Genomic DNA, 57671 nt, shown 5'->3' on the forward strand with positions numbered 1-57671 from the left:
CTGCGATTACTGCAGCCAGGCGCTCGACCATCATCCCGAACTGGCGTTGCTGAGCAATCCGCTCCAATAAGCGCCGCCGTCCGCTGCGACAAACGAACGATATAAGAGGCCTCGGCTTTACGCCCAGGCTTCTTTTTGAATGAACGTGAACGTAGATTGTACGTATAAGGGGAAAAGCGATGAAGCCGCTAATGAATACGTTAGCTACCGACCCCGACTTCCAGTCCGTCCTCGCAGGCCTTCGTGGCAGCATGCGGGAGCAGCTGGTGGCGGGGCTGTCCGGTTCGGCCAGGCAGGTCATGATTGCCGCGACCGTCCGGGAGCTGGGGAGACCCGTGCTCGTCGTCACGCACAATATGTTCTCCGCGCAGAAGATGGCGGAGGACCTGCAGGAATGCCTGACTGCGGAGGAAGTGCTCCTCTACCCGGCCAACGAGCTGATCGCGGCGGAGACGGCGATCTCGAGTCCGGAGACGTCGGCCAGGCGCATGGATGCATTGCTACAACTCGCGGAAGGCTTCCGCGGGGTTATTGTCGTGCCCTTCTCCGGCGTGCGCCGCTTCCAGCCGAGCAAGGATACGATGGCGAGCGCCTTCATCACCTTGCGCGCGGGCGATACGCTGCCGATGGACGAATTCCTGCGGCGCATGATCGGGCTCGGCTACGAGCGCGTGGACCGCGTGGAGCAGAAGGGGCATCTCAGCGTGCGCGGCGGCATCGCGGACTTTTTCCCGCTGACGAGCGCGAGCGCGGTGCGCGTCGAATGGTTCGACGACGAGATCGACTCGATCCGCACGTTCGATCCGGCGGACCAGCGCTCGATCGAAAAGCTGGAGAGCTACACCGTGCGTCCCTGCCGCGAGATCATCGCCGACGAGCGGCGCTTTGCGAACGCGGCGCAGCATGCCTTCGAGCTGCTTGAGGGCCAGCTGGAGAAGATGGCGGACCGCCAGGCCAAGGAGCGCCTAAAGTCCGAGATTACCCGGGAAATCGACGACCTGCGCCAAAATACGTACTTTTCCGAAATCTATAAATATATCTCGTTGCTCTACCCCGAAAGACAGACGCTGTTCGACTACGTGCCCAAGGATACGCTGCTCATCATGGACGAGCCGAACCGGCTCGCCGAGACGGCGCGCCAGCTGGAGCGGGACGAGACCGAATGGTCGACGCATCTGCTGTCGCAGGGCAAGTCGCTGCCGGGCTTCACGCTGGCCGTGCCGGCGGAGCAGGCGCTGTATCCGCGAACGTTCCAGACGGTTTACCTGTCGCTGTTCGTCCGCCAGATCCCGCACACGCAGCCGCAGAACATCGTGAACTTCGTCTGCCGCTCGATGCAGAGCTTCCACGGGCAGATGAACCTGCTGAAGGCGGAGATGGAGCGCTGGCGCAAGGGCGGCGCGCATATCGTCATGCTGGCCGGCAGCGCGGAGCGGGCCGAGCGGATGCGCCGCGTGCTTGACGACTACCAGATCGAGACGCCGGAGATCGTCGAGGGCAACCTGCAGAGCGGGTTCGAGATGCCTTCCGTCAAGCTCGTCGTCATCACCGAAGGCGAGATGTTCACGCAGAAGCAGCGCAAGGCGCGCCGCGTCGACCGCCGCATGGACAACGCCGAGCGCATCAAGAGCTACACGGAGCTGAAGGTCGGCGACTACGTCGTCCACCAGAACCACGGCATCGGCAAGTATATGGGCATCGGCACGCTTGAAGTTGGCGGCATTCACAAGGACTACCTGCATGTTATCTACGCGGGCGGCGACAAGCTGTCCATCCCGGTCGAGCAGTTCGACCTGATCCAGAAGTACGTCGGCTCGGACGAAAAGGAACCGAAGGTGAGCAAGCTCGGGGGCGCGGAGTGGAACCGGGTCAAGTCCAAGGTGCGCTCTTCGGTCAAGGATATCGCCGACGACCTGATCAAGCTGTACGCGGATCGCCAGGCGACGCCGGGCTACGGCTTCGGCGAAGACACGCCGTACCAGCAAGAGTTCGAGGCGATGTTCCCCTACGACGAGACGACGGACCAGCTGCGCGCGATCGAGGAGATCAAGACCGACATGCGCAAGCCGCGTCCGATGGACCGTCTGCTCTGCGGCGACGTCGGCTACGGCAAGACGGAGGTCGCGATCCGGGCGGCGTTCAAGGCGGCCATCGAGGGCAAGCAGGTGGCGGTGCTCGTGCCGACGACGATCCTCGCGCAGCAGCATTACGAGACGTTCCGCGAGCGCTTCTCCGGCTATCCGTTCAACATCAAGGTGCTGAGCCGGTTTCGCACGCGCAAGGAGCAGACGGAGACGATCAAGGGCGTGAAGGCAGGCACCGTCGACGTGCTGATCGGCACGCACCGGCTGCTGTCGCAGGACGTCGTGTTCAAGGACCTCGGCCTGCTCATCGTGGACGAGGAGCAGCGGTTCGGCGTCTCGCACAAGGAGAAGCTCAAGCGGCTCAAGACGAGCGTCGACGTGCTGACGCTGACCGCGACCCCGATCCCGCGGACGCTGCATATGTCGATGCTCGGCGTGCGCGACCTGTCGGTCATCGAGACGCCGCCGGAGAACCGTTTCCCCGTCCAGACCTACGTGGTCGAATACAGCCCGACGCTCGTCCGGGAGGCGATCGAGCGGGAGCTGGCGCGGGACGGACAGGTGTACTTCCTGTTCAACCGGGTGCAGGGCATCTACCAGATGGCCGAGCAGATCTCGGCGCTCGTGCCGGATGCCAAGATCGCGGTCGCGCACGGCCAGATGTCCGAGCAGGAGCTCGAGCGCACGATCCTGGACTTCCTTGACGGCGAGTACGACGTGCTCGTCAGCACGAGCATCATCGAGACGGGCGTGGACATCCCGAACGTCAACACGCTGATCGTGCACGACGCGGACAAGATGGGCTTGTCTCAGCTGTACCAGCTGCGTGGGCGCGTCGGACGTTCCAACCGGATCGCCTACGCCTACTTCGGCTACCAACGGGACAAGGTACTTAACGAGGTGGCGGAAAAGCGGCTGCAGTCGATCAAGGAGTTCACCGAACTTGGCTCGGGCTTTAAGATCGCGATGCGCGACCTGTCCATCCGCGGCGCGGGCAACCTGCTCGGCGCGGAGCAGCACGGGTTCATCGCGTCCGTCGGCTTCGACCTCTATTCGCAGATGCTCGCGGAGGAGGTCAACGCGCGCAAGGCCGAATGGCACGGCGAGAAGGCGCCTCCCCCGCCGCCGGTTAACACGCAGCTTGACCTGGGCGTGGACGCCTACGTGCCGCCCGAATATATTTACGACAGCATCCAGAAGATCGAGATTTACAAAAAGGTGGCTGCGGCGGCCTCGGGAGACGACGTCAGCGACCTGCTCGAGGAGCTGGTCGACCGGTTCGGAGATCCGCCGAAGCCGGTGCTGAGTCTCTTGAGCGTGGCGCGAATCAAGGCGCTCGCGCGGGTCTACGGCATCGAGTCGATCGTCAACCGCAACGACGATCTGACGATCAAGTTCGAGGAGCGCCGCAGCGCGGAGCTCGACGCCAAAAAATTCAAGGCGCTCGAGGGCCGATATCAAGGCCGGGTGCAGCTGGTCCAGCAGACGCCGCATCCGCTCGTGCGCATCCGGGTCAAGGGCCTCGACGACGATTCAATGTTGGCGCTTGTCGAAGAGTTTCTGTTACAATATAAAGAAGCGACAAAATCCAAGGAGGAATTGCAAAATGCTGTACAATAAACGCGGAACGTACCGTCGGTTCGCTTTTCTGCTGGCGGCCCTCGTTCTGCTCGCCGCGACGGCAACCGCTTGCGGCAAGAGTAAAAACGAACAATCCGGCGCGTCGGCGTCCGCTTCGGCTTCATCCTCGGCCTCGGCCACCCCGACCGCTAGCATAGATCCGGACACCGTGCTCGCCACCTGGGACGGCGGAGAGCTGAAGCAAGCCGAATTCGGCAAGTACGAAGCGTTCATGAACGTGACCAACCCGCAGATGGCGATGTACCTGTCGATCCCGCAGTACAAGGAAGAGATCGTCAAGCAATACATCCTGCAAAAGGCGTTTGCTGAACGCGCGACGGACGAGCAGAAGAAAGCGGGCAAGGCGCAGGCCGACGAGTTCAAGAAGCAGCTCGACACGGCGCTGAAGGACGAGACGAACGGCGCGTCCATCAAGGACGCGATGAAGAACAACAACATCACCGAGGACGAGATGGTCGACCTCGTGGTGACGCTGGCGACGGGCGGCGAGATCAGCACCGCCAAGGAGAACGAAGTCAAGGCGACCGTCAAGGACGCCGACATCAAGGCCGAGTTCGACAAGGCGCCGGCCGACTACAACGTCGACACGGTGCGTCACATCCTCGTCTCCTTCACGGATCCTGCCACGAACAAGGAGCGTACCGACGCGGACGCGCTGAAGCGCGCGCAAGAAGTGAAGAAGAAGCTTGAGGACGGCGGAGACTGGACCGCGCTGGCGAAGGAATACTCCGACGACACCGGCTCCAAGGACAACGGCGGCCTCTACGATAAGACGCAAGCCAAGACTTGGGTCGAAGAGTTCAAGAACGCGGCCAACACGCAGGCGATCGGCGCCATCGGCGATCCGGTGAAGACGGAGTACGGCTATCACGTGATGAAGGTCGAAGCCCGCGAAGTCGCGACTTACGACAAGCTGTCCCAGACGGACAAGGACGCGATCGTCAAGACGCTCGTCGATCCGAAGATGCAGACGTATATTCAGGAAGAAACGGACAAGCTGAAAATCAAGGTTACGCTGCCTGCCGAGCCTTCTCCATCGCCGTCGGCTAGCGCATCGGCATCCGCGTCGGCTTCGGCCAGCGCGCCGGCATCCCCATCGGCGAGCGCTTCTGCGTCTCCGTCGGCCAGCGCGTCCAGCAAATAAGAAGAACGCATGAAGGCACCCGGCTGCGCGCAGCCGGGTGCTTTTTGAGTCTTGAGTCAGTTTTGTGTTTATCATTTTAGCGTCTAGTTGCTTTGCGCTGTCCCTTAGACGGATCCGAACATCTTATCCCCGCGCGGCTGATCCCCGCGGTCGTCGGGCTCTAGCGTGATGCCGATCTTGTCGAAGTCCAGGTTGGCCGCCTCGATCGGCATGGCCAGCACGCCCAAGCCCTGATCGTTGTCGGCTACGCGGAAGGTGCCCGCGCTCTTGCGTATGCCGTCCTTAAGCAGCCAAACCTGGTAGGCTTCATCGCCGCTGGTCGGCGAAGCGCCGTAGACGTAGACGACGAATTGGCGGCTCTTTCCGTTGTCGACGATACAGGCGATGCCGAACGCCTGGGAAGCTTCCGGCGCTTCCGATTGGAGCGGGACGGCGAGCTTGACTTGCGAGGCCGGCACGGATAGCGCACGTTCGATCGGCGGCGGGGCTGCGCCGTTTTCCCGGAAGAGCTTGTAATTCCATACCGAGCTCGCCGCCAGCAGAATCAGCAGCACCGATGCGGAGACCGGGAGCCAGCGGCTTTTTCTCGTCCGCCGGTCTTCCCGACTGCTGCTTCGGACTGAATCCGTCCCACTCTTTACGCTACCCTTGGCGATTGCCAGATCCGCCTCCAGCGCGGCATTCATCACTTGGCGCTTCAGATCCTCGGGCGGTTCGATGTTCTCCATGTCCGCGTAAAGCGCCCCCATGCGAGCTGCAGATCGTTCCATTCGGCCCTGCAGGCTTCGCAGCCCGGAAGATGACGTTCGAAAGCGAGCCGCTCCTCGTCGCTGCAATCGCCGGTCATAACGGATAGACATAGATCGCATAGCGGCTTTTGCTTGTCATGCATCGTCATCACTCTCCTTCCAAGGCCAGATGTCTGCGCAATATTCTCAAAGCCTGATGCAGTCTGTTCTTCACGGTACCGAGCGGTTCCCCGTATCGGGCCGCCAGCTCCCTGAGCGTGAAACCCTGCCAGTAAAAATGCTCCAGCAGCTCGATCTGAGGGCCGGTTAAATAACGGTAGGCGCCGCGAATTTGACCTTTGAGCGATTCGCGCTCGACACTGGCTTCGGGCGATGCGTCTTCGTCGCCGGGAATGCTCGCCAACTGATCGGACGTATAGGGAACGATGCCTGCGGACTCCCTGCGCTGCTTGCGCAGCCAATCGATCGTTATATTGCGGGTAATGGTAATGAGCCAGTTCGCGTATTTGCCTTTATCTTCGCTGTAATCGGAGTCGGTCGTCCATAACCGCACGAATACCGACTGCACGATATCCCGCGCGGCCTGCTCCTCCCGGACGGCCCTGAACGCATACGAATAGACCAGGCTCGCGAAGCGGTCGTACAGGACGGATAGCGCTTCTTGGCGCTTGAGCTTGACGAGCAGCATTAATTCATGGTCGGTTAAATGATGCATAGGGGCATAGCCTCCAAGGTCGGCTTGAGGAACGCCTTCGCGCATGCGGCGCTCCGATCGGTCGATCGCGGCGGGCGATACGGCAAGAGCAGGGGAACCGGCTAGCCGGTCTCCCTGCTCGGATATGTGCGCGCGGGCGCTCAATCGGCCTTGACGACGATCGTCGCCCTCATGCCCGGATGGGGCGTGCAATAATAGCCGAATTCGCCTTCGTTCTCGAAAACGACCGTCTTCGACTCATCCTGGCCGAGAAGGCCGGTGTCGAAGGAGCCGTCGTCCGCGGTAGCCGTATGCTTGACCTTATCTCGATTCACGAACTTGACCGAGTCGCCCGGATGAATCTCCAGCTTTTCCACGGTGAAGCTGAAGTCGGAGATCTCGACGACATACGTCTTGGCGGCCGGCTTCTCGTCGTCGCCTCCGCCTTTACCGCCATGCTTGTCATCCTGCGCCGAGGCGGAGGGAGACGGCTTGGGAGACGGCGATGGGGTTCCCTTCGTGCCCGAAGACGGGCGCGAGCTGGCGGTCTTAACCGCGTCTGCCGAAGGAGACGGCTTGTGCGATGCGGAGGCATGACTGCCGCTGTCGTCCGTTCCGCCAGAATGTCCGCCGCCGTCATCGGCTTCGCCGGAATGCTGCGCCTGCGGCGTCGCAGTCGGCTTCGGCGTAGCGTTTGCGGGCTCCGGGCTCGCGGTCGGCGTGCTCTCAGCCGTTTGCGCTTGCGCCGAGGCTTGCGTGCTCGCTGTCGGCTGCGCGTCGTCGTCCGCCGAAGCAGAGGCCGTCTGCGTCTGCGCAGCGGCGCTTGCCGAATGGGCGGCATGCGCGCCCTCCGTCCCCGCCGCGTTATCGGAGGAGGCTCCGCAAGCGGACAACGCCAGCATGACTGCGACCAGGAGCGCCGCGAGTAAGCTTCTCATTCGCCTGCACCTCTCATTTTACGATAATTTGGCCGGTCATGAACGATTTGTGCGGCTGGCAGTAGTAATCGTACGTTCCGGGCTTATCCAGCTTGATCGTATAGGATTCGTCCTTGGCGAGCAGCGGACCTGCGAAGCTGCCGTTCACCGCCACCGCGTTGTGCTTCATATCGTCGAAATTCGTGAAAATAATCGTCGATCCGGCTTCGACCGTAAGCGGTCCGGACCCGAACGAATAGTCCTTGATGTCGACATGATAAGTCTTGCCGGTCTGCTCGGCAGGCGCCGATGGCGCAGCTTGGCCTGCGGACGTGCCCGAAAACTTGGCCGGGTCCACTACGAACCAGACTTGGCCTACATTCTGGCCGGTGGCGTCGCCGTGCTTCGTGTCCTTTACGAAATAATAAAGCGCGTAGCCCTTAAAGGCTGCCTGCTTGCTGCCGTCGGGACGGGTGATCGTGCCGAAGTCCGCCGCGTTCAAAGTGGATGGCACTTTCCCGGCAGCCGCGCCGTAGGCCGGCCAGTTAGCGAGGCAGTTGTCCGTGCAGGCGCTGGTTTGCGGCGTGTCTTTATCGAAATAGTAGAGCGTGCGGCCTGCGCTGTCGGTCAGATAACTGCCCAGCTCCGCGCTCTTGCCGATCATGACGCGATAGTCCGGCTTCGCTTCGAACCATACGCCCCCGACACCTTCGCCCAGCGTATCTCCAGCCTTGACGTCCTTGACGAACCGGTAAAGCGGCCAGCCTTTGTACATCCACTGTTTGACGCCGCTCGCATGCGTGACAACCGTGAAGTCCGCCGGATCCAGGCCGGCCGGAATCCGCAGTTCGTCGGCGGTCAGCAGCGGCCAATTGGCGACGCATTGACCTTGGCAAGCGTCGAGATCGTCCGCGTCGTTCGAAAAGTAGTACAGCGTAAGACCTTTTCCGTCGGCCAAATAGGCATCGCCGGCGGCATCATGGCGCAGCGCGATACGCTCGCCGGCAGGCAGCGACGCGGTTGCCGGAAGAACGCCTTCCTTCTGAAGCATGTCGAAGAGCGGATGTCCCATCGCGGTCGGCGCCGACAGCGATTCGACCAGGGCTGCCGCCATATGCGCATTCGTGAGGGTTGGCGTACCGGCGATCGCCGCCAGTCCTTTGCCGGACGCGAACGCTTCCGTATCTTTGTAGGCGAAGTCTGCGTTCGAACGGTAGCCGAGCGTCTCGAGCAGCACCTTGTACAGCTGCTGCGAGCTAACGGGCGCGAGCGGGTTGAAGCGGTTCGCGCCTTCGCCCGCCCAGCCGTATTCGGGATGGCCGTGCAAGAAGGCCAGAATCGGCCGGTTGCTCGCGCCGGCGAGATTGGCGTCGGCGAAGCTGTCGGCGCCTTCGTATGCTTTGGCCGCTTCCAGCTTCCCTTGCAGTCTCAACGAGATGATGGCCGCTTGGATGCGCGTCGTACCTTTGGCCAAGTAATCGGCCGTGACGCCGCTGCCTTCGCCGATCAGCAAGCCCAGCTCCGCGGCCGACTGACCGTCCGTCTTGACCGCCGCGCCGCCGGGCTGGACCGTCGCGGCCGGCGTATCCGCCGCCGACGCCAGGGCCGGCATCAGCAAGACCGCGCCAAGGGAGAATGCTGCCATCCATTTTCCGAATCCGTTCATTCGCATGACCTCCAAATATGAGTTGGGTGATATTAGAGGTAACGCACGGAAAGGAAAAGCGGTTTGAACGAAATGAAAAAAAGCGAAAGGAGGGCAAATTGACGGAAATCGCTTTCATTGATTCTTCGCGGGCGACGCAGGGTAATTAATGGAAACCGAGGACTGGTCGCTGCGCCCGCCTGTGGGCGAGCGCATAAGAAATTGGGAGGGGTTAAATACTACTCCCATGGTAAAAGATCAATCCTTATCCCTGAGCTACCGCGTTCGTCATACATGCCGTATGCCGTACCTGATGCGGCTTCGGGCCATGGTCCAAAACATCCAAGGAAAGTGGGGCATCTCGCAACCATGAAAGCAACCGGAATAGTACGCCGCATCGACGATCTGGGCCGGGTAGTCATCCCGAAGGAAATCCGCAGGACGCTCCGCATCCGCGAAGGAGATCCGCTTGAGATCTTCGTGGACCGCGACGGGGAAGTCATTCTTAAAAAGTATTCGCCGATCGGCGAACTGGGCGACTTCGCCAAGGAGTACGCCGAGTCGCTCGCAGAGAGCACGGGTCATATTTGTCTGATCTCGGACCGTGACGCCGTCATCGCCGTCGCCGGCGCTTCCAAGAAGGAATATTTGGACAAAGCCATCGGGCAGACGCTCGAGAACTGCATGGAGAGCCGCAAGATCACGCTCGAAGCAAGCGGCGGTCAATTCGACCTGTTGCGCGACAACAGCGAGAGCTTGAGCGCATTCGTAGCCGCGCCGATCGTGGCAGGGGGCGACCCGATTGGGACGGTCGTGCTGCTTAGCCGCGAAGACGGCATGAAGATGGGCGAGATGGAGAGCAAGATGGTGGAGACGGCAGCCGGATTCCTGGCCAAGCAGATGGAGCAATAACAGCTGCAACGCGGTCCGCAACCAGACACAAATCAAGCTTCGCGAACGGAGAGATCCGGACCCGGAAGCTTTTTTTGTGCAGGCGCGCTATAAATGCATTGCCAAGGTCTACATAAGAATTATAATGCACGCATGAGCTTCCGAAACGTTTTGGAAAGCCCTAGCGGCGGAATGAAAGCAGTTCTATCGATCGCGCCACGCGAACCAAAGCACGTTGACGAAAAGCAGATGTTCGTGTTCAGGCTGGACGGCGGCGAATAACGGCGGTAGATCGCGCTGCGAGCGCTAGGCGCTGAGGCGAAGTTGCCGGCTGCGAAAGTCGCGGAATGAGCGGGTTTACCGTGTAGCTCGGGCGCCTCCTCCCTATGCTATAATGATTTCACTTATTCACAGGAACGGAGGAGCGCCGATCGCGGCATGCCGCGGCCGGCCAAGCGTCTTGAAAAGCCAATCCTCGCAACTCATGCGCGGCGCCGCCCTGCTCGGAGGCGCCGCGCTGCTGTCCAAGCTCATCGGCACGCTGCAGAAAATACCGCTGCAAAATCTGGCAGGGGACCGCGTCTTCGGCTTGTACAGCGCCGTATACGCGCTGGCGGTCATGTGGATGACGCTGGCGGCGGCGGGCATCCCCGTCGCGGTGTCCGCGCTCGTCGCCGAACGCGTCGCCGCAGGTGACGAACGCGGCGCGCGGCGGCTGCTTCGCTATGCCGCCGTCCTGCTCTCGGCGAGCGGGCTGCTCGCGTTCGCCGTCCTGTGGTCGGCGGCCGTTCCGCTGGCCGCCTGGATGGGCGCGCCCGAGGCGGCGGACGCGATCCGCGCCTCCTCGTTGGCGCTGCTCGCGGCGCCGCTGACGGCCGCGCTGCGCGGCTATTCGCAGGGACGGCTCGAGATGGGCCGTCCGGCGCTGTCTCAGCTCGCGGAGCAATGCGCCCGCGTCGCCTTCATGCTGTGCGCCCTCGGCTGGGCGCTGCGGCGGGACTGGTCGGCGGCTTCGACGGCGGCCGCCGTGCATGGCGGGCTGGCAGCCGGCGCGGTCGCCGGCCTGGCCGCGATGCTGATCTCCGGCCGGCGCAGCCGAGCCTACGATCGCGCCGAACGCGGCGCATCCGCCGCAGCTAAGGAAGCCGCCGTGCCGACAGAGTCCGGCCGCGTCCTGCTTCGCCGGATTATACGCGTCGCGCTGCCCGTCGCTGCCGGTTCGGTCGTGGCGCCGTTGTTCGGCCTGATCGACGCGTTTACGCTGCCGCGGTTCCTGCAGAGCGCGGGCGATACGGCTGCCGCCGCGATGTCCGCCTTCGGCGAATACAACCGCGGCGTCGCGCTGCTGCAGCTGGTGTCCATGGCTGCCGGCGGAGCCGCCGCGGCGTTGGTTCCCAGCCTCACGATGGGCCGCGGCTCCGCGCCGGGCATCGACGCCGAGAGCGCGACCCGCGCCGCTTTCGCGATGCGGCTGGCCTGGTGGTTTGGCGGCGCGGCCGCCGTGGGCCTGGCGATCCTCGCGCGGCCGATCAACGTCGCGCTGTTCGCCGACGCGCGCGGGACCGCCGCGATGGCTGTGCTCGGCGCCGCCGCGCTCGGCGCCGCGCTGCAGGCCGTCAGCGCCGCCGTGCTCCAGGGGCTCGGCGACCTACGCGCGCCGGCCCTCGATCTAGCCCTCGCCGCTCTCGTCAAGGCGGCGCTCAACGCCGCGCTCGTGCCGGCCTTCGGCATCGTCGGCGCTGCCGCTGCCGCCGCCTGCGCGTATGGCGCCGCGGCGGCGCTCAACCTGCGCGCGCTGCCGGCCCCGCGCTTCGCCGCCGCCGGCCGGCCCGCGCTCGCGCTCGCGGCGCTCGCCGCGACCGCGGGCGGCGGCTCACTCGCGCTGTCCGCGCTCACGCGCGGGCTTGCTCCGCGCGCCGCGGCGCTGCTCACGGCGCTGCCGTGCATCGCGCTAGGCGCGCTCGCCTTCGCGGCGGCGCTGGCCGCCTCCGGCGCGCTCGGCCCGCGCGAATGGCGCGCGCTTCCCGGCGTCGCCGGCTCGCGCGCCGAGCGGTGGCTGCTCCGCTTGCAGCCGGCTTCGCGCCGGGCGATCGAAGGGGCTGCCGAACCAGGCGGTACGCCGCCAGCGCCTTAGCTTCGCGTGCCAGCCGATCGTGGACCGGCACGATATTTCAAGCCTATCCCCTTCGATCAGGCAACGCTCCGCCACTAAGGCTTCCTGATTCAAAGGGATACCGTTAAAACGGTAAATAGGTGCTGTATACGGATAGTGGGGCTTCATGCCGAGTACCGTTATCACTTGTCCGCTCGCCCCGTCTCTGCCCGCATTTTGACTTCGCCCCCATTTTAAACCTATACTGGCTTATCGGCCTTCAAGCACCGGAAAGGATGAGTATCGCATGCCCCCATCCATCATCGTCGTCGGGCTTGGTTCCGGCGGAGAGGATCAATTGACGCTCGGCATCCTGAAGTCGCTGGAGTCCGCCAGCATTCGCTATTGCCGGACCGCGGACCACCCGGCCGTGGCGGATCTGGCTAAGCGCGGCATCGCGATGGAGCCGTTCGACGCGCTGTACGAGCGCAGCGACAGCTTCGAACAGGTGTACGAAGACATCGCGGAGACCTTGCTCGGCCGGGCGGCCGCGAATCCGGAGACGGCCGTCGCATACGCAGTGCCTGGCCATCCGATGGTCGCGGAGCGCACCGTGCAGCTGCTGCGCCAGCGCGCCGAAGCGCGCGGCGTCTCGCTTCGCATCCTGGGCGGGGAGAGCTTCCTCGACCAGGCGTTCGTGCGGCTGGGCTTCGATCCGATCGAAGGCTTTCAGCTGCTCGACGCCGCCGGCCTGAAGCGCGAGCATCTTCGCCCGTCGCTGCATACCGTCGTCGGCCAGGTTTACGACGCTTATACCGCTTCGGACGTCAAGCTCACGCTGATGGGCGCCTATCCGGACGATCACGAGATCGTGCTCGGGCAGGCGCTCGGCATCGCGGGGAAGAGCGTATCGCGCGTATGCCGCTCCATGATCTGGATCGTCAGGAGAACTACGGCAACCTGACGCTGGTCTACGTTCCCGCCAGCGACGATGCCCGGCTTCAGCGGCGATCGTTCGAACGGCTGCACGAGATCGTATCGATCCTGCGCAGCCCCGAGGGCTGCCCTTGGGATCGCGAGCAGACGCATCAGTCGATCCGCCGCAACTTCATCGAAGAGACGTACGAGGCGATCGAAGCGCTCGATCTCGACGATCCGGACGGCATGAAGGAAGAGTTCGGCGACGTGCTGCTGCAGATTCTGCTGCACAGCCAGATGGAGGAGGAGACCGGCGCGTTCGACGTGTTCGACGTGCTCGCCGAGCTGAACGACAAGCTGATCTTCCGCCATCCGCATGTCTTCGGCACCGAGAATGCGGGCGACGCCGAAGAGGCTTTGCGCAACTGGGAAGCCATGAAGGCCGAGGAGAAACGGCTCAAGGGACGTCCCGAGCGCGCGTCGCTCCTCGACGGCATCCCGAAGGACCTGCCGGCGCTTCCGCGCGCGCACAAGATCCAGAAGAAGGCGTCCGGCGTGGGCTTCGACTGGCCGGATCTCGAGGGCGTATGGGACAAGATCGCCGAGGAGCTGGACGAGCTCAAGGCAGCGGTGAAGGGCGAGTCGGCGGAGCGGCAGCGGGAGGAGTTCGGAGACCTGCTGTTCGCGGTCGTGAACGCGTCGCGCTTCATCCATGCGGATCCCGAGGAGGCGCTCGCAGCCACGAACCGCAAGTTCGCCGCCCGTTTTCGCTATATCGAAGAACGGTTAAGTATAAGCGGCCGCAAGTTTGACGAAACTGATTTACTAGAGATGGAAGGTTGGTGGCAAGAGGCTAAACACGCCGCCGACTAGTTCGAAGGCTCTATTTTTCGCTCGAGGCCGCGCTTTTCCGCTTTTTTTCGAATAATTTTTCGCGGATTTTGCAGGATTTTATCGGCAGGCGAAGAATAGTAACCTTCGTGCTTTTGCGTCAACAACAAGAGTTAAGGCGAACGACGCCAACCCAATTTAGGATTTCCAATTACGGGAGGAATATTAACCATGAACAAGACCGACCTGATCAACAACATTTCCGAAAAAAGCGGCCTGACGAAGAAGGACGTAGAAAACGTCCTTAACAGCTTCCTGGGCGAAGTATCCGACGCGCTGGCGTCCGGCGACAAGGTTCAACTCATCGGCTTCGGCACGTTCGAGACGCGCAGCCGTTCCGGCCGCGTGGGCCGCAACCCGCAAACGGGCAAGACGATCGAGATCGCCGCTTCCAAGGTTCCTGCCTTCAAAGCCGGCAACAAGCTGAAGGACGCAGTCAAGTAATTCATGCGCCTCGATAAATTTTTGAAGGTGTCGCGGCTGATCAAGCGGCGCACCGTCGCGAAGGACGTGTCCGATCAAGGACGCGTCCTTCTCAATGGGCGCGAAGCCAAGCCGAGCGCCGACGTGAAGATCGGCGACGAGCTCGAGATCCAGTACGGCCAGCGCATCCTGACGGTCCGCGTGGAGAAGCTGCTCGAATCGACCAAAAAGGAAGACGCCGAAGGGCTCTATTCTATCGTCAAAGAAGAAGTGCGCAAGCGCGAGAGCGACGACTTTTTCCTCTGAAGATCCTTTATCTCCCGACCGGGGATAAGGGATTTTTTTATGTCCGCGCGCATTCTCCGGCATGTCCGTTCTAATTTTCCGTACAGGCCCATATGCTAGTCTCATCTAAAAGGAGGGACGCGCCATGGACCAGGGAAAGAGCGGCAAGGTGCAGGATGTTCGTCTGCAGAACCGCAAATTGATGGATATCACGGGCGTGAGCCAGGTCGAGAGCTTCGACAGCGAGGAGTTTCTGCTGGACACGTCCTGCGGGCCGCTCGCGGTGCGCGGGCATAACCTTCATATGAAAAACTTGAGTCTGGAGCAAGGACTCGTGACCATCGAGGGCACGATCGACTCGTTCGTCTACCTGGACGGCAAAGCCGCCGCCAAGTCGAAGGGCCTGCTCGGAAAGCTCTTCCGGTGAACGCGGCCGTCCATTGGTCGACGATCGGCGCGATGATGCTGTGCGGGCTCGGCATGGGCACCGTATTCGATATTTATCGAGCCGCCGCCACCCGTCTTCGTTTTCGCCGCTGGCTGCTCCCGGCGATCGATCTCCTCTACTGGATCGCCGCTACGCTGGTCGTGTTCCGCATCCTGCTCGGCGTTAATTACGGTGAAGTGCGACTTTACGTGTTCCTGGGCATCGGCATCGGCGTGTGCGCATACTTCGGCTTGTTCAGCTCGCATGTGCTGCGGGCGGCAGGCTGGATATTCGAGACGCTGCGCAAGCTCGGGCTGCTCCTCTGGCGAATCGTGCGGCTTTTGCTTGTCATCCCGCTGACTTGGATCGTGCGTACGCTCGCGAGCCTGCTCGACGCCGTCTTCGTCGTGACGGCTGCGCTGCTGCTATGGCTGGTCAAATTGCTCCTCCGTCCGCTCGGACCGCCGGGCCGTTGGCTGTGGGACAGGCTGCTGCCGGTGCGCAGGCAATTTAATCGGACTCGGCAATGGTTTCAACGAGCCGCAGGGCGGGTAAAGGAAGTTTGGCGAGTTCTGCGAGGGACGGACGATCCTGCCGACAAGTCCGATCCCGACGAGTAATCGACACGATCCGTCCGCAAAGCGGGACGCAAGAAGGATATTTCGGTTTCTCGAGATTGTGCTATAATTAGTACACCATGTTATAGCGCGGCAAGGACGGCTAGGAGGAACGACCGAATGCCAACCCGTACGACAACGAATACCCCGGCTTCGGTCGGACTCAAGAGACGTCTTAAACTTTTGCTTCTTTTCGTCATCCTGTTCATGAGCTGGGCGGTCTACACCCTGGTCGTACAGCAGCAGCACACGTCCGAGCGTTCGTCGCAGCTGCATGCCGTGAAGACCAAGCTGTCCGAGGTTCAACTGAAGAACGAGACGCTGAAGAAGGAGATCGTCAGATTGCATGACGACGAGTATATCGGACAGATTGCCAGGCAGCAGGGAATGACCCGTCCTGGCGAACAATCCATCCTCGTCGAGCCGAAGACCCCTTGATAAATCTGCGAGGCCAAGCCCCGCAAGGGCGGACGTCGGTTGACCTTACTTTTCTAGATCGGTTATAATCAGCACAGCCGGACTTATCGTTTGAAGCCGCTAGGATCTCGGCACACTTTCTTCAGGGAGGAAATTCGGTTTTTATGGCCATCGAAGTGGGCTCCAAATTAGAGGGTAAAGTAACCGGCATCACGCATTTCGGAGCATTCGTGGACTTGTCCGGCGGCGTTACGGGCCTCGTGCACATCTCCGAGATTGCAGACAGCTACGTCAAGGACGTCAAAGACCACCTTAAGGTCGGCGACGCCGTCACCGTCAAAGTCATCAACGTGGACAAAGACGGGAAGATCGGGCTGTCGATCCGGCAAGCGGTCGACAAACCGCCCGAACAGCAGCAACAACAACAGCAGCAATACCCCCCCGCGCGGACCTCGCGGCGGCGGAGGCGATCGCGGAGGCAGGAACTTCAGACCCGGAGGACCGGTCCGCGCCACTTTCGAGGACAAAGTATCCCGCTTCCTGAAGGATAGCGAAGAACGCATCTCCAACCTGAAGAAGAGCACAGAATCCAAGCGTGGCGGACGAGGCGGCCGCCGTTCTTGATCGGAGCCCCTCCCGGAATTGGATCGTGTTGTGCGATATAGATATGCAGCCGGACTTTAGGAGTCCGGCTTTTTTGTATTTTCAACAGGAGCTGCTGTTGGCGGGGGAGATCAAGCGCAAGCGCGCTTGATCTTGACACGGATGACCGGGAGCCGGGTGGAGATAAGTGTTCAAAAGCAGTTAATCGGCGCGCTGATCCGGACTGGGGAGAAAATAAGTGTTCAACCGCATTTAAATTGGCCAAAACCGGGCCAAAACGTTCGAAAGAGAGAATTTAACTGCGCATCAACACTTATTTGCCCCGAGGACGTCGTGAACAAGGGAAATAAAGGCGTTCCAACAGCTATTGGACAGGCGGCGAGCGAAAGGACGCCAAGGACGCCAAGCCCCCCAAGCCCCCCAAGCCCCCAAGCCCCCAAGCCCCCAAGCCCCCAAGCCCCCAAGCCCCCAAGCCAACAAGCCCGCAGGCTTGGCTTTGTTCACGGTTCCCCAATCGCCGCATATCGGCCCCGCTTGCAACGTCGCGCGATGCAAGCGGGGAGATCGCGCAGGCTGTGCAGCCGATGGGCGAGCCGAAGTTGCGTTCGGGTTGCGGACAGCGCGAAGAAGACCGACAGAACCTTCCGGCGGTCTTCTTTGCGCTGTTTGCGCGCCGTTACTCGGCGACCTTTTCCGGCTCCGGATAATCCACGCCCTTCGTGTCGACCGTGACCTTCTTCATCACAGGCGGATCGACGGGACGGTCTTGCTCCCCGGTCGGCAATGCGACGATCGCGTCCGCCGTCTCCATGCCGGACACGACCTTGCCGAAAGCGGCATAGAGTCCGTCCAGCGAGGGATAAGTCTCGGCCACCATAATGAAGAACTGCGAGCCCGCGCTGTCGTTGCTCTGGCCTCGCGCCATGGACAGGACGCCGCGGGTGTGCAGCAACTGGTTGTCCACGCCGTTCGCCGCGAACTCGCCTTTAATCGAATAGCCGGGCCCGCCCGAGCCGGTACCTTCCGGATCGCCGCCCTGGATCATGAAGCCGGGGATGACGCGATGGAAGATGGTGCCGTCGTAGAAGCCCTTCTTAACCAGAGAAATGAAGTTGTTGACGGTGTTCGGCGCGACTTTGGGATACAGCTCGATGACGATCTTGTCTCCGCTGTCCATTTCGATCGTGACGATCGGGTCGTTGTCCGAGGATGGATCGAATGAAGGCGCCGCCGATTCGGATGCGGATGCCGCAGGCGATGGAGAAGCGGTCGCGGCCGGGGAGGAAGCGCCGCCCGATTCGTTCTGATTGATGCGATTGCCGCAGCCCGCGACCAGCAGGAATGCGGCAGCGAGCAGGAGCAGTACGCCGACGGCTCGCGTCCTTTTGATATTCATTCTTCATAAGCCCCCCTTGTCCTGTTTTTCACCCCCGTATCATAGCATATCGCCCGAAAGTAATTCCATGTCGCCGCAGGTCGTCTGCGATTCGCGTCCGTACGCCAAACCGTTCTCGAATGCCGTCAGCATAGCGGCACCGATATGCCGTCGGATAGCGGCGGTTTTAAACGTTTTTCAGGGATACGAAAGCGGAGGAAGACAGCATAAACCGCGTCGCGCCGCCATAAATCGGAACCGCGCCAAGCGCCTTTTTCGGACGTGGGATCTGTCGGAAAAAACTTTTCGTTCGCCAACGCGGTCTGACAAACTTCCTGAATGCGCGCTTCTATAATTAAAAACATTCACGCGATCGAACAAAGGAAAGCAGGTGCCAGGCATGGACAAGCCATCCGTCATTCCGTTCGTTCCCCGGTCCGGGCAAGACGCGGGCGCGGCAGCAGCGGACAAGCGCAAGGCAAGCGGGAAAAGCAAAGGGAAGCAGTGGTTCGGCAGGAAGGAAGGGGGGCCGGCAATGGCGGGAGGCGTCGCGTTGGCCGCGGTCGGCCACGCTGGTGCCGCGAGGAAGCGAAGTATATGGGGTACGTCGCTGGAAAGGAAAAAGGGTTTATGGCTGCTGGCGGTCGCGCTGCTCGGATTTTTGCTCGGCCGCGCCTCTATGCTGGAAGGGATTGCGCCTTTTGCGGCGGCTTACTACGGCGTCACGCTCTATATGCGCAGGGAGCATGCCTGGTGGGCGGCGATGGGGTTGATCGCGGGGAGCTTCTGGGCGCAGGCCCCGGAGCCGGCTGCCATCGCTGCGCAGATCGGCGTCATCTATCTATTGTATCGCGGCTTGGAAGCGTATGAACGCGCCGACCTGTCCCATGCGCCGATCGTCGTCCTTGCTTCCTGCCTGCTGGTCGGCCTGTTCGGCACCGTCATGCAGGACGATAGAGGCTGGCTGCCGTATCTGCTGACCGGCGTCGAGGCCGGCTTGTCCCTCGTGCTCACGCTGCTCTTCGTCCACGCGATGCCGCTGCTGACCAGGGCTTCGAAGGCGGCCAAGCTGCGGCACGAAGAGTGGATCGGCCTTATGATTCTGCTCGCCTCGGTCATGACGGGACTCACGGGCTGGACGATCTACGGCGTCGCCTTGGTCGCCGTGTTCACGCGATATATCATCCTGCTGTTCGCGCTCTCGGCGGGACCGGCGCTCGGGACGTCCGCGGGCGTCGTCGCGGGGATCATCCTCAGCCTGTCGGATCTCGGATCCGTGCCGCAGATCAGCCTGCTCGCCTTCGGCGGCTTGTTGGCAGGCTTGCTCCGCGAGGGCGGCAAAGCTGCTGCCGTGTTCGGCCTCCTGCTCGGCACGACGGTGCTCGCGCTGTACACGGGCAGCTCCGCCGAGACGATGGCGTCGATCTGGGCTTCGCTCGCCGCTTCCGTCCTGATCGCCTTCACGCCCAAGTCTTGGACGGACTCTATAGCACAATATGTGCCGGGCACCTCCAATTATGCACGCAATCAGCAAGAATACGCGCAAAAAAGTTCGCGACCTCACGGCCGCGAGGGTCGAGCGCTTCTCCGAGGTATTCCGCCAGCTGTCCCGCAGCTTCACGCAGATGACGCAGGCGGGAGAGACGGCCAGGCAGAATCAGGACTTCGAGCACTTCATCAACGCCGTTCACGAACGCAACTGCGCAACCTGCCACAAGCGAGGCGCTTGCTGGGACGATCAGTTTTTCCAGACCTACAAGCTGATGACCGATCTGATGTCCGCCGTCGAGGAACGGCCGGAGCTCTCTCCCGCCGACATCCCGAAGCCGCTGCACAAGCAGTGCGTCAAGGTTCCGCAAGTCCTGGACGTACTCAAGCGCCAGTACGAGCTGTACCGTCACGATCTACACTGGCGGACGCAGCTGCAGGATAGCCGCATGCTCGTCGCCGAGCAGCTGTCGGGCGTTTCCCAAGTCATGGACGACTTGGTAAAGGAGATCCGGCGAGAGGCGCGCGAGCAGAGCCATCAGGAGGAGCAGATCCGCGAGGAACTGGACAAGCTGGGGCTCGCCATTCAACACGTCGATATCGTGAGCCTCGAGGAGGGGCAGGTCGAGATCGAGATCGTCCACGCGTTCAAGCCAGGCTTCGACGAGAGCCGCAAGGTGATCGCGCCGCTCCTGTCGGACATTCTCGGCGAGACCGTGTCCGTCCGCCACGAGCGAACCTCCGACCGGCCGGACCGGCTCACGACGGTGTCCTTCGGCTCTGCGAAGGCGTACGAGGTCGAGACCGGCATGGCGGGGGCGGCCAAGGACGGCGACGTGCTCTCGGGCGACAGCTTCAGCGCGATCGAGCTCGGCAGCGGCAAGTACGCCGTCGCGCTCAGCGACGGCATGGGCAATGGGGCGCGAGCCCGAATGGAGAGCAGCGCGGCGCTGTCGATGCTCGAGCAGCTGCTCCAGTCGGGGATCGACGAGCGGCTCGCGATCAAGTCCGTCAACTCGGTGCTCATGCTGCGTTCGCCCGAGGAGTCGTTCGCGACCGTGGACCTGGCGCTCATCGACCTGTACAGCGCCAATGCGACGATGCTGAAGATCGGCTCCACGCCGAGCTTCATCAAGCGCGGCCGGGAGGTCATCCCGATCGCCGCGGGCAATCTGCCGATCGGGATCCTGCAGGATATCGAGATCGACGTGCTGCGGGTCCAGCTGCAGCCGGGCGATACGCTCGTCATGATGACGGACGGCATCCTCGACTCGCCGGGGCACGCCGTGCATGCGATGAACAAAGAGCTATGGATGAAGCGGGTGCTGCAGGAGATCGAGACCGAGGATCCGCAGGAGATCGCGGACGAGCTGCTGGACATCGCCCTGCGTCAGCATCCGGGCGGCGGCGTCAAGGACGATATGACGGTCGTCGTCACCCGCATCAGCAAACATCAGCCCGAATGGGCGTCCTTCCGGTGGTCGGGCGCATCCCGGTTCGAGCGGCCAAGGACGGTGAGCTAAAGCGATGTTTTCAAATATAAAAGAGGGAGCGATTCGAATGGTGCTGCGGATTCAGAGCAAGCTTGGCGGGGGTAATAAGGTGAGGCTCGGCTATCGGAAGGCGCCGCGCGATGGCGTCCGTACGCTAACCGACGAACGGATCGAGGCGATCGCCGAGCAGGTCTACCTGGCCGTACGGCGGCTGGAGGCCGCGGCGGCGCGTCCGTCGCCGGGGCTGTCGTCGCCGGGGCTGTCGTCTTCGATAGCGGGGCACGCGCTGCCGATGCAGCCCAAGCGCAGCCTGGCCGACCGTCAGCGTCCATCCGGCCTGCATCTGGTCCGGCCGCTCCAGGCGGCGACCGAACAGGCGGCAACCGAACAGGCGGCAACCCGAGCGCCGGACATGCCGGATGCGACGGAAGCGCCGGACGCCAAGGGAGATGCGCAAGCGCGGATCGCGCCTAGGAAGGCGCGACGGGATCTCTCGTATCCAATGGACGTTCACCGCATGAAGGATCTCCGCGAGCGCCGAATGCCGGATACCCGGCAGCTCGCGCGAATGAAGGCCGCAGTCATGCAGGGACGGCTGCTTCCGGGCCGCCGGCGCCAAGACATGGATCGGCAGGAAGCGGAAGTGAGCACGACCGGGCCGCCGGTGGCGGGAAGCGTGGAGTCGGCGCGGGAATGGACTTGGCCATGAAAAAGTGAAGCAGTCGCACGCGGGAAGCAGGGCGGCTGCCGCCCGCCTACGAATTTACCTTTTTCCCCGGCAGGGGTTCCTATAAATAAACGAAACAGCGTATGCCATGTCGGCGTTAGCGCACGGAGGTGAGTAAAGTTTTCTGGCTCTACGACAACAAGCAATCGGTAATGATGAACAGCAGCGGCCATGGGCCGCGGCAGATGACTTATATATGGCCCTGGTCCTGGGGAGCCGAATCGGGCCCCTCGTACAGCGCCAGGAGAGCTTTTGCTTCGGAGAAGACCGAGCGGGCGAGCTCCCGGGGCGACAGCACCCGGACCGAACCGCCGTACCCGAGGAGAATACCAAGGGCGGAGTCGGGCGTGTGAAAATCGGCCTCGGCCGCTTTCCACCCGTCCGCGGCCTCGGCGCAAGTTTTGACGCGCACGTAGATTTCTCGCGAGAATCGGGCCCATGCCTCCTCGCGTACGAGTAAACGCACCGGATATACGGGCAGCTCGCGGCGGAATTGCGCCATCGACCGCTCCCACCACATCGCGAGATCGAAGCCGTCCGGCACCTCGAACCGCTCCTCCAGCAGCTCGACTGCAGCGAGCCTGGAGACGCGGTAGGTGCGAGGTTCGGGCATCGCAGGCGCTGCGCGACCGTCAGTGGCGCGGTTCATGACATCGTCCGCTGCATTTCTTCTCGTCGAATCGGCCGCGGAAGCTTCGGTTGCCGCGGACTTTCTTTGCGCAGCATCGGCTCCGGCAGCATCGCTCCCCGCAGCCGGCCTCTCCTCCGGCTCACGACGATCTTTGACCGCCGCGAAGTACCAGGTATGCCGCTTGGCGACGAGCCCCCACGGCATCACCACGCTTACGGCGCCGTCCGCCTGTTCCCCGGACGAATAACGAATGCGCATTTTGCGTCTCTCCCATACCGCCTGCTGCACGAGTCCCAGATAGGGCGCGGGTTCTCTGGCGTCATGCCAGCCCGCGCCGTCCACGTGCAGATGCTTGCGTACATAGGCCGCTTCGTCGCGAGCCGGCCCGGCCAAAGCCGCGGCCAGTTTCGCGATCGCATTTTCCGTCGGCACGGACAAGTTCAGGTCGCTCACCGCGCTTGACGATTGAAGCACCGCCAGTCCTGCGATCTCGTCTGAAGTCAGGCCCGTCAGCCGCGTCCGATAGCCTTCCGGCAGCATCCAGCCTCCGCGCGGCCCTCGTTCCGCGTAAACGGGAAATCCCGCCTGGGCGAGCGCCTCCATATCCCGATGGACGGTACGCTCGGATATCTCCAGCTTCGCCGCCAGCTCGCGCGCGCTTACGAGACGCTGCGTCTGAAGGCATTGCAAAATATAAAGCAGCCTGTCGGCTCTCATCTCCATCTTCTCCTTCGCGAGAGGGTTCTTTGTCATTTTAACAGTTATATATGACAAAGGATGTCTTGAATTCCCCGCTACAATGTGAACGAACATGTGCGAATAGGAGGCTGATTCGGATGAGCGAGAAAAGGCTGGAAGGACAGATCGCGGTTGTAGCGGGAGCGACGCGGGGATTGGGGAGAGCCATCGCCGTGACGCTTGGCGCCGAGGGAGCGACAGTATATTGCACGGGCCGGAGCGTGCGCGGCAGCTTGTCCGACATCGGGCGTTCGGAGACCGTCGACGAGACGGCGGAAATGGTCGGTCGTGCCGGCGGCCGCGGCATCGCGGTACGGACCGATCATACGGATGAGGCGCAGGTTCGCGCGCTCTTCGAGCGGATTGCGGACGAGCAGAGCGGCAGGCTCGACATCGCGATCAACGACATCTGGGGCGGGGAATCGCTCACGCAGTGGGGCGTTCCTTTTTTGGGAGCACGATCTGGAGAAGGGACTGGCCATGCAAAAAAAGAGCGGTCTGGTCGCATCTGATCACCGCGCGGTACGCCGCCCCGCTGCTGGTCGCCGGGAAGCGGGGACTCATGATGGAGATTACCGACGGCTGGGACTACAGGTACCGCGGCAGCCTTTATTACAGTTTGACCAAGATCTCGGCCATCCATCTGGCGCAAGGCATGGCTGTCGATCTCAAGCCGCATGGCGTCACGGCGCTTGCGGTCACGCCCGGCTTCCTTCGTTCGGAGGAAATGCTCGATCACTTCGGCGTCACGGAGGCCAACTGGCGCGACGGCGCGGCGCAGGATCCGCATTTCCTGCAGTCCGAGACGCCTTATTACGCGGCGAAAGGCATCGCGGCGCTCGCCGCCGACCCGGAGCTCTTCGCCAAGACCGGCGGGATCTTTACGTCCTGGGGCTTGTCCGACGAATACGGCATCGTCGACGTGGACGGACGCCGCCCGCATTGGGGCAAGTACGCGGCGGAGCAGGGCTTCTAAGTTAGGAGGCGAGACCCTTGCGATTCGGCATGGCGAGCGATCGGCGGCCGGAACGCGGGGGGGTTTCCTTTTTCCCGACAAACTCGGCTTCCCTTCGACAGGTCCCGATGCGGCGGCCCGGGTCCGGACGAGACTCTTGTCTCATGACGGTCACATGACTGGCGACACTAGCTAGCTATCGTCCGAATTGACAAAATTAGGGTGGATAACGGACGGTGATCCCGCCGTTTTACCTTAACGAGCGAAACGGAGATGAATGATGGAATGGCAAACGAAAATCCCTCGAAAGCCGGCCAGGAACCGATGATCAAGCTTCAACCGAACGGGGTCGCGCCGGTGCTGAGCTACAACGTTCCGGAACCGACGGCTTACAGCGGCCGCAACTTCATCGACCTGCAGCTGCACGACGGCTACTTCCTGCCGACGGCGGCGCATAACGGCTTGCAGAGGGAAGGTCTGTTCGCCGCAGCTCCGGCTGCTGCCGCGGCGCCTGAGCTCTCCTCCTCGGAACTGCTCCTCGCGAAGCAGAATTCGGGAGAACGGATGACGACGCGCTTCGCCAATCTGACGCCGGAGGAGATCGAGCGCCAAGAGGCGGAGGGCCGCAAGTTCAACGTCACGAAGACGATGACCGGCGCGCTCTCTTACGTATTCACGCAGGCGGCCCCGGTGACCGAGCCGGCATTGGACGCGGCGCCGTCCGCCCGCGCCAGCCTGCTGAGATCGGCCGAAGGCGGCGTCGCCGCGGAGACCGACGGGTACGTCCCTTCGATGCTGCCGCGCGACCCGTTGCCGGGAGATCCCGATCCGGACCCGGATCCGGTCGAGCTGTCGGTGAGCATCTCGTCGCCCGCCGCGAACGGGACGATCACCGGGCCGTATACGGGCGCGACGGTGGAGATCCGCGGCACGGCTTCGGTCGTGAGCGGCGGCGGGGGCATCGCCTACGTGCAGGTGCAGATCGGCAGCGGCGCGTTCCAGGCGGCGACGCTGTCGGGCAGCGAATGGTCCTTTACGACCGTGCTGAAGACGGCTGGACCGGTCGCGATCACGGCCAAGGCGAAGCACTCGGCCTCGCTGCTCACGACGTCGAGCAAGATCAACGTCACGGTCCAGCTGGCCGCCGAGCCGGACACGATCGTGCCGACCGTGAAGATCGTCACGCCGTCCGCCGGCGCGCTGCTTAGCAGCAAGGGCGGCGCCGCCGTGAACGTCACGGTGGAAGGGACGGCCGGGGACAACCGGGGCGTCGCCCGCGTCGAGCTGTCGGTCGACGGCACGGCCGCGCAGCTGGCCGAGAGCGCGAACGGCTACGCGAACTGGAAGAAGACGGTCACGCTCACCGGCGGCAGTCATACGATCGTCGCCAAAGCCTTCGATGCTGCGGGCAATACGGGCACGCACAGCATCACGCTGCTGGTCGACGCTTCGCCGCCGACCGTGAGCATCGCCACGCCGGCCAACAACGCGCAGGTGTCGGGTCCTTATTCGCAAGGGGCCGTCATCCAGGTGACGGGCACGGCGGCTGACGCCGGAGGGATCGCCTACGTCGAGCTGGCGCTTGACCTGAATCCGGTCGGCGTCCGCGCCGCGGAGAAGTCGCCGGGCGACTGGTCGACCTGGAAGGGTACGCTCACGCTGAACGAAGGCGGCAAGCATACGATTACCGCGCGGGCCTACGACAATGCGGGCAACCTCGTCGAGACGACGATCGCCGTGAACGTCACGATCACGCCGGAGGTCAATTCGCGGCTCAAGCGCATCATCCTCGTCGAATCGTACCGGCTGTCTTCGTACTTGGCCAACTATGGCGCGGGACGTACGATCAAGACGTTCTCCCTGCTGCCCGGCGAGAAGAGCAAGATCAGCATCCGCTCCTACGCCCAGAGCGAGACGACGATGAAGAGCGCCGCGACGATCCTCGACTCCGTGACGGACGACATCTCCGAGGAGTTCGAACAGTCGATCGCCAAGGAGCAAGCGGATCAGAAAAACTACGAGGAAAGCAACGAATATAAGGTAGCGGCCGAAGCGGGAGCCAGCTGGGGCTGGGGCAGCGCCAAGGTGAGCGCCAGCATGAGCGGCGGTACCAACGCGGCGCGGGAGCAGTTCGCGAAGAACGTCTCCAACAATACGCAGAAGCACGTGGCCAAGGCATCGGCGCGGCGCGACGTGCAGATCAACACGACCTACGAGGACAAGAGCACGACCGGCGAGGAGTCGACGATCGTCCGCGAGATCGAGAATATCAACGTCAGCCGCACGCTCAACTTCGTTTTCCGCCAGATGAACCAGGAGTTCATCACGCTGCTCCATCTCGTGGACGTGCGCATCGGCTACTTCACGATCGACACGGTCAACGGCAAAGAGGAGAAGGTGTACCGCGAAGTCACGCTGCCGCAGCTCGACGCGCTGCTCGAGGAGACGATCGTGCCGGACAAACGCACGGAGGTACGCAACGCTATCATTTATCAGCTCGCCAATATTTTCGATTACCAGGATAAGCACCACCGGTTCGTCGAGGAGCAGCCGTTCAAGGACGAGGACGGCAACGTCATCCCGTCGTCGAACTACCTGCGCGTCAAAAAGGACTATACGTCGGTCTATCTCGACGACTCGACGGGAACTTCGATCTCGGTGCCGGGCATTATCTTGGCTGCCAACCGCCACGTGCTGCGGACGGACGGCATCGTCGTCGAAGCGCTCCTCGGTCAGGGCGAGGCGCTCGACAGCTACTCCCGCAACCTGCAGACCGAGTCGGTCCGCGAGAAGGAGCTGCGCAACTCGCTGCTTGAAGCCGAGGTGGAGATGAAGCGGCTGGCGGTCCAGATCCTTACCGACAAGGATCAGGCTGCTGCGCAGATCTATGCCCTGCTCAATCCGGCTCCGGTCGTCCAAGAAGACCAGGATGACGCCGGCACGGGCAGCTCGTCGCTCGTGGCCGCCGGCTCCAGGTAAGGCAGGTCCGCAATGGGAGACGCACTAAAGATCAAGCGCAACGAGGAAAAGGTGCTGGAGGAGAAGTCGCTCCTGCGCACGGCGAAGGCCGTCTATGACAAGAAAAAGCTGCAATACGCCATGCAGGGCGCCATGTCCCTGCTTAAGAAGCTCGCCAAGCTGGCAGGCGGCGGCCCTTATACGAATCACTTTTTTCGGTACCACAAGGCGCACGTCCAGTACCTCGCCCAAATTCTGTACGCCGTCGAGAAGATGGAGCCGATCGAGCAGGAGATCGAGGGCATTCGCGTGAATATCGACGGCTTTCTGCGGGAGACCGGCGAGCTGATCGACGCGGCCTCGACGTTCCCGCCGGATCCGCTCTCCGAGCTGCGCAATCCGATCGTCATTCTCGAGATCGCGGCAGATCCCGCGGCCTCGGCGCTGTACGACGGGCTGCTCGACAACTATCAGCAGGCCGCTGAACTGGCCCTTGCCGGGTTGTCGGATGCAGCCGCCTTCGGCAGGGCGATGGAGCAGGATACGCGGCAGCAGGCGCAGGCGATCCTCGACAAGCTGAACGCCATGAAGCCCGAGACGCCTGCGGACCAGGTATTTATCGGGGCTGCGAAGAAGCGGGTCGAGTTCATCCAGTTCGACCTGATGACCAAGGTGCAGGACACGAGGGCGCGGGCGGAGTCGGCCGCCAAAGGCATCGACGCGCTGCTCGCGGACGTGCGCCAGATCGACCGGATCGGCAGGCGGTAGAAGTACGAGCCAGCATAATCAATTTAAGAGAGACCCCGCGGGGTCTCTTTTGCGTGCGGGCTGCCGTGACGAGGGGCCGGCCACAAATTCCTGAATTTTCAAAAGCGAATAACAGAAAGGCATTTTTCCCATAATAATCGGGCGACTAGCCGGGTTGAAGGCGCGCCGCAGAACGGTTCGGGGCGGTGGGATCATGGAGGACAAGCAAATACCCGTTCAAACGTCCGCCGCAAGCAACGTGCTTTTCATACGGCAGTTATTCAAGCAGAATGAATATCTGATCGTCCGGGATATAAGCGCCGCGGAGAGCGGGCGCGCGATTCTTGTCTATATCAACGTGCTGATCGATGAAAAAGCGTTGAACGAATTCGTGATCCGCAAAATAAGCGAGGATCAAAGCCGGCTCGATCCGGCATCGAGGGGCACGATCCTGGACTCTTTGCATACGGTAAGCGGCGTCGAATCGATACCGCGGATCGACTTGGCGGCGGCGTTCATCGCCGATGCCGGCATCGTCCTGTTCGCAGACGACCATTCGTCCGCATACGGAATCAAGCTTCCCGGATACGAGACCCGCGCGATCGAAGAGCCGAAGATCGAGGTCAATGTCAGAGGCCCGCGCGAGAGCTTTATCGAAGATCTGCAAACCAATCTGAGCCTGATCTTCCGAAAGTTAAAAACGCCGGATTTGAAGACGGTCACTTATCTCCTGGGATCCGAAAGCCAAACGCGCGTCACGTTGCTCTATCTCGAAAAAAAAATCGACCCGGGCGTTCTAAACGAACTGAAAAGCAGAATGGATCAAATTCGTCTCGATATCTTAATCGTGAACACGCAAATCGAAGAAAGGATACAGGACAGCACCTGGTCGCCCTTTCCCCAAGTATTCAACACGGAGCGTCCCGATCGCGTCGTCACGGCTTTAAATCGAGGCAAAGCGGCGATCATCGCGGACGGTACGCCGATCGCGCTGATCATGCCGACCACCTTTTTTGAGATGATGCATCCCAGCGAAGACCTCTACGAGCGATTTTATTTCGCTAACTTTCTCCGCGTCCTCCGGATGATCACTTTATTTATCTCGTTATTCGGTCCCGCCTTGTATATTGCGGTGACGACTTTTCATTTGGAAATGATCCCGACGCCGCTGATGATGGCTTTCCTCTCTTCCAAGGCGGGCGTTCCTTTTCCGACCTTTGTCGAAGCGATCCTGATGGAAGTGTCATTCGAAATTCTTCGGGAAGCCAGTCTGCGGCTGCCGAGGGCCGTTGGACAGTCCGTCAGCATCGTCGGCGCCTTGGTCATCGGGGAGGCCGCCGTTCAATCGGGGATCGTTTCGCGCCCGATGGTCATCGTCGTCGCGATGACGGGCATTGCCTCCTTTACGATTCCTGCCTTCAGCACCGCGATTTCGTTTAGAATGCTTCGGTTTCCGTTCATGCTGCTCGCGGCATACAACGGCGTATTGGGCATTTCGCTGGGCTTCCTCGCGCTTCTTTGTCATCTGTGCTCGCTTCAGTCATGCGGCGTGCCCTTCCTGAATCCCGTGAGCGGCAAAGGATGGAGGGAGACGCTTCAAAAATTTATTCTACCTCCCGTTAAATACAGAGCCCGTAATAAGGGAGGCTCCTAGCGTGGCACCCCGCAGAAGCAATCGAGCCTTCCTCAAGGGCGCGCTGCTGCTGGCTATGCTATTTCCTTTTGCCGCCGGTTGTTCGCCTGACGTGACGGAGATCAGCGATCTGGCGCTCATCATGGCCGTCGGCATCGATTACGACCCGAAGACGGAGCTGTATACGATTTCTGCCTACAACGTCATGCCGGGCGCGCTTAGCACGGAAAAATCCGCCAAACTCGCGGGATGGGTCGTCAGCACAAGCGGCGCCTCCATCCTGGAGACCGCCAGAAATCTCAGAGGGCTCGTCGGCAACCGAATGATCTGGCAGCACAATAAATTCGCCCTGATCGGGGAAGACGCCGCCCGGCATTCCTTTTACGGCATTATGGATTTCCTGATGCGCAACCGTCAGGTCCGCTTATCGAGCTACGTGATCGTCAGCGAAGGCAAGGCTTCCGACAAGCTGAACGTCAAAGTCGCCAGCGGAGACCTGCTGTCCAACGATCTGCTGGGCAAAGTCCGAAATGAAAAAAGAATGGGGAAAAAGCATCATGCTGAGCATCCATGAAATCGCGAACTGGTACCCCAGCCCCTACAGAGGATTCGCAACCGGCAAACTAAGCGTCGAAAGGCTGCCCGCCAATGCGCAGCAAACGCTGAGCCTGCGGGGGAGGGGCGGTTTTCGATAAGGGCAAGTTCAAGCAATGGATCAAGGGCGACGACGTGCTCGCCGTTCAACTGCTGTCCGCCAAAAATAAATGGAGGGACATGGAGTTCGTTATTTCCGTCGCGCAGAACGCGAACAAGCGCGCGACTTTATTTTTTGAGGAGACCCGGCAATCCGTACATACCGGCTTTAGGAACGGCAGACCCTGGGTCGATCTCGCATTAAGCTTTTCGGCGACGCTGGGGGGAGATCGACCAGCCTTTGCCGCTCGACGACCCGGCGGAGATCCGCGAGCTCGAACAGGCCGCATCAAGAGCGCTCGAGCGCAAGATCGGCGGCAGCGTCGCTTATTTTCAGCGTGATCTTCGTACGGACGTTGTCGGCTTCTCGGATCTGTTCGCGCAGCGGCATCCGAAGCAATGGGCGGCCGCGAAGGCCGACTGGGCCGAGCTTTATCCATCGATGCCTATCAACGTTCGGGCGGAAGTGAGGATCGACAGGCTGGGCATGATTCAATATTCGAAGGAGCGAGCCGATGGTGACTAATGCGGTATGCCTGGCCGCGATCGGGTACGGGATCGGAGCGTGCCTCTCTTGCTGGAGACGGCTTCGTTTTCGCGAAGGCGCGGCTATCCTTGCTTTGTGCATCGTCGTCGCGGCTTATTGCGCGCCGGTCGTCGGAAAAGAGATGCCAACGGTGGAGTCCGTATACAAGTGGATCTATGGTCCGGTCTCCGGCTATATGCTTAAAAAACTGGGAATCGGCTAGGAGGACTGAAGCGAGCGAATGCAGGATCGTATATCCTCCGGCGCATGGATCTGCCTGATCTTCAGCTTTATTTCAGGCTTTTCGACGCTGTTTCTGCAGGAAGCGAAGCTGCTCGGGCCGGACGTATGGATGTCGTATATATGCGGCATCGCCATGTCGTTCGGCATTTTATGCGTGTTTTATGCCGTGCAGCGGCCCTATCCGGGCTTGCCTATGACCGCGGTATTCGACCGACTGCTGGGCAAGAAAATCGCCAAGATCGTTCTTTTTCTCTATTTGGCTTATATCCTTGAAATTCAGGGCGCGGCTTTTCAGGCATTGACTTCGTTCTACCGAACGGTCGTGCTTCCGAACACTTCATCCGGCCAGATTATACTGCTCATCGCATTGACGACGACTTACGCGGCGAGTCTCGGTCTCGGCACGATCGTCCGAACGGTCCAAGTGCTGCTGTCCTTCTTCTTGTTTTTTTATCCTCCTCATCATTGCGTTTATTTGTAAAGACGTGGCGTTCAATCCGTTTTTGCCGCTTTTTCAGCATGGGGCGTCGGAGATCGTTTACGGCAGCTTTCTTACTTTTTATTTTCCGTTCGGCAAATCGATCGTGTTTTGCTTTTTGTTCTCCCGCGTCAACAACGGCCGCAAGCTGCTGCCTTACACGCTGATCGCGCTGCTGCTATCGGGCCTCTATTTGTTCGCGGCGACGTACCTCTCTTTCGGTTCTTTGGGAATGAACCTTATTCAGAGCGTCACCTTTCCCTTTTTCTCGGCGATACAGCTCGTTAAGTTCGGCGAGTATCTCGAGCGAATCGAGATCGTGATCATCGGGATCTGGACCGTGTTCACGTTGTTCGAGATCATCGTGCTTCAATTTGTTTTTATGCAGGTGTTCGTCCATCTCTTCGGGATCAAGCGAGATCGCGCCTTTTGGCTGCCTGTCGGGCTGTTGTTTTTCGCGCTGGCGCACAGAAGCTTTATCCATCAGGACGATCTTTCCTTTTATAACTTTCGAATCGGTCCCTTTTCGACGCTCCTTCCTACGGTGGTCGTTCCTCTGCTGCTGTTGCTGATCTCGTTGCTCAAAAAAAGCGAACGGCCGGGTAGAAGGTCCGCCTCTCCTTGCGGGTCCGGACGAATCCCGGCGACGCCGAAGCTGATACGCGATGCTCGTTCAGCTCCTCTTCTTATCGAGCACTGCGCATCTACGACGGTTAAATCTTCCTTCTCTTGGCGACACTGGAGCTAGAATGATAGCGATAGAAGGAGTGAGGCGCATGAGACAAATCCTGCTGATCACGGACGGCTGCTCGAACGTCGGGGACAGCCCGGCCATCGCGGCGTCCATCGCGCAGGCGGAGGGTATCTCCGTCAATGTCGTCGGCATCGTGGACGAGGGAGGGATCGGCGAGCAGGGGGGCGCTCGAGATCGCCGAGATCGCGCGGGCGGGCGGCGGCATGAGCCGGATCGTATCGCCGGCGCTGCTATCCCGGACGGTGCAGATGATGACGCGGCAGACGGTGCAAGCAACGATTCGCGGCGAGGTCAATCGGGAGCTTCGGCAAATCTTCGGCGTCGATTCCGCGGCGGAGCTGCCGCCGGACAAGCGGGCGGAGATCGTGCGCGTCATGGAGGATCTGGGCGAAACGGCCGAGCTGCGCGTGGCGCTGCTGATCGACGCGAGCGCGAGCATGAAGCCGAAGATGAGAGCCGTAGAGGAAGCCGTGCGGGATCTGGCGCTGAGCCTTCAGGCCAGGCGCGGCGAGAGCGCGGTCGCGGTATTCCACTTCCCCGGCGAGCGCTCGCACGAAGCCTGTATTCTGGATTTGGACTGGACGGATCGCGCCGACCGCATCGGCCATATTTTCGGGCGCATCAGCATGAAGGGAACGACGCCGACGGGCCCCGCGCTTTTGCGCGTGGTGGAGTTTTTCAGGGAAACTTGTGGTAAACTGGAAACAGAACCGCAGCACACTGCGCCTGCGAGGCGCGACGATACGGACGGGATGCGGAGTGACTACGTCGTCTGACGCGCGCGTGCCGGCCGGAACGGTACTGCGCGGGAAGTGGAACGGACGTTCATACCGGCTGGAGCGCATGCTCGGGGTCGGGGCGAACGGGCAAGTCTATATGGCGGTCAGCGGGCTGCGGACCTATGCGCTGAAGATCGGCATGCAGCTCGAAGACCTTCAAGCCGAAGCGAACGTGCTCGCCTCGCTGGACCAGCGGGAGCGTAGGCGTCCGCCTTTTCTGCTGGACGTGGACGATGCGGAGTGGCAGGGCCGGGTCCTGCCGTTTTACGTCATGCAATACGTGCCGGGCGTGCCGGTGAAGACGTACTTGGCCGAGCATGGCGGCGCCTGGTACGGCGTCGTCGGGTATCGCCTGCTGAACCGGCTCGCGGAGCTGCACGCGGCGGGCTGGGCGTTCGGCGACGTCAAAAGCGACAATATCCTCGTCACCGATTACGGGCGCGTCTCGCTCGTCGATTACGGCGGCATGACGGCGATGGGGCGTTCGGTACGACAGTTCACGGAAGTGTACGACCGCGGCTATTGGTCGGCCGGCAGCCGAACGGCGGATCCGTCGTACGACGTCTTTTCCGTTGCCGTGCTATGGATCCACGCGCTCGACGGCAAGCGCCTGCTGCACATGACCAAGATGCTGCTGCCGCAGAACCGGCATCCGCGCGAGCTGATGGCGCTGGTCCGCAGCCATGCCGAGCTGAAGAAGATGGAGAGCTGGATGGAGCTCGCCCTCTACGGCAAGTTCAAGGACGCCCGCGAGGCGTCCGAGCACTGGCGGGCTCGCATGCGGGCGGCGGCTGAAGAGGCCGTGCACGTCAGCCGCGGAAAGGTGCCCGGATGGATGGCGGGACTGTTCGCCGCTTCGCTCTTGCTGTGCGTGTCCGCCGCCGCAATCTGGCTGCTTCAATAGAACGGGAATTGGGGGAAGTACGAGTGGAGGCGCAAGACGATTTGGCCGTTCGGATCGCGAGGTTGCTGAGGGATACGTTCGGCATCGGTCCCGGCGCGCGCATCGTCGCCGGCGTCTCCGGCGGACCGGACTCGATGGCGATGCTCCATTTGCTGCAGGCACCGGCCGTCCGGGACGGCTGGCTCGTCATCGCGGCGCACGTCAACCATGGGTTCCGCGGGACGGAGTCCGACGCCGAAGCGGCGCTCGTGCGCGAGACCGCCGCCGCCTGGGGGATTCCGTTCGAGCTGGCGGAGATCGATATGCCCGCGTATATCGAAGCGACGGGCTTGAATTCGCAGGCCGCTTCGCGGGAGCGGAGATACGCGTTCCTGCGCGACGTCGCGCGGCGCCACGGCGCCAAGACGATCGCGGTCGCCCACCATGCGGACGATCAGGCGGAGACGGTGCTCATGCGGATGCTGCGCGGGAGCGGCGTGACCGGACTGGCAGGCATCCCCATGCGGCGTGCCGAAGAAGAGTTGGAACTCATACGCCCCTTGCTGCGTATAACCAAAGGCGAGCTGCTCGCATACAACGAGCGGCACGGCGTGCCGTTCGCGACGGACAGCAGCAACGCCAAGACGCATTATGTCCGCAACGCGATCCGGCTCGAAGCGCTTCCCTATCTCGAACGGTACAATCCGGACCTGCGCGCCGGGTTGGCCCGCCTAGCCGAGCTTGCTTCGGCTGACGACGATTATATGGAGGCCGAAGCCCGTCGCGCTCTGGCCGCGGGGGCCAGGCGCTCCGGCGGAGGATGGCGGCTCGACGCGCGTCTCGTCCGGGGGTTTCACCTTGCTTTACAACGCAGAATGATTAAACTGATATTAAATGGTCTTGCAGGACCGCATGCCCAGGCTCGATTCGAGCAGGTGGAAGAGATCGTGGCGATACTGACCGCAGCGCGGCCGGACGTCGCCCGCGTCGACATCGGGGGCGGACTTGTGCTGCTTCGGGAGTATGGCTATGCGTACATAGGACCTGCGCCGGACGCGCAAGCCGGCTATGCCTATACCGTCGCGGAGCTCCCTGCGCGTACCGAACGGCTCGAGGTGTCGGTGCCGGAGTGCGGCCTTGTATTCCGGTTCAGCCGGGAGGCCGGGATCTGCGACCCTTCGCCGGGCTCCCGTTGGGAGGCCTTTTTTGACGAGGCGGAGCTTGCGTTGCCGCTCGCGGTGCGCAGCCGGATGCCGGGAGACCGAATGGAGCCATTGGGACTAAACGGCTCCAAGAAGGTGCAAGATATACTCGTCGACGCGAAGGTTCCCCGCAGCCTGCGTCACCTGAAGCCGCTGCTCATCGACGGCGACGGCCGTATCCTCTGGATACCTGGCCTCAGGCGTTCGCGCCATGCCGTACCGAAGCCGAACTCGGGGGCGGGAGCGGCCATCCGCGTGACATGTTCGGAGTCAAGCCATCATACCGTTTAATATCGGCCCGGGAGGTCCCAGCATTGCAGAATGACATTCAAGAAGTACTCTACTCGGAAGAGCAGATCCAATCGAAGGTACAGGAATTGGGAGCCGCCGTCAGCCGCGATTACGAGGGGCGCAACCCGCTGGTAATCTGCGTGTTGAAGGGCGCCTTTATTTTTATGGCCGACCTGTCCAAGAATATCACGATCCCGATCGAGCTGGACTTCATGGCCGTATCGAGCTACGGCAACTCGACCCGCTCCAGCGGGGAAGTCCGCATCGTCAAGGATCTGGACACCTCGGTCGAGGGCCGCGACATTCTGATCGTCGAGGACATCATCGACAGCGGCCTCACGCTCAGCTATCTCATCGACGTGCTCGAGCGCCGCAACGCGAAGTCCGTCCGGGTCATCGCGCTCTTCGACAAGCCGGGCCGCCGCACCGTCGACCTGAACGCCGATTATACGGGCTTCAGCATTCCCGATGCGTTTGTCGTCGGTTACGGTCTCGACTACGCGGAGCATTACCGCAACCTGCCTTACGTGGGCATTTTAAAAGAAGAAATTTACTCGAACCGCTGAGTACTGCAGCCTTCCGATGGTTTTTCCGCGCAGCCGCGCGTTTTATTGAGATACCAAGACAGGCTATGGTAAAATGATGAAAGCGTGTCGGGAGGAGGTCAGGGATGAATCGGTTTATCCGGAATACGGGATTTTATTTGCTTATATTTTTGGTGACCGTCGGCATCGTCCAGTTCTTCATCGGCAAGAATACGACGACCGAGCCGCTCACCTACAATCAGCTCATGACTGCGATCCAGTCGAAGACCATTCAGGACCTCGAGATGCAGGTCAACCGCGGCACCTATCTGCTGACCGGCCACTTCAAGGAAGGGCAGACGCCCGAAGGTCACAAGGGCGATGCATTCTCGACTCGGATTCAGACCGAGCGCGACGCCAACGCGATCAACGACGCAGCGGTAGCGCAGGGCTTCGAACTTAAGAACAAGGCGATGCAGGGCGAGAGCTTCTGGCTGACGTTCCTCACCTCCATCATACCGTTCGTCATTATGTTCATCCTGTTCTTCTTCCTGATCAATCAGGCGCAGGGCGGCGGCGGCAAGGTGATGAATTTCGGCAAGAGCAAAGCCCGTCTCTATAATGAAGAGAAAAAGCGCGTGACGTTCGAGGACGTAGCGGGCGCGGACGAAGAGAAGCAGGAGCTCGTCGAGGTCGTCGAATTCCTGAAGGATCCCCGCAAGTTCGCCGCGCTCGGCGCGCGCATTCCGAAGGGCGTACTGCTCGTAGGCCCTCCGGGTACCGGTAAGACGTTGCTGGCTCGCGCCGTAGCGGGCGAAGCCGGCGTGCCGTTCTTCAGCATCTCCGGTTCGGACTTCGTCGAGATGTTCGTCGGCGTCGGCGCATCCCGCGTCCGCGACCTGTTCGAAAACGCGAAGAAGAACGCGCCTTGTATCATCTTCATCGACGAGATCGACGCCGTCGGCCGTCAGCGCGGCGCAGGCCTCGGCGGCGGACACGACGAGCGCGAACAGACGCTTAACCAATTGCTCGTCGAGATGGACGGCTTCGGCGCGAACGAAGGCATCATTATCGTCGCCGCGACCAACCGTCCCGACATTCTCGACCCCGCGCTGCTTCGCCCGGGCCGCTTCGACCGTCAGATCACGGTCGACCGTCCGGACGTCAAGGGTCGCGAGGCAGTACTTAAGGTTCACGCGCGCAACAAGCCGCTGAACAAGGACGTCAAGCTGAACACGATCGCCAAGCGGACGACCGGCTTCACCGGCGCCGACCTGGAGAACCTGCTCAACGAAGCGGCGCTCCTCGCGGCGCGCAAGAACAAGAAGGACATCGCGATGCAAGAGGTCGACGAAGCGATCGACCGCGTCATCGTCGGTACCGAGAAGAAGAGCCGCGTCATCAGCGATCGCGAGAAGCGCATCGTCGCTTATCACGAATCCGGCCACACGATCGTCGGCTTCTTCCTGGAGCATGCCGACATGGTGCACAAGGTGACGATCATTCCGCGCGGACGCGCGGGCGGCTACGTCATCATGCTGCCGAAGGAAGACCGCATGCTGGTCACGAAGCAAGAGCTGCTGGATAAGGTCACGGGCTTGCTCGCCGGCCGCGTCGCCGAAGAGCTGTTCATCGGCGAGATCGGCACGGGCGCATACAGCGACTTCAAGCAAGCGACGGGCATCGTGCGCAGCATGATCATGGAATACGGCATGAGCGACAAGCTCGGGCCAATGCAGTTCGGCGCGACCCAAGGTCAAGTGTTCCTCGGCCGCGATATCGGCCACGAGCAGAACTACTCGGATGCGATCGCGTACGAGATCGACCAAGAGATGCAAATGATCATCCAGACTTGCTACGATCGCGCGAAGAAGCTGCTCACCGAGAAGAGCGCCGAAGTGCACCTGCTCGCCAATACGCTGCTCTCGCAAGAGACGCTCGAATTGGAGCAGATCAAAGCGCTCATCGAGAAGGGCGACATCAACGCCGCGAACGATGGAGACGGCGGCGATTCCGGCAGCGAGCCGACCGGCGTTGAGCCGACCATCGACACGCTCGGCGGCAACGTCCGCGTCCGCATCACCCCGCGCGACGAAGAGTCGAACGCCAATCAGACCCCTCCGAACCCGGATCAACGGAACGACGAGGACAACGAGCCGAAGTAACTTTCACACAAACAAACCCGCGATTCCGCTGCTCGGTGCAGCGGATCGCGGGTTTTGTTTTGTTCGATCAAGTAGGGGGGGACCTTCGCGGATCACCTCGCTGAACGATGAAGCGGTTAGACAGTCATGGTTAGCGAGATAAAACGCACTTTTCCGCTCTCGAAAAGCAGGTGAAAACGAAGGTTATCGCCGATTCGGTAACTCCATTGCGTCTTCGTGCGGGCGTTTGGCAGGCCGAGTTTGGCGATAACCTCAGCTTGCGTCAGTCCGACTTTAATTCCGTCTGAAGTAGTATAGGCTTCTCCGCCAGTCGTAAAAATGATCGTACCGGACAATTTAATTACATCCGGATGTGCGTTTTCGCGATCGGGCAGCATTAAAGATTGAATTAATCCTCGGGCTCCCAGGACACCATCGAAGAAAAACGTGCCGGAGGATAGCGGGAGAAATTTCTTTTCCCAACCGAGGTAGTCGAGACCGTCGATGCTGAACCGGCTCCGCTCGTAGGTTGTTTCCGTGATTTCGGATGGACCGGCATCATGCGCTCGGTCATCGATGCGTTCCATCAGCGTGACGCGGCGCAGGAAGGCAGACCGCAAACGATTGATGGCCGTATTTCGCGCGATCGACAGCAGCCACGTGCGAACGGAAGAAGCGCCACGAAACGTATCGATCTTTCGGTAGGCGGCGAGGAATACGTCCTGGGATACGTCGTCCGCGAGATCCCTGCGTTTGGTGAGGACAAAGGCAAGGTTCCACACCTCGGACCCGTATTGCAGCATCAACTCGCGAAGCCCGCCGGCGTCCATGTTTTCAATGTAGGGCCAGTGGGTTTCATCCAAGCCAGCAACACCTCCATCGGATTAGACACCGCAAATGCGCAAGAGGTTCCGTTTTAGACAAAAAAAGGAACCGGGACGCACGCTGGCATCCCGATCCCTGATCTCGCGAACTACAACTCCGTCTTAAACCTTGCTACATCCTCCTTCAGCTCGGAGACCAGCTCGACGAGGCGCGCTGCGTGCTCGGACACTTCTGCCGCAGCAGCCGCCTGCGCTTGAACCGAAGAGGCGATCTCCTGCGAGGAGGCCGCCGTCTGCTCGGAGACGGACAGGATCGTATCGATAGAAGAGACGACGATGCCTTTTTGAGAATCGATGGCGGCGATCGTGGAGCGTTCTTGAGCCACGTGCGCGAGCATTCGCGCGATTGAAGTTTGGATTTGGTTCATCGCGCGGCTAACGTGGGACACCGCGTCCTTCTGAATGCCGTTCACTTCATGGGTGCGATTCACGACCTCCGCGAGGCTGCCGGTCTGCTCCAGTACGCCGGTGATCGTCCGCTGAATCTGCATCGCAGAGTGACGGGCTTGCTGCGCCAGCCGTCTGACCTCGTCCGCGACGACCGCGAAGCCTCGGCCATGCGCGCCCGCTCTCGCAGCTTCGATCGCGGCGTTCACGGCCAGGACATTCGTCTGCTCGGCTATATCGGAGATCGCCCGGGTGACGGACGAGATCGATTGCGATTGCGCGCACAGATCGTCGACCATGCCGGCCACCCGACCGAACGCTTGCTCGAGCTCCTCGAACGAAGCTTCCAGATGCGCGGCGCTAGCGTCCCCGTCCCGAACCTGCACCTCCGACGTCGCGAGCTCGCGTTCGATATCGGCGGATTGAACCGTCAGCGTGCCGATCTCCCGGGTTAACAGGCGTACGGCTTCGGCGCTTTTCTCCAGTTCGAGCGTCGTGCCAGCCGCGCCTGCCGCGATCTCCTCGGTCGACCGGGCGGCTTCTCGGCTGGTTCTGCCGTTTTCTCCCGAAATGACCCTAACGCCGTGCGCCGTCTCTTCGACGGAGGACACGCCGACATTCACTTTCCCGATCAGCGATCGGACGCGATGCAGCATCTCGTTGTAGCTCGCAGCCAAGTCGCCGAGTTCGTCGTTTGCCGCATAGTCGAACTCCGCGGTCAGATTCCCGTCCGCCGTCCTGGCGATCGTCCTGCGGAGGGCATTAATCGTACGCAAGAGCCGCGTCGCAATATAGAGGGCGGCCAGGGCGCCGATGACGAGCCCGATGACAAGGGCGATCGCGCTGATCTGAACAAACCCTTGCAAACTCCGGTCAAGCGCCTTTCGTTCGGTGAAGGAGACGACGTTCCAGTTCATCGAGTAAACGTAAGAGACCGTGCCGGCATATCGCACGCCCTGCCATTTAAACGCGATATCCTCCCGTTTGCCGGCGGCTACATCCTCGACCCACGCGAACGTTTTTTTCATCTCGCCTGCATCCTTGAGTGCGTCGGCCGTGCCTTCCGTCCGTCCGCTCGCGTTCGGATCGATATTTTTTCCTTCCATTCCCTTCATGAAGGAAGTGACGACGAGGCCGCGGTCATCGAAAAGGATCAGCTTGTTTTTGCCGAACGATTCGTTCGATTCCCGCAGCGCGCCGATTCCCGCGAGATCGATATCGTAGCCCGCGGTGCCGTACAGCTCCGAGCCCTTCATGACAGGCGTCACTACGGTGACGGTCATCTTGCCGGCGGCTGCGTCCAGGCGGATGCTCGTCCATGCGGTGGATTTCTCTTGCGCGACGAGCCGGTATAGCGAAGATTGCCGATCGTCAGCCGGGGGATTCGCGCTCGAAGACGCCAGCGTATGCCCGTCCGAGGCAGGAATGAAGAAGACGTTCTGCAAAGAAGGATCCTTGGCCTGTGTCGCCTGCAGCAGCAGCGCAATCGGTTGGGCCGGACGACCGGCGCTCGCGGCCAGCGCCCCGATGGACAAGGAGAGCTGCTCGAGCGATTTTTCGTATTGCTCGGTCAGCATCCGCATTTCGCGCGTCGCGCTCTCGACCTGTACCGCATTGGCATTGGCAAAGGAACGTTGAAGCGAGCTCCTCACGGTAGCGAATAGCATCAGCGTGCTGGCGGTCAGCGAGAGAAATACGGCAATACAAATGAGGAGCATCCATTTCGTGCGCAGCGAATATCTGCGGCGGTCCTGCCGGTGCAGCGAAGCGGGGGATGCGGGAGAGGAGGTCAATGTCTAACGCCTGCCTTGTTGGGAAATGTTTGAAGTCACTCCTCATTCTAATAGACGGCGCAGATTAATGAATGCGGTTTCATAACGACTAATTTGCGATGCGCTGGAATTTTTTTGCGATCGACCTTCCGGCATGCGCGGAGGAACGCGTGTTCCCGATTGTTTCCGAGCCTCGGGAAGCCGATAAATCCACGTAAAACTTCTTGCGGAAATCTGTGAACATTCATTGACAGTGCCCCCCGGCAAGTGTAAATTTATTGTTGACTCACCGACGGCGGTTGCGATTTTGGCAACCCGTTTTTGTTAAACGGCCTAATTTGTGCTTATTTTCACAATTAAACATATCCAGGCGTCAACGCCGCAGGAGGAGACTCACCATGGAAGCTTTAGCCCTTGAACGCAAAGCGGAGCAGAACCGCGAGCTGCGCGAGCGCCTGGCGCAGCTGAAGAAGGAACGCAATGCCATCATTCTGGCTCACTATTACCAGCGCGACGAGATTCAAGAGGTGGCCGACTTCCGCGGAGACTCGTTCCTGCTCGCCCAGAAGGCCGCGCAGACGGACGCGGACGTCATCGTGTTTTGCGGCGTTCACTTCATGGGCGAGAGCGCCAAGATCCTCGCGCCGCACAAGACCGTGCTCGTCCCCGACGAGCGCGCGGGCTGCCCGATGGCGGACATGGTCAATCCGATCGGCCTGCGGGAGCTGAAGGCGAAGCATCCGAACGCCAAGGTCGTGACCTATATCAACTCGTCCGCAGACGTGAAGGCCGAGACCGATATCTGCTGTACGTCGGCGAACGCGGTCAAGGTCGTCAACTCCGTCGAAGGCGACGAGGTCATCTGGTGCCCGGACAAGAACCTGGGTCACTACGTGCAGCAGCATACGGACAAGAAGATGATCATCTGGGAAGGCTACTGCAACACGCACGACATGCTGACCGTCAAAGACGTGTACGAGATGCGCGCGAAGCATCCGAACGCGCAGTTCGTCGTGCATCCGGAATGCCGGCCCGAGGTCGTCGAGCTGGCCGACTTCGTCGGCAGCACGACCGGTATCCTGAAGTATTGCCGCGAATCGAGCCACAAGGAGTTCATCGTCGGCACCGAGGACGGCACGGGGTACCAGCTGCGGGTGGACAGCCCGGACAAGACGTTCCATTTCGCGAGCAAGTTTCTCGTCTGCCCGAACATGAAGGTCAACAATCTGAAGAAGGTCGTCAAGGCGCTCGAAACGATGCAGCCGCAAATCCACGTGCCGCAAGACGTCGCCGACAAGGCGCGCCTGTCGCTCGAGCGCATGCTGCTCGTCAAGTAACCGAGAGAGACCAATAACTTCAGGCGGGGAGTCGCAGAGGGCCATGATACCACGTTATATCGTCGATTTCGCTCCGGCGGAGCTAGATACCGTACAGACGGATATGATCATTATCGGAGCGGGGATCGCGGGCCTGTTCACGGCGCTTCAAGCGGCCAAAGACCGCCGCGTGCTCATGATCACGAAAAAGTCGCTGTTCGACAGCAACACGCGTTACGCGCAGGGCGGCATCGCGGCCGTCATCTCGGAGGACGATTCGCCGGAGTTCCACCGCCAGGATACGTTGATCGCGGGCGCGGGGCTATGCGACCCACAGGCCGTGGACGTGCTCGTGCACGAGGGGCCAGACTGCGTGCAAGCGCTGATTCAGTACGGCACGCACTTCGACGAGGAAGACGGACATCTCGCCCTGACCAAGGAAGGCGCGCATAGCCAGCGCCGCATCCTCCACGCCAACGGCGACGCCACGGGCTACGAGATCGTGCGCGCGCTGGCGGAGAAAGTGCAAAGCGTGCCGAATATCGAAGTGTGGGACGACCACTTCGTGCTCGACCTTCTTACCGAGGAGGGCGAATGCGTCGGCGCGCTCGTGCAGAAGCCGGACGGCTCTCGCGTCATCGTGCGGGGGGGCGGCCACCGTACTCTGCTCCGGCGGTACCGGGCAGCTGTACCGCTACACGACGAATCCGGAGGTGGCGACGGGCGACGGCATCGCGATGGCTTACCGTGCAGGCGCGGTCATTCGCGACATGGAGTTCAATCAGTTCCACCCGACTTCTCTTTGCTATCCCGGCGCGCCGCGCTTTCTGATCTCGGAGGCGGTACGCGGGGAAGGCGCCGTCCTTCGCAACATTCGCGGCGAGCGCTTCATGGATAAGTACCATCCGCAGCTCGAATTAGCGCCCCGCGACATCGTAGCCCGGGCGATCGTAAGCGAGATGGAGCTGACCAAGTCGACTTACGTTTATATCGACATTACGCATGAGACGCCGGACCTGATCAAGCACCGGTTTCCGAATATTTACGAATTTTGCCTGAATTACGGCCTCGACATGACGACGGACTGGATTCCGGTGGCGCCGGCTGCCCATTATATGATGGGAGGCGTCCGCACGGACATGAACGGCGAATCGAGCATCCCCCGGCTGTTCGCCTGCGGCGAAGTATCGTCGACGGGCGTGCACGGCGCGAACCGGCTGGCGAGCAACTCGCTGTCCGAGGCGATCGTCTTCGGCCGCCGCATCGTCGAGCGGGTTCGCTCGCTCGAGCCGCTTGCGCGCGAAGCGCATACCGGATATGCCTCCGAGCGGATCGGCGCGCCTGCGGGCAAGATGGCGGAGCGCCGCCTGAAGCTTCAGAAGCTGATGGTACGCTTCGCCGGTCTCAGGCGGGAGGCCCACGGCTTGACCAAGGGGCTCGAGGAGCTGCGACGCCAGGCGCCGCTGTACCAGACGGAGATGACGACGCGCGAGGAGTTCGAATACGCGAACCTGCTCACCTGCGCGACGTTGATGATGGAGGCCGCCCTCATGCGCGAAGAGAGCCGCGGGGCGCACTACCGGGAGGACTTCCCGGACAAGGACGATCTGTTCTGGCGCAAGCATACGCTGATGCACAGGGAACGGGGCATCGGAGAGGAGTTCATAGGCGATGTTTGAATCGGAAAAAGACTGGGAGATCGCGGGACCCGCGGTCGACGCCGTCAAGGCGCAGCTGAGGGCCTGGCTGGCCGAGGATATCGGCAGCGGGGACGTCAGCACGATGTCGACGGTGCCGGCGGGCCACCGCTCGAAGGGCATTATCCACGCCAAGGAGGCGGGCGTGCTGGCGGGCATGCCGCTCATGCGCCTCGTCTTCGGCGTGATCGATCCGTCGCTTGCGATCGATTCGCGGGCGCATGACGGGGACCGCGTCGAGCGCGGCACCGTGCTCGCGGTCGTCGAGGGCGCCACGCACAGCATCCTGACCGGCGAGCGCCTCGCGCTGAACCTGCTGCAGCGGCTGTCCGGCATCGCCACCAAGACCCGCGTCTACGTGGACGCGGCCGAAGGCTATCCGGCGCGGATCGCCGATACGCGCAAGACGACGCCGGGCCACCGCACGCTGGAGAAGTACGCGGTCCGCATCGGCGGCGCGAGCAATCACCGCTTCGGCTTGTACGATGCGGTCATGATCAAAGATAATCATATTAAGGCGGCCGGCGGCATCTCGGAGGCCGTCGCGTCGGCGAAGTCTCGCATCCCGCACACGATGATGATCGAGGTGGAGGCGGAGTCGCTCGAGCAAGCGATCGAGGCGGCGCGCGCCGGCGCGAACGTCGTCATGTTCGACAATATGTCGCCCGGGCAAATGAAGGCGGCCGCAGTCGAGCTGCGCGGCATCGCGCCCCATATCGTATTGGAAGCGTCCGGCGGCATTCGTCCGGAGCGGGTGCGCGAGGTGGCGGCATCCGGCGTAGACGTGATCAGCGTCGGCGCGCTCACCCATTCGTTCAACGCGCTGGACATCAGCCTTGACCTGAACGAAGTCAAGAAGGGGGAAGTCTCTTGATTCTGGTCGTCGACGTCGGGAACACCAACATCGTGCTCGGCTTGTACGAGGGGTCGGAGCTTCTCCATCATTGGCGGCTCAGCACGAACCGCTCGGCGACGGTCGACGAGTACGGGATCATGCTGACCAACCTGTTCAGCATCGCGGGCGTCCAGGCCGCCGAGATCGACGGCGTCATCGTCTCGTGCGTCGTGCCGCCGCTCATGCCTACGCTCGAGCGGCTGTTCGCCAAGTATGCCGGCCGCGAGGCGCTGGTCGTCGGACCGGGCATCAAGACGGGTCTCAACATCCGGTACGAAAATCCGAAGGAAGTCGGCGCCGACCGGATCGTTAACGCGGTCGCCGGCATCGAACACTACGGCGCGCCGCTGGTCGTCGTAGACTTCGGCACGGCGACGACCTTCGATTATATCGACGAGGCGGGCGCTTATCTCGGCGGGGTCATCGTGCCGGGCATCGGCATCTCGGCCGAAGCGCTGTACCAACGCGCCGCCAGGCTGCCGCGCGTCGAGCTGGCCAAGCCGCGGGCGGTCGTCGGCCGCAACACGGTCGCCGCGATCCAATCCGGCGCGATCTACGGCTACGCCGGCCAGGTGGACGGCATCGTGAAGCGCATCTGCGCCGAGCAGCGCTGCACGCCGCGCGTCATCGCGACGGGCGGTCTCGCAGAGCTGATCGCCGGCGAGTCGGAGACGATCGAGGCGGTCGATTCGATGCTGACGCTGGAAGGATTAAGAATCATCTACGAACGCAATCTATAGGAATCCCGGCCATCGGTCGCCCGTTCTCGCGGGCGGACGAGCCGGCCTGCGACAACAGAGGCAAAGGAGCGGATGAAGTGACGGACGAACTGATTAGAGGCACCGCGTGGGGCGGCGCCGTGCGCGTCTTCGGCGCGAAGACGACCGAGCTCGTGCGCGAGCTCCAACGGAGGCACGACACGTTTCCGACGGCTTCGGCCGCGCTCGGCCGGACCGCGACGGCGGCGGCCATGATGGGCTTCATGCTCAAGGGAGACGAGAAGCTCACCGTGCAGGTGAAGGGCGACGGACCGATCGGCCAGATCGTCGTCGACGCCAACGCCGCAGGCGAAGTCAAGGGCTACGTCGACTATCCGCATACGCATCTGCCCAGCAATAGCCTGGGCAAGCTGGACGTATCGGGTGCGGTGGGCAAGACGGGCTTCCTCAACGTGACCAAGGATCTTGGTCTTAAGGAGCCTTACCGCGGCAGCGTGCCCCTCATCTCGGGCGAGCTGGCCGAGGACTTTACGTATTACTTCGCGGCATCCGAGCAGACGCCTTCCGCCGTCGGGCTGGGCGTCCTCGTCGATACCGACAACGCCGTGCTGCATGCGGGCGGATTCGTCATCCAGGTGCTGCCGAACATTACTGACGAGCAGCTATCGCGTCTTGAGCAAGCCGTTTCGGCGATGCCGCACGTCACCGCACTACTTGATCAAGGCGAGACGGCCGAAGGAATCTTGAAGTTCCTCGTCGGCGACGATCTGACGATTCATGACACGATTGAGCCCAAGTTCGTCTGCGGCTGCTCGCGCGAGCGCGTAGAGCGCACGCTCATCAGCATGGGCGAAGCCGACCTGCGCAAGCTCATCGACGAAGATGGCCAGGCCCAGGTCGAGTGTCATTTCTGCAATGAATCTTATTTATTCGACGGCGAGCAGCTCCGCGAGATTCTGGAACGCGCGTCTTCTTAATATGGCAGAGGGAGGGATACGGCCATGTGGCAGACGAAACGGCTGGGGAAGCCGATCGTTCTGCTTGCCCTGACGTGGGCGCTGGCTGCCGAGGCCGGTTGTACGGCCAAGCCGGCGCACACGGCGGAGCCGCCCGGCACCGAGCCGATCCCATCGGGTTCGATGACGGGAGCTCCGGGAGGAGCGGGCGACACCGTGGCGATCGTAGGGGGAGACGCGCATCACGCGCCGGCAGCTGCTGGACGCGCTGCTGAATTCGTACGGAGAGCAAACGGTGCGGATGATGATGCTTCGCGTGGCCGTCCAGAAGGAAGCGCAATCCGCGGGCATCTCGATTAAGGAGGACGCGGTGGATCAGGAGCTTCGCAAGGCGAGCGAAGGCTATGAGAGTCTTGAAGCTTTCTATGATGCCAGGAAGCAGCAGCTTGGCATGTCGCGCGAGGACGTGCGCGAAGATATCCTTTATAAATTGCAGCTTGAAGCGCTCGCGGTCCGCGGCATTCAGGTGACGGAAGCGGACGTGGACCAGTATATGAGCGATCATCCGGAGGCATTCGCGCCGAAGGAGGAGCTGAAGCTCTCCCATATCGTCGTGGGCCGGCAGAAGGACGCCGAGCATCTGGTGGACCTGCTGCAGCAAGGAGAGGACTTCGCGGAGCTGGCCGCCGCGAACTCGCAGGATGCGGATACGGCCTCTGACGGCGGCAATCTGGGCTGGGTAGAGGCCGACGATCCGTTCATCGCGCCTGAGCTGTTGGCGGCGGCCGCGAAGCTGGAGATCGGGGGAAGCCGCAGGGCCGATCCGCACGGACGCCGGCTACGAAGTCGTGCTCGTCGCGGGCCGGCGAGGCGCGGGCGAGCAGGATGCGCAGGCGGTGCGGGAAGAGGCGAAGCGCGAATACGCACTGTCGGTGGCGCCGCCGCTGTCCGAGGTCGAGCAGTCGCTGCTGGACAAGTACGGAGCCAAAGTGCTGGATGGGGCGCTTCAATTTTAGGCGCGCGTTTAGGCGCACGGATTTAGCCGTACGGAATTATCCTTCTATTGACATTCATGTGCAACGTTGATAAGATGAGAAAAGATAAAAGCCGACTGAAATTGTCGGAAATACGGGAATGGACGAGGCCGTCCGCCATTATCCAAGGAGGAATCATTCGACATGGCAAAAATCGTGCAGAATATCACGGACCTGATCGGGGATACGCCGCTCGTCCGTCTGAACCGCATCGTACCCGAGGGCAGCGCGGAGGTTTACGTCAAGGTCGAATATCAGAATCCGGGCGCTAGCGTCAAGGATCGGATCGCCATCAGCATCGTCGAAGAAGCCGAAAAAGAAGGCAAGCTGAAGCCGGGCGGCACGATCGTCGAAGCGACCAGCGGCAACACCGGCATCGGCCTCGCGCTCGTCGCTGCGGCGAAGGGCTACCGTGCGGTCATCGTCATGCCCGAGACGATGAGCCTCGAGCGCCGCAACCTGCTTCGCGCCTACGGCGCAGAGCTGGTGCTGACGCCGGGTTCCGAAGGCATGAACGGCGCCGTCAAGAAGGCCGAAGAGCTCCTCAAGGAGAACCCGGACTACTTCCTCGCCGACCAGTTCAAGAACAAGGCGAACCTGAAGATCCACCTCGAGACGACGGGTCCCGAGATCGTCGAAGCGATCAACTCCCTTGACGGCAAGCTGGACGCGTTCGTGGCGGGCATCGGCACGGGCGGCACGATCTCCGGCGCCGGCAAGGTGCTGAAGGACAACTTCCCGGGCGTCAAGATCGTCGCCGTCGAGCCTGCGGCGTCTCCGCTGCTGTCGAGCGGCAAGGCCGGCCCTCACAAGATCCAAGGCATCGGCGCGAACTTCGTGCCTGAGATTCTGGATCGCGAGATCTACGACCAGATCATCGCCGTCGAAAATGAAGACGCGTTCGAGTGGGCGCGCACCGCCGCCAAGAAGGAAGGCATCCTGTGCGGCATTTCCTCCGGCGCGGCGATCTTCGCGGCGCTGCAAGTGGCGAAGGAGCTCGGCGCCGGCAAGCGCGTCGTCGCGGTCGTTCCGTCCAACGGCGAGCGCTACCTGAGCACGCCGCTGTTCAACTTCGACAACTGATAAAGTTGGCCGACGATCCGGCCGTCCTTTGGGGCGGCCGGATTTTTGCGTTGGGCCGAGGAACGCAAAAACGGAGGGCCTCGGCCCTCCGTTTGCGTCTATAGCGCGCCGGCTTGCCGGCAGATCTCCACCGCTTGGTCGTAGTCTTCGTCGTCGACGATGGCCGTCAGCAGAATATCCCGCCCGGTCACCCGGTTGTCCGGCCCGCCCGAGCTCATCCCGCTGGCGCTGACGCTGGCCGCGGCCAGCACGGCTGCGTCGGGGTTGTCGAAGTCCCCGCCCAGCGTGATGAATCCGAGCCCGCGAAACGTACCTGCGATCGTATTGCCCAGCTGGTCGAGATGCTCCATACCGGCGCCCGGATACCCGTCGAACCGGTCGATCCCATGCTCGATCAAACGCAAAGACTTTAGCCCCTCCAGCGCCTGCCTGGCTTGGTCCGGCGTGTTGAAATAAGCGAGCACCGCTCGTTCTGCCATCGCGTCGTCCTCCTTTGGCCGGCGCCATCTACGCCGGCATAATCCACCGTAGTATAGGCGCGGGCGAAGGCGGCTATGCGGGCGCACGGACCTAAGAATATCTCGCGCGAGCCTACCGAATTCGTTTCTTCAAGTAACGCTTGAACGCGTACATGACCCACAAATGGATCTTGGCCTGCGTATACTTGTAGAGGAACCATGGCAGCGCCGGCAAGTAATCGTGGATGGCGATGATGCATTCGTCGGAGTCCGGAACCTGCAAAAACTCCAAGCGTCCGCGATGCGTCTCCTTCCGGCTGGAAAAGGAGCCGCCCGTAATGTAATACAATGCCCGGGTCGGCGAGCTCCGCTCTTCGGCGTACGTGAGCTCCAGCAAGGGCGCCTTTCGTCCCGCAATGCGGATCCGATAAATATCCTTCTTGTCGTGCACCACCTTGATCAGCGGTCCGGCCGCCCGATTCAGCCAGCTGAGGTACGACTTGGCCGCAGCATCGCCGTCCATCCCGGCGGGCAGCCTGACGCGCTGTACGGAGCGGACGTCCGATTTGGCGGCGCGCTCAACCTTTCCAGGCTTACGTTTTTGCCTCCCCGTTGGGCGATCCTTCCCAAGCTGCCTTTCACGCTCTTCCCGAATCGCGTCTTCCGCCGCCCGGCGAAACGTAATGACGCCCTCTCCGATCCCGCTTTCCCGGCTCTCATTCCTTGCAACCATAGGATGAACCAAACTCTCGATCAAGGGGTAGGCCATCTCTTTGGGCGTCCCGGTAATGAGCGCGAGCCACAGACGCGACAGATACACGGAGAAGGCAGGAAAGGGAATAAAGAGCCGCTTCTTCCCTAGCGCCTCCGCCGTTTGGCCGAGCATCTGCTTGTAGGTCATGACATCGGGTCCGCCGATATCGATCGCGCGACGGTACAGGTCGGTCCGTCCGATCGTCGCCGTCAAAGCGTCCAGCACTTCGGGCAGGGCGATCGCATGCGTGCGGGTACGCGTCCACTTGGGGAGGATCATGAAGGGCAGTCGGCGCACGAGCTTCAGCAGGATGGGAAAAGAAGAGCCTTCGGGTCCGACGATCAGGCCGGCCCGCAGCGTCGTCACCGGCACGCCGTACGAAGCGAGCACCTTTTCGACTTCCAGCCGGCTCCGCAGATGGCGGGACAGCTCGCTAGGCGGCACATCCGGCGGGATGATGCCGCTTAGGTAGACAATCTGGCGAACGCCGTTTCTGCTGGCGGCGCGGGCGAAGTGGTCGGCGAGCAGCACGTCCATGTCTTCGAACCGGGCTTGCGTCAGCTTGGCCGACGGGAGCATGGAATGGACCAGGTACACCGCATAGTCCGCCCCCGCCAATCCCCGTTCCGCGTCGATCAAAGAGAACAGGTCGCACGAGCGCCAGCTCGTATGCGGCTCTGTCTCCCGACCTTCCCCGCCGCCTCGGGATAGCGCGATCACGTCCGCGAATGGCGTCAACCGTTGGAGCAAATTGCGGCCGATATATCCGCTTGCGCCCGTCAAAGCGACGACGGGTCTTTTTTCCGGGCTGCCTTCCCGCTCGCTCATGAGGCCTGCGCTCCTTCGAATCCTTCTGCCGACACATACCCGTTATCGTTTGAAAAGTAACAAACCCAGCGGGTGGCGGGGCATTCGAGCGTAACAGGCAACCGGTGAACCGCTATTTATAGCCAGTCTTTAATTTTAACCGTAAGGGTCTTCTGCTTGCCATCCTTTACGCTGGTGTATAGGAGGTCGATGACGCCGTCGTGCTCGCCGCCAACCATGAACGTGTCGCCATGGTAGGGAACGTCGTTCAGCTTGGCATATTCCTGATCCGCCGGATCGAGCAGCTCGTAGAGCGCCTTCTTTTTGCCCGTCTCCGGATCGACCAGGGTGAGCAAGCCGGTCGTGTTCGGCCGAATGAGCAAATAGTTCGCGCCGATGCCCTCCACGCCGTAGACTTCGTCCAGCCCGCCCAGCTTCGTCAGGTCATAGGTCTTGTCCGTACTGCCGTCCGCGTTAAGAATTCGAAGCGTCTTGCCGTCCATCAGCACCGCTTGGTTGCCAAGGGTAGTCACGTTCGGCGTCATGCGCTGCCAATAATGAACCGTGGCCTGATCGAGGAGCTTCTTGTTCTTCACGTATGCGGTCGTGTAGTTGGCGTTGATATGGGGTTCGCCGTAGATATCGGACACTGTCACGACGAAGCCACCGGTACCGAGCTTGTCGACAGAGAGGCTTAATAACTCCTGTTGCTTAAAATCAAGCTTGCCGGTCTTTACGGCCGGACTGTTGGACGGCTCGGATTGGTACAGGTCGCCGGTCTTCTTGTCAAGCCAGAACATGGACGGGATCATCGTCACCGCGAAGCCGACGGCGTATGGATCGCCGTCGTCGATCGTTACCGTGTAGCCTTGCCACTTCACGTTTGCGCCGAGCGACTGCGCGACGAAGCGGACGGGCACGTACACGGTATTGTTCTTCATAACGGCTGCTGCGTTGAGTGCGACGGACTTGTCGTTCACCTGCGCCGTCTTGCTGCCGAGCGTCAGCTTCACGGTACGGTTGGGCGCATAGACGGAGACGAGCTTCTTGGCGCCGTCCCAGTCGACGTAAGACTTGAGCAGCTGCGAGACCATGCGCAGCGGGATATAGACGCTGTCGCTCGCGTCGAGGTAGGGCGCCGCGGCGCCGGCCGCGATCTCGTTGCCGTTGACGACCAGTTTGATGGGCTTGGGGGCTGCCGCCGCCTGCGCTGAGGAAACGCCGGGAGCCGCGGCGGTACCCGCCGCCAGCAGCAGGGCGAGCGCGGACATCCGGACTTTATTTTTCATGATCATGCCATCCTCATCTCCTTATTCATGCTGCATCCTTCAATACCCATATTTAGAGACGATTCGGAGGTTGTTAAAGTTTCTCGCTCGCAAGCGCGGCCGGTCTATCCTCGGCATGCGATTGTTTGTATACTTTAGGGAAGATAATAGGAAGCGGCGCGGTTCGGCTGCCGGCGAGAAAGCTTCCGAGGGGGGATATGCGGAGTTGGAAGCGCGGATATCGTTGGAAAAATGGCGGACTTGGCTTGGCGAACGGTCGGAGGCCGGCGAGGCTGCCGAGGGATACAACCGTCTGCCTTATATAGAAAAGCATGCGTTGGCCGCAGGCGAGGACCGCGTTCCGCTCTGGCGCGGCGCCTGGGCGGCGGCGGGCGAAGAGGCCTTCGTGCTCGAGAGCGGCAAAGGCGGCCGGTATACGTTCCTCGGCATCCGGCCAAGCGCGGTATTGGTCGGGCGTGGCGACCAAGCCGAACTAAGACGTTGCAGCGGCGGCGTTGCAGGAGGGGGGATCGAGCGGCTGCGCGGCGATCCCATCTCGGTCGTGCGCGCGGCGATACGCGGCTTCCGCGCGCCTTCAGATACGGGGCTGCCGATGTTCGCGGGCGGCGCCGTCGGCTACTGGAGCTACGACGTCGCCCGCTCGCTGGAGCGGCTCCCGCAGACGGCGGCAGACGAGCTGGGCCTGCCGGATTACGCGTTTTTGCTGATCGACGAGCTGTGGATCGTGGATCACGAGGCGGGCGAGCTGTACCTCGCCGTTCATGCGGATCCAGGCGAAGCTGGCAGCGAATCGGCGATTGCCGCCGCGTACGAGGCGGCGCGTGCGCATGCGGCGCGCATGAAGGCGGATTGGGACCGGTTCGTGGCGGCGGCCAAGGCGCCCGAAGCCGCATCGGCGTTGGCGGCGGCGCGCGCGCTGCTGGCAGATGAGGGGCTGGCCCTTGACGTCGAAGCGTTCGCGCGGGGGGCTGCGCACCTCCTTTTCCAAAGAAGCGTTCGAGGACGCGGTTCGCCGCATCCAGCAGTATATCGGTCAGGGCGACGTCTTCCAGGTGAACCTGTCCCTCCGGCAGACGATGCCCGTGACGGCGACTCCCGAAGCGCTCTACGAGTGGCTTCGTCTGATCAATCCTTCGCCCTATATGGGCTTGCTGCGGCTGCCCGGCTTCAGCCTCGTGTCGGCGTCGCCGGAGCTGCTGGTGAAGCGTCAGGGCGAACGCGTCGGCATGCGGCCCATCGCCGGCACGCGCAGGCGCGGGCGCACGCCGGAGGAGGATGCCGCGATGGCGGACGAGCTGCTCTCGAGCGTGAAGGAGCGCGCGGAGCACATTATGCTCGTCGATCTGGCGCGCAACGATCTGGGACGCGTCTCCGCCTACGGCTCCGTGCACGTGCCGGAGCTGCTTACGATCGAACGGTATTCGCACGTGATGCACCTCGTGTCGCAGGTCGAAGGGCGGATCGCGCCGGGCAAGGACAGCCTCGACGTGCTGGCGGCTTCGTTTCCCGGGGGGCACGATCACCGGCGCGCCCAAGATCCGCACGATGGAGATCATCGAGGAGCTCGAACCCGTGCGCAGAGGCGCCTATACCGGCTCGATCGGATGGATTGACTACGCGGGAAATATGGAATTTAATATAGTTATCCGTACGATGGTGGCGAAGGACGGCCTCTGCCATATTCAGGCCGGCGCCGGCATCGTCATCGATTCCGATCCCGAGCGGGAGTTCTACGAATGCCTGAACAAGGCCAAGGCGCTCTGGAAGGCCGTACAGTACGGGGAGCGGCTCAGTCCGGACGGGACGGCAGCCGATGCGAAGGGGGGACTGGGCATAACATGATTCTGGTCATCGACAATTACGATTCGTTTACTTATAACCTGGTGCAGTACTTAGGCGAGCTCGGTCAGGACATCGTCGTGAAGCGCAACGACGAGATCGATCTGGACGGCATCGCGGCGCTTAAGCCCGACCACATCCTGATCTCGCCGGGACCGTGCACGCCGAACGAGGCGGGCATCAGCCTGTCGCTGATCGATCGCTTCAAAGGGGGAGATTCCGATCTTCGGCGTCTGCCTCGGGCATCAGTCGATCGGACAAGCCTTCGGGGGGCGACGTCGTGCGCGCGCCGCAGCTCATGCACGGCAAGACGAGCGAGATGTCGCACGACGGCCGCACGATTTTCGAGGGCGTGCCTTCGCCGTTCACGGCGACGCGCTACCACTCGCTTATCGTGAAGCGCGATACGCTGCCCGACTGTTTGGAGATCAGCGCGGAGACGGACGGCGAGATTATGGCGCTGCGCCACAAGGAATACGTCGTCGAGGGCGTGCAGTTCCACCCCGAGTCGATCATGACGGACCATGGACGCACGCTGCTGCAGAATTTTCTGAATTACAAGTCGGGCTTGCGGCAATGAAGCTACTGCTCGACGGACAATTGACGGATAGCCGGGAAGCCGTGATCTCAGTCTACGATCACGGCTTCCTGTATGGGATGGGCCTGTTCGAGACGTTCCGCACGTACGACGGTCGGCCATGGCTGCTGCGCAGGCATGCGGAGCGGCTAGCCGAGGGCTGCGCGGCGCTGGGCATCGCTTATCGGCCCGATCCGGAAGCGATGGCGGACGGCGTGACGCGGCTGCTCGAGGCGAACGGCCTTGGCGACGCTTATATCCGCTGGTCGGTGTCCGCGGGCAGCGGCGAAGTCGGTCTCCCTGCGGGCGAGTATGAAGCGCCGCGCGAGATCGTCTATGCCAAGCCGCTTGGGACAGACGATCCTTCGACGCGGCCGGGCAAGACGCTGCGGCTGCTCCGCTTGCGGCGTACGCGCCCAGAGAACGGGGAGCTCCGGCTCAAGTCGTTTCACTATATGAACAATATCGCGGCAAAGCGGGAGCTTCGGGCCGGCGGCGCTTCGGCGAGCACCGAAGGGGTGTTCCTGAACGAGCGGGACGAGATCGTCGAAGGCCTGGTGAGCAACGTATTCTGGGTTCATGACGGAGCGCTTTATACGCCGTCCCTCGATACGGGGCCGCTCGCGGGCGTGACCCGGGCTTACGTGCTAGAGCTGGCTAGCCGTGCCGGCCTCATTTGCTATGAAGACGGGTACGCCTGGAACGACCTGCTGCGGGCGGACGAATGCTTCGTGACCAACTCGATCCAGGAGATCGTGCCGATCGTCGCCGTGCAGGATCCCGAAGGGCAGCCAGCGAGCGTTCGCGGCGGCCTCGCGTCGAATTCCGCCGGGACCGATGCTGCCGGAGCCCCGGGCCCCTGGACCCGCAGGCTGATGACGGCTTACCGGACGGCCGCGGAGAAAGGCGATGAAGCATGAATCCTGTCATCTATCATAGACGCTACCGGTTTCGCGACGGTCTCGAGCTTACGCTCGGGGAGCGGACGTTGATCATGGGCATTCTGAACGTGACGCCCGACTCATTCTCCGACGGCGGCCGATTCGATTCGGTCGAGACGGCCGTTCGCCGCGCGATCGAGATGGCCGAAGAAGGCGCGGACTTGATCGACATCGGCGGCGAGTCCACGCGTCCGGGGCACGATCCCGTGACGGCCGAAGAAGAGCAGCGGCGGATTTTGCCGGTCATCGAGGCGGTCCGCAAGGCTGTCCCGCTGCCGATCAGCGTCGACACGTACAGAGCCGATACGGCCGAGCTCGCGCTCGGAGCCGGCGCACACCTTTTGAACGATATCTGGGGCCTCAAGCACGATCCCCGGATGGCGCAGGTGGCGGCTCGCGCCCACGCGCCGATCATCTTAATGCATAACCGCAAGCAGCGGGATTACCGCGAATTCTTGCCTGACGTGCTGACCGATTTGCAAGAGAGCGTGGCGCTGGCCCGGGCGGCCGGCATCCCGGACGATCGCATCTGGCTCGATCCGGGCATCGGCTTCGCCAAAGATTATGAGGATAACCTGGAGCTGATGGGCCGTCTCGGCGAGTTGAACGCGCTTGGCTATCCAGTGCTGCTGGCGACGTCGCGCAAAACATTCATTCGCCGTACGCTCGACCTGCCGGCTGACGACGTCGTCGAAGGCACGGGCGCGACGACGTCGCTGGGCATCGCGCAGGGCTGCCAGATCGTGCGCGTGCATGACGTGCGCGCCATGAAGCGGGTGGCGGCGATGACGGACGCGATCGTGTACCGCCAGGTTGAACGTTAAGACGGGCGACCGTAAAGGAGCGACGAACGAATGGATACGATGAAACTGAAGCGCATGGTTTTTTTTCGGATATCACGGCGTATTCCCGGAGGAGAACAAACTCGGCCAGAAGTACTGCGTGGATCTGGATATGAAGCTCGATCTGAGCCGAGCGGCCGAGAGCGACGACGTCGCCGATACGGTGAATTACGCGGAGGTCCACGCCCTGGTCAAGGAAATCGTGGAAGGCCCGCCAGTAAAGCTTATCGAGAAGCTGGCCGCGAGCATTGCAACGGCGGTACTCGGTACGTATACTATAATCCATGAAGTCACGGTAGGCGTGACGAAGCCGAATCCGCCCTTCGACATCACGTTCGACGGCGTCACGGTGGAGCTCACGCGCGCCAGATGACCGAAGCAGCAGGCATGCCGCCCGCAGGTATAAGAAGGACTGAACGATGATGAAGCTGGCTTATGTGGCGCTCGGCGCCAATCTGGGCGACCGGGAGCGGTCTCTCGCGGAGGCGCTGCGCCGCTTGAACGAGACGCCCGGCATCCGGGTGGAGCGCGTGTCCGGCGTGTATGAGACCGATCCGGTCGGCTATACGGACCAGCCGAATTTTTTGAATATGGCGGCGGCGCTCCTGACGAGCCTGCCGCCGCTCGAGCTCCTGCGGGCGTTGCTCGCGCTCGAGCTTGAGATGGGCCGGGTCCGCGAGTTCCGCTGGGGACCGCGCGTCATCGACCTGGACCTGCTGTCGTACGAGGACGAGACGTTCGAGACGGACGAGCTGACGCTCCCGCACCCCCGCATGGGGGAGCGGGCGTTCGTGCTTGCGCCGCTCCGGGACGTGTGGGCGTCCGGCGAAGCCTTCCCTTGGGAAGCGCAGCTCGGGCCGGATACGCTTGAGAGGGAAGGCATTCGCCGTTTGGCTTCCGGGTTGAAGCCGCACGGCCTCTAGGAGGGATATCACTTGCTGAAGATCGGCAATGTGGAGATGAATAACAACGTGGTCCTGGCGCCGATGGCAGGCGTGTGCAACCCGGCTTTTCGGCTGATCGCCAAGGAGTTCGGCTGCGGCCTCGTGTGCGCGGAGATGGTCAGCGACAAGGCGATTCTGCACGGCAATCGGCGGACGCTCGAGATGCTGTTCGTCGACGAGCGGGAGAAGCCGCTTAGCCTGCAGATTTTCGGAGGCGACCGGGAGTCGCTCGTCGAGGCGGTCAAGTTCGTCGACAAGAACACGAACGCCGACATTATCGACATCAATATGGGCTGCCCCGTGCCGAAGGTCACGAAGTGTGACGCGGGCGCCAGGTGGCTGCTCGATCCGGCCAAGATCTACGAGATGGTCTCGTATGCGGTGGACGCCGCAGAGAAGCCGGTGACGGTCAAGATGCGGATCGGCTGGGACGACGAGCACATCTACGCGGTGGAAAACGCGCGAGCCGTCGAGCGCGCCGGCGGCGCGGCCGTCAGCGTGCACGGACGCACCAGGGAACAATTGTATACCGGTGTCGCGAACTGGGATATCATAAAGGACGTCAAAGAGGCCGTTTCCATCCCGGTCATCGGGAACGGGGACGTTTTCTCGCCTGAAGACGCGGAGCGCATGCTTGCGCATACGGGCGTCGACGGCGTCATGATCGGCCGCGGCGCGCTGGGCAATCCGTGGATGCTGTACCGCACGGTCCATTATCTGACCACGGGGGAAAAGCTCCCGGACCCGGATCCCGGGGAGAAGATGCGAATCGCCATG

At 61.9% G+C, this 57671-nt stretch carries 48 protein-coding genes and 11 pseudogenes (2 of these 59 only partly in view); 47 read left to right on the forward strand and 12 right to left on the reverse strand.

All coding sequences use genetic code 11. The annotated features are described in order from the left end of the window. From OMP38_RS34040 to OMP38_RS34050, 3 genes and pseudogenes are all read left to right on the forward strand, one after another. A pseudogene (locus tag OMP38_RS34040) lies at positions 1-70 on the forward strand (anti-sigma-F factor Fin); it begins 162 nt to the left of the window's first position. A gap of 109 nt (positions 71-179) precedes the next feature. Further along, positions 180-3704, forward strand: a complete 3525-nt coding sequence (gene mfd / locus OMP38_RS34045) for a transcription-repair coupling factor (RefSeq protein WP_277568967.1) — start codon at positions 180-182, stop codon at positions 3702-3704. Continuing rightward, positions 3691-4869: a peptidylprolyl isomerase gene (locus tag OMP38_RS34050; protein ID WP_277568968.1), complete on the forward strand. Its 1179-nt coding sequence runs from the start codon at positions 3691-3693 to the stop codon at positions 4867-4869. Before mfd ends, OMP38_RS34050 begins: the two co-directional genes overlap by 14 nt. A gap of 104 nt (positions 4870-4973) precedes the next feature. Here the strand turns inward: OMP38_RS34050 and OMP38_RS34055 are convergent, their stop codons facing one another. The 5 genes from OMP38_RS34055 to OMP38_RS34075 form a co-directional block, all read right to left on the reverse strand. Continuing rightward, the gene (locus tag OMP38_RS34055; RefSeq protein ID WP_277568969.1) at positions 4974-5597 is read right to left on the reverse strand and encodes an anti-sigma factor; all 624 of its coding nucleotides are present in this window, start codon (positions 5595-5597) and stop codon (positions 4974-4976) included. Beyond that, entirely contained in the window at positions 5567-5761 is a 195-nt protein-coding gene (locus tag OMP38_RS34060) for a zf-HC2 domain-containing protein (protein WP_277568970.1), read from the reverse strand. The genes OMP38_RS34055 and OMP38_RS34060 overlap by 31 nt, the downstream gene beginning before the upstream one ends. A 5-nt stretch (positions 5762-5766) precedes the next feature. Further along, on the reverse strand, positions 5767-6333 hold the full coding sequence (locus OMP38_RS34065) for an RNA polymerase sigma factor (protein WP_277568971.1): 567 nt from the start codon (positions 6331-6333) through the stop codon (positions 5767-5769). 140 nt (positions 6334-6473) lie between these two features. After that, complete coding sequence (locus tag OMP38_RS34070; RefSeq protein ID WP_277568972.1) at positions 6474-7250, reverse strand: plastocyanin/azurin family copper-binding protein; 777 nt, start codon at positions 7248-7250, stop codon at positions 6474-6476. A gap of 13 nt (positions 7251-7263) precedes the next feature. Further along, complete coding sequence (locus OMP38_RS34075) at positions 7264-8895, reverse strand: plastocyanin/azurin family copper-binding protein (RefSeq protein WP_277568973.1); 1632 nt, start codon at positions 8893-8895, stop codon at positions 7264-7266. A 348-nt stretch (positions 8896-9243) separates the two neighbouring features. Here OMP38_RS34075 and spoVT point away from each other — a divergent pair, with 348 nt between their 5' ends. The 9 genes and pseudogenes from spoVT to OMP38_RS34120 all read left to right on the forward strand — a co-directional run bounded on the left by spoVT (position 9244) and on the right by OMP38_RS34120 (position 16459). Beyond that, the gene (gene spoVT / locus OMP38_RS34080) at positions 9244-9786 is read left to right on the forward strand and encodes a stage V sporulation protein T (protein ID WP_277568974.1); all 543 of its coding nucleotides are present in this window, start codon (positions 9244-9246) and stop codon (positions 9784-9786) included. A gap of 439 nt (positions 9787-10225) precedes the next feature. Beyond that, positions 10226-11899, forward strand: coding sequence for an oligosaccharide flippase family protein (locus tag OMP38_RS34085; protein WP_277568975.1), 1674 nt, complete (start codon positions 10226-10228; stop codon positions 11897-11899). A gap of 265 nt (positions 11900-12164) precedes the next feature. Further along, positions 12165-13648, forward strand: a pseudogene (gene yabN, locus OMP38_RS34090) (bifunctional methyltransferase/pyrophosphohydrolase YabN). A gap of 189 nt (positions 13649-13837) precedes the next feature. After that, a complete protein-coding gene (locus OMP38_RS34095) occupies positions 13838-14110 on the forward strand; it encodes an HU family DNA-binding protein (protein ID WP_090117831.1) in 273 nt (90 codons plus the stop codon). A gap of 3 nt (positions 14111-14113) precedes the next feature. Next, positions 14114-14395 carry an RNA-binding S4 domain-containing protein gene (locus OMP38_RS34100; RefSeq protein ID WP_090117830.1) on the forward strand — a complete coding sequence of 94 codons (282 nt, stop codon included), beginning with the start codon at positions 14114-14116 and terminating at the stop codon, positions 14393-14395. Between the two features lie 124 nt (positions 14396-14519). Then, on the forward strand, positions 14520-14801 hold the full coding sequence (gene yabP / locus OMP38_RS34105; protein ID WP_277568976.1) for a sporulation protein YabP: 282 nt from the start codon (positions 14520-14522) through the stop codon (positions 14799-14801). Then, positions 14798-15421 (forward strand): spore cortex biosynthesis protein YabQ, encoded by a 624-nt coding sequence (gene yabQ, locus OMP38_RS34110; RefSeq protein WP_277568977.1) that lies wholly within the window; start codon positions 14798-14800, stop codon positions 15419-15421. Before yabP ends, yabQ begins: the two co-directional genes overlap by 4 nt. 117 nt (positions 15422-15538) lie before the next feature. Next, a complete protein-coding gene (locus tag OMP38_RS34115; RefSeq protein ID WP_277568978.1) occupies positions 15539-15856 on the forward strand; it encodes an FtsB family cell division protein in 318 nt (105 codons plus the stop codon). A 143-nt stretch (positions 15857-15999) separates the two neighbouring features. Then, positions 16000-16459: pseudogene (locus OMP38_RS34120) on the forward strand (S1 domain-containing RNA-binding protein). Between the two features lie 655 nt (positions 16460-17114). Here OMP38_RS34120 and OMP38_RS34125 read toward each other — a convergent pair. Continuing rightward, positions 17115-17834, reverse strand: a complete 720-nt coding sequence (locus OMP38_RS34125; RefSeq protein ID WP_277568979.1) for a peptidylprolyl isomerase — start codon at positions 17832-17834, stop codon at positions 17115-17117. A gap of 658 nt (positions 17835-18492) precedes the next feature. On the opposite strand from OMP38_RS34125, the pseudogene OMP38_RS34130 reads away from it, so the two are divergent. The 3 genes and pseudogenes from OMP38_RS34130 to OMP38_RS34140 form a co-directional block, all read left to right on the forward strand. Further along, positions 18493-19293, forward strand: a pseudogene (locus tag OMP38_RS34130) (stage II sporulation protein E); the annotation flags it as partial. A gap of 37 nt (positions 19294-19330) precedes the next feature. Further along, on the forward strand, positions 19331-20824 hold the full coding sequence (gene spoIIE, locus OMP38_RS34135; protein WP_277568980.1) for a stage II sporulation protein E: 1494 nt from the start codon (positions 19331-19333) through the stop codon (positions 20822-20824). Positions 20825-20861: 37 nt separating this feature from the next. Then, positions 20862-21503, forward strand: coding sequence for a hypothetical protein (locus tag OMP38_RS34140; protein ID WP_277568981.1), 642 nt, complete (start codon positions 20862-20864; stop codon positions 21501-21503). A 208-nt stretch (positions 21504-21711) separates the two neighbouring features. Here the strand turns inward: OMP38_RS34140 and OMP38_RS34145 are convergent, their stop codons facing one another. Further along, entirely contained in the window at positions 21712-22869 is a 1158-nt protein-coding gene (locus OMP38_RS34145; protein WP_277568982.1) for a helix-turn-helix transcriptional regulator, read from the reverse strand. A gap of 119 nt (positions 22870-22988) precedes the next feature. Between OMP38_RS34145 and OMP38_RS34150 the strand changes: the two are divergent. The 15 genes and pseudogenes from OMP38_RS34150 (at position 22989) to ftsH (ending at position 37721) form a co-directional block, all read left to right on the forward strand. Then, positions 22989-23866: pseudogene (locus OMP38_RS34150) on the forward strand (SDR family oxidoreductase). 264 nt (positions 23867-24130) lie between these two features. Then, positions 24131-26824, forward strand: a complete 2694-nt coding sequence (locus OMP38_RS34155) for an Ig-like domain-containing protein (protein ID WP_277568983.1) — start codon at positions 24131-24133, stop codon at positions 26822-26824. 12 nt (positions 26825-26836) lie between these two features. Continuing rightward, a complete protein-coding gene (locus tag OMP38_RS34160) occupies positions 26837-27571 on the forward strand; it encodes a hypothetical protein (RefSeq protein ID WP_277568984.1) in 735 nt (244 codons plus the stop codon). A gap of 193 nt (positions 27572-27764) precedes the next feature. Further along, positions 27765-29204 (forward strand): spore germination protein, encoded by a 1440-nt coding sequence (locus OMP38_RS34165; protein WP_277568985.1) that lies wholly within the window; start codon positions 27765-27767, stop codon positions 29202-29204. A gap of 1 nt (position 29205) precedes the next feature. Further along, positions 29206-29757, forward strand: a complete 552-nt coding sequence (locus OMP38_RS34170) for a Ger(x)C family spore germination protein (RefSeq protein WP_277568986.1) — start codon at positions 29206-29208, stop codon at positions 29755-29757. A gap of 113 nt (positions 29758-29870) precedes the next feature. Continuing rightward, a pseudogene (locus OMP38_RS36565) lies at positions 29871-30218 on the forward strand (hypothetical protein); the annotation flags it as partial. Beyond that, positions 30106-30402: a Ger(x)C family spore germination C-terminal domain-containing protein gene (locus OMP38_RS34175; protein WP_477100096.1), complete on the forward strand. Its 297-nt coding sequence runs from the start codon at positions 30106-30108 to the stop codon at positions 30400-30402. The pseudogene OMP38_RS36565 and the gene OMP38_RS34175, both read left to right, overlap by 113 nt. Beyond that, a complete protein-coding gene (locus OMP38_RS34180; protein WP_277568988.1) occupies positions 30392-30625 on the forward strand; it encodes a hypothetical protein in 234 nt (77 codons plus the stop codon). Before OMP38_RS34175 ends, OMP38_RS34180 begins: the two co-directional genes overlap by 11 nt. An 18-nt stretch (positions 30626-30643) precedes the next feature. Next, complete coding sequence (locus OMP38_RS34185; RefSeq protein ID WP_277568989.1) at positions 30644-31126, forward strand: GerAB/ArcD/ProY family transporter; 483 nt, start codon at positions 30644-30646, stop codon at positions 31124-31126. Positions 31127-31130: 4 nt separating this feature from the next. Then, positions 31131-31871 carry a GerAB/ArcD/ProY family transporter gene (locus OMP38_RS34190; RefSeq protein ID WP_277568990.1) on the forward strand — a complete coding sequence of 247 codons (741 nt, stop codon included), beginning with the start codon at positions 31131-31133 and terminating at the stop codon, positions 31869-31871. A gap of 28 nt (positions 31872-31899) precedes the next feature. Then, positions 31900-32653 (forward strand): annotated as a pseudogene (locus tag OMP38_RS34195) (vWA domain-containing protein). Next, complete coding sequence (locus OMP38_RS34200; RefSeq protein ID WP_277568991.1) at positions 32637-33560, forward strand: protein kinase domain-containing protein; 924 nt, start codon at positions 32637-32639, stop codon at positions 33558-33560. Before OMP38_RS34195 ends, OMP38_RS34200 begins: the two are co-directional and overlap by 17 nt. Before the next feature lie 23 nt (positions 33561-33583). Beyond that, positions 33584-35032, forward strand: coding sequence for a tRNA lysidine(34) synthetase TilS (tilS, locus tag OMP38_RS34205; RefSeq protein WP_277568992.1), 1449 nt, complete (start codon positions 33584-33586; stop codon positions 35030-35032). 23 nt (positions 35033-35055) lie between these two features. After that, positions 35056-35598 carry a hypoxanthine phosphoribosyltransferase gene (gene hpt / locus OMP38_RS34210; RefSeq protein ID WP_277568993.1) on the forward strand — a complete coding sequence of 181 codons (543 nt, stop codon included), beginning with the start codon at positions 35056-35058 and terminating at the stop codon, positions 35596-35598. Between the two features lie 104 nt (positions 35599-35702). Beyond that, on the forward strand, positions 35703-37721 hold the full coding sequence (gene ftsH / locus OMP38_RS34215) for an ATP-dependent zinc metalloprotease FtsH (protein WP_277568994.1): 2019 nt from the start codon (positions 35703-35705) through the stop codon (positions 37719-37721). Positions 37722-37837: 116 nt separating this feature from the next. Here the strand turns inward: ftsH and OMP38_RS34220 are convergent, their stop codons facing one another. Both OMP38_RS34220 and OMP38_RS34225 read right to left on the reverse strand, forming a co-directional pair. Then, a complete protein-coding gene (locus tag OMP38_RS34220) occupies positions 37838-38563 on the reverse strand; it encodes an RNA polymerase sigma factor (protein WP_277568995.1) in 726 nt (241 codons plus the stop codon). Between the two features lie 110 nt (positions 38564-38673). Continuing rightward, the gene (locus tag OMP38_RS34225) at positions 38674-40764 is read right to left on the reverse strand and encodes a methyl-accepting chemotaxis protein (RefSeq protein WP_277568996.1); all 2091 of its coding nucleotides are present in this window, start codon (positions 40762-40764) and stop codon (positions 38674-38676) included. A 377-nt stretch (positions 40765-41141) separates the two neighbouring features. Between OMP38_RS34225 and nadA the strand changes: the two genes are divergently transcribed. The 8 genes and pseudogenes from nadA (at position 41142) to cysK (ending at position 48443) form a co-directional block, all read left to right on the forward strand. Further along, the gene (nadA, locus tag OMP38_RS34230) at positions 41142-42080 is read left to right on the forward strand and encodes a quinolinate synthase NadA (RefSeq protein ID WP_277568997.1); all 939 of its coding nucleotides are present in this window, start codon (positions 41142-41144) and stop codon (positions 42078-42080) included. A 43-nt stretch (positions 42081-42123) separates the two neighbouring features. Beyond that, a pseudogene (gene nadB, locus OMP38_RS34235) lies at positions 42124-43738 on the forward strand (L-aspartate oxidase). Next, positions 43731-44630 carry a carboxylating nicotinate-nucleotide diphosphorylase gene (nadC, locus tag OMP38_RS34240; RefSeq protein WP_277568998.1) on the forward strand — a complete coding sequence of 300 codons (900 nt, stop codon included), beginning with the start codon at positions 43731-43733 and terminating at the stop codon, positions 44628-44630. The pseudogene nadB and the gene nadC overlap by 8 nt, the downstream one beginning before the upstream one ends. Then, positions 44627-45391, forward strand: coding sequence for a type III pantothenate kinase (locus OMP38_RS34245; RefSeq protein ID WP_277568999.1), 765 nt, complete (start codon positions 44627-44629; stop codon positions 45389-45391). The genes nadC and OMP38_RS34245 overlap by 4 nt, the downstream gene beginning before the upstream one ends. Positions 45392-45468: 77 nt before the next feature. Next, positions 45469-46347, forward strand: a complete 879-nt coding sequence (gene hslO, locus OMP38_RS34250) for an Hsp33 family molecular chaperone HslO (protein ID WP_277569000.1) — start codon at positions 45469-45471, stop codon at positions 46345-46347. Positions 46348-46371: 24 nt separating this feature from the next. Beyond that, on the forward strand, positions 46372-46686 hold the full coding sequence (locus OMP38_RS34255; protein WP_277569001.1) for a hypothetical protein: 315 nt from the start codon (positions 46372-46374) through the stop codon (positions 46684-46686). Continuing rightward, a complete protein-coding gene (locus OMP38_RS34260) occupies positions 46628-47368 on the forward strand; it encodes a peptidylprolyl isomerase (protein WP_277569039.1) in 741 nt (246 codons plus the stop codon). The genes OMP38_RS34255 and OMP38_RS34260 overlap by 59 nt, the downstream gene beginning before the upstream one ends. Positions 47369-47504: 136 nt before the next feature. Further along, the gene (gene cysK, locus OMP38_RS34265) at positions 47505-48443 is read left to right on the forward strand and encodes a cysteine synthase A (RefSeq protein ID WP_090117803.1); all 939 of its coding nucleotides are present in this window, start codon (positions 47505-47507) and stop codon (positions 48441-48443) included. Positions 48444-48541: 98 nt separating this feature from the next. Here the strand turns inward: cysK and OMP38_RS34270 are convergent, their stop codons facing one another. The 3 genes from OMP38_RS34270 to OMP38_RS34280 all read right to left on the reverse strand — a co-directional run bounded on the left by OMP38_RS34270 (position 48542) and on the right by OMP38_RS34280 (position 51751). Then, positions 48542-48922: a hypothetical protein gene (locus OMP38_RS34270; RefSeq protein ID WP_277569002.1), complete on the reverse strand. Its 381-nt coding sequence runs from the start codon at positions 48920-48922 to the stop codon at positions 48542-48544. Between the two features lie 112 nt (positions 48923-49034). Continuing rightward, positions 49035-50483: an NAD-dependent epimerase/dehydratase family protein gene (locus OMP38_RS34275; RefSeq protein WP_277569003.1), complete on the reverse strand. Its 1449-nt coding sequence runs from the start codon at positions 50481-50483 to the stop codon at positions 49035-49037. Positions 50484-50599: 116 nt separating this feature from the next. Then, positions 50600-51751, reverse strand: a complete 1152-nt coding sequence (locus OMP38_RS34280; RefSeq protein ID WP_277569004.1) for a copper amine oxidase N-terminal domain-containing protein — start codon at positions 51749-51751, stop codon at positions 50600-50602. A 115-nt stretch (positions 51752-51866) separates the two neighbouring features. Between OMP38_RS34280 and OMP38_RS36570 the strand changes: the two are divergent. The 9 genes and pseudogenes from OMP38_RS36570 to dusB form a co-directional block, all read left to right on the forward strand. Further along, positions 51867-52445 (forward strand): annotated as a pseudogene (locus tag OMP38_RS36570) (hypothetical protein); the annotation flags it as partial. A 247-nt stretch (positions 52446-52692) separates the two neighbouring features. Next, positions 52693-53364 (forward strand): anthranilate synthase component I family protein, encoded by a 672-nt coding sequence (locus tag OMP38_RS36575; RefSeq protein ID WP_420869798.1) that lies wholly within the window; start codon positions 52693-52695, stop codon positions 53362-53364. After that, the gene (locus OMP38_RS36580) at positions 53270-53593 is read left to right on the forward strand and encodes a chorismate-binding protein (RefSeq protein WP_420869812.1); all 324 of its coding nucleotides are present in this window, start codon (positions 53270-53272) and stop codon (positions 53591-53593) included. The genes OMP38_RS36575 and OMP38_RS36580 overlap by 95 nt, the downstream gene beginning before the upstream one ends. Then, positions 53590-54170 (forward strand): annotated as a pseudogene (pabA, locus tag OMP38_RS34290) (aminodeoxychorismate/anthranilate synthase component II). Before OMP38_RS36580 ends, pabA begins: the two are co-directional and overlap by 4 nt. Further along, positions 54167-55087, forward strand: coding sequence for an aminotransferase class IV (locus OMP38_RS34295; RefSeq protein ID WP_277569005.1), 921 nt, complete (start codon positions 54167-54169; stop codon positions 55085-55087). Before pabA ends, OMP38_RS34295 begins: the two are co-directional and overlap by 4 nt. Continuing rightward, positions 55084-55932, forward strand: coding sequence for a dihydropteroate synthase (gene folP, locus OMP38_RS34300; protein ID WP_277569006.1), 849 nt, complete (start codon positions 55084-55086; stop codon positions 55930-55932). The genes OMP38_RS34295 and folP overlap by 4 nt, the downstream gene beginning before the upstream one ends. 30 nt (positions 55933-55962) lie before the next feature. Beyond that, positions 55963-56323 (forward strand): annotated as a pseudogene (folB, locus tag OMP38_RS34305) (dihydroneopterin aldolase). Between the two features lie 46 nt (positions 56324-56369). Continuing rightward, entirely contained in the window at positions 56370-56873 is a 504-nt protein-coding gene (folK, locus tag OMP38_RS34310; protein WP_420869800.1) for a 2-amino-4-hydroxy-6-hydroxymethyldihydropteridine diphosphokinase, read from the forward strand. Positions 56874-56885: 12 nt separating this feature from the next. After that, positions 56886-57671 carry the 5' portion of a tRNA dihydrouridine synthase DusB gene (gene dusB / locus OMP38_RS34315; protein ID WP_277569007.1) on the forward strand. Its footprint extends 234 nt past the window's final position, so 786 of the gene's 1020 nt are visible here — the first part of the coding sequence; its start codon is at positions 56886-56888; the stop codon falls past the right edge of the window.

The sequence above is a fragment of the Cohnella ginsengisoli genome (genome assembly GCF_029525555.1).
Lineage (GTDB): Bacteria > Bacillota > Bacilli > Paenibacillales > Paenibacillaceae > Cohnella > Cohnella ginsengisoli.

Bases quoted from the DNA above. Each gene is read 5' to 3' on its own strand.
- OMP38_RS34295 (WP_277569005.1), top strand. From the start codon at position 54,167: ATGAAGCTACTGCTCGACGGACAATTGACGGATAGCCGGGAAGCCGTG.
- folP (WP_277569006.1), top strand. From the start codon at position 55,084: ATGAATCCTGTCATCTATCATAGACGCTACCGGTTTCGCGACGGTCTC.
- folK (WP_420869800.1), top strand. From the start codon at position 56,370: ATGATGAAGCTGGCTTATGTGGCGCTCGGCGCCAATCTGGGCGACCGG.
- OMP38_RS34260 (WP_277569039.1), top strand. From the start codon at position 46,628: ATGATGATGCTTCGCGTGGCCGTCCAGAAGGAAGCGCAATCCGCGGGC.
- OMP38_RS34070 (WP_277568972.1), bottom strand. From the start codon at position 7,250: ATGAGAAGCTTACTCGCGGCGCTCCTGGTCGCAGTCATGCTGGCGTTG.
- nadA (WP_277568997.1), top strand. From the start codon at position 41,142: ATGGAAGCTTTAGCCCTTGAACGCAAAGCGGAGCAGAACCGCGAGCTG.
- OMP38_RS34180 (WP_277568988.1), top strand. From the start codon at position 30,392: ATGGTGACTAATGCGGTATGCCTGGCCGCGATCGGGTACGGGATCGGA.
- OMP38_RS34145 (WP_277568982.1), bottom strand. From the start codon at position 22,869: ATGAGAGCCGACAGGCTGCTTTATATTTTGCAATGCCTTCAGACGCAG.
- OMP38_RS34160 (WP_277568984.1), top strand. From the start codon at position 26,837: ATGGGAGACGCACTAAAGATCAAGCGCAACGAGGAAAAGGTGCTGGAG.
- OMP38_RS34165 (WP_277568985.1), top strand. From the start codon at position 27,765: ATGGAGGACAAGCAAATACCCGTTCAAACGTCCGCCGCAAGCAACGTG.
- OMP38_RS34060 (WP_277568970.1), bottom strand. From the start codon at position 5,761: ATGCATGACAAGCAAAAGCCGCTATGCGATCTATGTCTATCCGTTATG.
- OMP38_RS34100 (WP_090117830.1), top strand. From the start codon at position 14,114: ATGCGCCTCGATAAATTTTTGAAGGTGTCGCGGCTGATCAAGCGGCGC.
- OMP38_RS34125 (WP_277568979.1), bottom strand. From the start codon at position 17,834: ATGAATATCAAAAGGACGCGAGCCGTCGGCGTACTGCTCCTGCTCGCT.
- OMP38_RS34065 (WP_277568971.1), bottom strand. From the start codon at position 6,333: ATGCATCATTTAACCGACCATGAATTAATGCTGCTCGTCAAGCTCAAG.
- ftsH (WP_277568994.1), top strand. From the start codon at position 35,703: ATGAATCGGTTTATCCGGAATACGGGATTTTATTTGCTTATATTTTTG.
- OMP38_RS34255 (WP_277569001.1), top strand. From the start codon at position 46,372: ATGTGGCAGACGAAACGGCTGGGGAAGCCGATCGTTCTGCTTGCCCTG.
- OMP38_RS34075 (WP_277568973.1), bottom strand. From the start codon at position 8,895: ATGAACGGATTCGGAAAATGGATGGCAGCATTCTCCCTTGGCGCGGTC.
- cysK (WP_090117803.1), top strand. From the start codon at position 47,505: ATGGCAAAAATCGTGCAGAATATCACGGACCTGATCGGGGATACGCCG.
- yabP (WP_277568976.1), top strand. From the start codon at position 14,520: ATGGACCAGGGAAAGAGCGGCAAGGTGCAGGATGTTCGTCTGCAGAAC.
- spoIIE (WP_277568980.1), top strand. From the start codon at position 19,331: ATGCACGCAATCAGCAAGAATACGCGCAAAAAAGTTCGCGACCTCACG.
- OMP38_RS34115 (WP_277568978.1), top strand. From the start codon at position 15,539: ATGCCAACCCGTACGACAACGAATACCCCGGCTTCGGTCGGACTCAAG.
- OMP38_RS34275 (WP_277569003.1), bottom strand. From the start codon at position 50,483: ATGAGCGAGCGGGAAGGCAGCCCGGAAAAAAGACCCGTCGTCGCTTTG.
- OMP38_RS34270 (WP_277569002.1), bottom strand. From the start codon at position 48,922: ATGGCAGAACGAGCGGTGCTCGCTTATTTCAACACGCCGGACCAAGCC.
- nadC (WP_277568998.1), top strand. From the start codon at position 43,731: ATGTTTGAATCGGAAAAAGACTGGGAGATCGCGGGACCCGCGGTCGAC.
- OMP38_RS34155 (WP_277568983.1), top strand. From the start codon at position 24,131: ATGGCAAACGAAAATCCCTCGAAAGCCGGCCAGGAACCGATGATCAAG.
- OMP38_RS34050 (WP_277568968.1), top strand. From the start codon at position 3,691: ATGCTGTACAATAAACGCGGAACGTACCGTCGGTTCGCTTTTCTGCTG.
- OMP38_RS34280 (WP_277569004.1), bottom strand. From the start codon at position 51,751: ATGAAAAATAAAGTCCGGATGTCCGCGCTCGCCCTGCTGCTGGCGGCG.
- OMP38_RS34185 (WP_277568989.1), top strand. From the start codon at position 30,644: ATGCAGGATCGTATATCCTCCGGCGCATGGATCTGCCTGATCTTCAGC.
- OMP38_RS34095 (WP_090117831.1), top strand. From the start codon at position 13,838: ATGAACAAGACCGACCTGATCAACAACATTTCCGAAAAAAGCGGCCTG.
- spoVT (WP_277568974.1), top strand. From the start codon at position 9,244: ATGAAAGCAACCGGAATAGTACGCCGCATCGACGATCTGGGCCGGGTA.
- mfd (WP_277568967.1), top strand. From the start codon at position 180: ATGAAGCCGCTAATGAATACGTTAGCTACCGACCCCGACTTCCAGTCC.
- OMP38_RS34140 (WP_277568981.1), top strand. From the start codon at position 20,862: ATGGTGCTGCGGATTCAGAGCAAGCTTGGCGGGGGTAATAAGGTGAGG.
- OMP38_RS34055 (WP_277568969.1), bottom strand. From the start codon at position 5,597: ATGGAGAACATCGAACCGCCCGAGGATCTGAAGCGCCAAGTGATGAAT.